Genomic DNA, 57,671 nt, shown 5'->3' with positions numbered 1-57,671 from the left:
ACATTTGTCCAAGACCGATGGCCGGCAGCCCATGCATCATCCCCTGCATGAGTGAGTACGACGTTGAGCACTCGCACGGGATGCACGTGGTCCGCGACGGTCCGCTGCAGGCGCCGCCGTTGTTGCTCATCCACGGATCGGGAGCCTCGGGCGCTTCCTGGAGCCCGATGGTCCCGACACTCGCCGCCCACCATCACGTCATCCGGGTCGACCTCCCAGGCTGTGGCCAGTCCCCGCCCGCGTTGTCATACGACGTGCCCGCGCAGGCGGGCCGGGTGGCGGCGCTGCTCGACGACCTCGGCCTTCGGCACGTCGCCGTGGTTGGGCACTCCAGCGGCGGCTACGTCGCCACCGCGCTTGCCGAACAGTGCCCCGACCTGGTGCGGTCGCTCGCCCTGATCAGCACCGGCCCGAGTCCCGAGGCGCTCCTCCCACAGCCGGCCATCCTTCGGGTCCTGTTGGGCCCGATTGTCGGCCCGGTCGTCTGGTCGAGGCGTTCGGACGCAATGATCGGCAAGGGGATCAGGGCTACGACCGCACGGCCGGTGGACATCCCGGACGACGCGATCGCCGATCTCAAGGGCATCACCTACCGCGTGTTCAGGACGGTGCTGCGCCGCAACACCGAGTACATCGCCGAACGGAGCGTGCCCGAGCGTCTCGCCGCCCTCGAGGTCCCTGTGCTGGTGATCTTCGGCGCCGCCGATCCCCGCTGGGACCCGTCGTCGGCGCACCAGTACGACGCGGTGCCGACCGCGCGGGTCGAGCTGCTGCCCGGCGTCGGGCACGTCCCCATGTTCGAAGCACCCGAGGCGACCAGCGAACTGCTGCTGGGCTTCACGGCAACACCAACCCCGCCCGCGCTCCCCCAGGCATAGACTGGTCACGTGCTGTCGACCGGGACATCACCCGACTGGGCGTCGGTGGAGGTTGCCGTGCCGCGCCTGTCAGGTCGGCTGCCGGGGATCAGCATGGCCGGATTCCGCCACCGGGTCCCCGCACCCGTGGACATCGCCATGGTCGCACACCCATCCGTAACCCTGCTCGTCGATCTGAGCGAGGGAGAAGGCCTCGTCTACGACACCCATGGCCGGCACGAGCGCGGTAGCGTCGTCATCGGGCTCGTCCCCGGCGATCTTCGGGCAACTGGCCGGGGGGTCGGCGAGTGCCTCCAGATCCGGCTGGAGCCGACCGTGGCGGCAGCGGTGCTCGGCGCATCGGCCGGATTCAGCGGGACAGTCGTATCCCTCGACGATGTCTGGGGCCACGACGCCGTGCGAGCCGAGCGCAGGCTGCGCGCCGCCACGTCGTGGGACGAACGGTTCACGATCGCGGTGGAAATCCTCGGCCGACGGCTGGGCGCCTGCCCACCGATCGATCCGGAAGTTGCCTACACCTGGCGACGGACGCTCACCAGCCGGGGGCGAGTGCGGGTCGATGGCCTGGCGGACGAGGTCGGCTGGAGCCGCAAGCGCCTGTGGTCCCGCTTCCGGTCGCAACTCGGCATCACACCCAAACGCGCCGCCCAACTGGTACGGTTCGACCACGCCGCCCACCTTCTCGCGGCGGGCCACGCCCCCGCCAGCGTCGCCACGGAGAGCGGCTACGTCGACCAGTCCCACCTTCACCGCGAGGTCAGGGCGTTTGCCGGGCTTACGCCCACGGCCGTGGCCGCCGCGCCGTGGCTCGCGATTGACGACGTTGCGTGGCCGGTTTCATCGCCAACCCGGAGCCCCCGGTGACGGGTGGCGAACACCTCCTCGAACATCGTTGAACAGCCTGCCTGCCACGATCCGGCTCCCGGCCACTGGGCATCGCCTGCGGGGTGTGGGGCGGGCCAGGGACCGTCGGCACTGCTGGTCGGTGCCGCGCTGTTGTTCGATGCGCGCCAATGCCACTGCCATCGCGGGGATCGCGACGATGATCGTCGGCACCACGCTGATCAAACCTCGGAGCCATCACTGGCGGATGACCCTCGTTAACGGACGTAGGAGGAGGACGCGATGCAGGCGATCCAGAAGGTCCGCCACCGACAGGCTGACGTCAACGGTCTGAAGGTGTTTTTCCGCGAGGCCGGGCGCCCCGGCCGGTCGACCGTTCTGCTGCTGCACGGGTTCCCGAGTTCGTCACACACATTCCGGGAGGTCATGCCCACGCTGGCGGACGTCGCGTACGTGATTGCGCCTGATCTTCCCGGCTTCGGCATGTCCTCGTCGCCAACCGTCGACAAGTACGACTACACCTTCGAGAACCTCTCACGGGCGATCGAGCACCTACTCGACCAGCTCGGGGTCGAGCGCTTCTTCGTCTACCTGCACGACTTCGGCGCACCGGTGGGTTACCACCTGGCCACCCGCGCCCCGAATCGCATCCTCGGCCTTGTTGTCCAGAGTGGCAACGCGCACGAGGACGGCCTCGGCGAGCAGTGGGACAGCGCCAAGGCGTACTGGGCCGACCCGACCGACGACAAGCGCGCCGAGTTGCCGGACTGGTTGAACTTCGCTGGCACCCGTGACCAGTACCTCGCCGGGCTGCCCGAGTACCTGCGCACGCTGCATCCTCCCGAGTCGTGGCACCTCGACTGGGAGCGCATGAGCCGACCCGGCAACATCGACGCGCAGTTCGCGCTGTTCAGCGACTACGCCAGCCACGTCGCCCGCTTCGATGAGATCGCCGAGTATCACCGGGCTCACCAGCCGCCGGCGCTCGTGCTGTGGGGACGGCACGACCCGTACTTCGACGTTGACGAGGTCCTCGCCTACCACCGCGCCCTCAAGCGCATGGACGCGCACATCTACGACGGCGGGCATCTCTTGTTGGAGACGCACGCGGCCGAGTGCGCCGAGCTCATGCGGGAGTTCGTGCTCGACAACGCTTGAGCTGATTCGCCGCTTGACGTGGGCGGCCTCGAATCAGATCTTGCTTCGGGCAGCGGCGGTGTCCAGGACACGCTCTCCCTGCCGGTCGGCGCGCGTGACGAGAGCGGCGTTCCGCTGATAGGTTCGTCCGCCAGCCAGCTGTAGCTCCCATGCCAAGATCGAACGCACTGTCATCGGCACGAGCGGGTGGCGCAGCCCGCCTGGCGACCGTATAGCGCCGGCTCGACGGCTACCGATGAGGATGCCGACCGCTCCCGCCGGGCGCTGATCTTGCAGGCGACACCTCGCACGACGGCTCGGCGCATAGGGAAGACTGGCGGGCATGGCTGACTTGGGCGATGCGAAGGCTGCGCTGCACCACTATCTGCAGGCGGCTCGCGAAGACCTGATCTGGAAGCTCGACGGGCTGAGCGAACGCGAGGCCAGACTGCCCCGCACCGCGACCGGCAACAACCTGCTGGGAGTCCTCAAGCATTGCCTCAACGTCGAAGCCGGCTACTTCGGTCCTACCTTCGGGCGCGAATTCCCGACGCCTGAGGAACTGGTTCCCATGCAGGCGTTCGAGGAGGACCCGCAGGCAGACTGGTACGCGCGGGAGGACGAGACGAAGGATGGGCTGGTCGACCTGTATCGCCGTGTCGGGGTGTTCGCGGATCAGACGATCGAACAGCTACCGCTCGACGCGCCGGGGCGGGTGTCATGGTGGCGGCCAGGTCGACAGGCCGTGACGCTGCAAAGGATCATCATCCACGTGACCGGCGACCTCGCTCGTCACGCCGGTCACGCCGACATCATGCGTGAGCAGCACGACACGGCGATCGGCCTGCGGCGGGAGAACACCAACATCCCTCACGACTATGACTGGCCGGCGTACGTCACCAAGCTGACGAAGCTGGCTGACCGCTTCGGATAGCAGCCCGGCCCCGTCGGTGCAGTCGGTGAGTTCAGCATCCGCTCCTCGGCAGGTGAGGACGCCACGGCTGGCGAGCGCGGCAAGGAGCGGACCACCAACCCATCCGCCACGACCGGACGTACGGCATCCGGTTCAGCCATGCACTGAGCCACGGCCAGGGTGCGGTCGCCGACCAGGTCCGGGAGACCAGCCAGCAGACCCTGCACGAACTCCTGGAACGTCGGTCCGACCCGTTCGGCCCCTGACCCGGCGCGGCCTCCCTGGGCGTCCCGCGCCGCGGGACCATCCGGTCAGTATCGATCAGATACGATATGTCGACCGGTCGGTCATGAGGGGAATGACGTATGGGTCGTCGACGGAGGATCACCTGGCGGTATCTCGCCGCCGCGCTGCTGGCGCTGACCATGGGCGCGGTCGTCCTGCCGGCGCCCGCGCAGGCGGTGGACTACCCCGGCGGGCGGCGCATCTACAGCGTCGCACTCGGGGCCATCCCCGCCGCCGGCGCGCCCGCCACCGATCCGGTCTGGGTCCGGCTGGCGACCTACTACTTCTTCGGCAACGGCACGGTGACCGAGAGCTTCTGGTACTGGAACCGGGCCACCGTCGTCGGGGCCGCCGGCACGGGCGTCCGGACGACCGGCTGCACCGGCCACGACTGCGAGGTGCGGACGGCCGCCGGGTTCCAGCCCGGTGGCGTCGTGAAGTCCCTGAGCGGCACGTACACCAACTCCGGTGACAGCATCACCATCACCTGGAGCGGGGGCGTCCAGGAAACCTGGGCGGTCAGCCAGCCCACCAGCGACCTGGCCCGGCTCGACTTCGTCGGCTCCAACTACGGGGTCACCGTCGGCTGGGGCTTCGGCAGTTCCGCCTCGAACGACGCGTACACGCCGGTCAGCAACATCCCGCTGACCCAGTACACCGGCCGGTACGCCGGCTACAGCGGTAGCACCGGTGCCGCCGGCCCCAGCGGGATGGACCTCCGGTCGTTCGCTCGATGCAACGGGAACTGCCTGAGCTGGCTCAGCCCCCCGACCGCCACCTGTTCGTCCTGCCCGAACGGCGCGACCTCCGCCCCGATCCGCTACTACCTCGCGGGAGCAGGCCGGCGGAACTTCTACGAGCACTGGTGCACCTGCCTGACGTCGAGCACCTGCTACACCGGTGGTTCGCACCGCAAGCCGCAACTCCAGGTGATCGGCGACACTGGGACGTTCCACGGGTGGGTCGGCGTGGAGGCGTCCAACTCGACGGCGAACACCGGCTACTTCGCGGTGCACTTCCACGTGAACGTCTGACCGGCCGGGGGCACCGCCCGGCTCAGGTCAGGGTGCGCCGGTCCAGGGGCTGCCAGGCGGTCACCGTACGCCTGCCGGGGAGCACCGGAGCGCGTCGCCCCGGCTGAACACCAGCCCCACCCTGTCGGCCACCGCCACGGTGCGCCGCCCGGGTGGGGTCGTACAGCCGCAGTTGCATGGCGACGCCGACGATGTCCTCCGGATCGGTGTGCAGGTAGCCGTTCAGGCGTTGTCGTGCGCGAGCGACGAGAACAGGTCGCGGTGCGCGCCGGCCTGGTCGAGCAGGGTCTTTCTGCTCCAGGGCAGCGACCGCGTCAGCGCCGGCCACCCAGCGCACCGGCGGCTCAGCGGAGCCGACGAGCTGAACCGCCGTGGGCCGGCGACGGTCTTTCGGTCATCGGAACTTTCTGACACCATCCGACAGAGGGATCGACGATTATCACCGTGGAGGTTCGGATGCGCTCCCGCCTGACGAGTTCCCTCAGCGTCGCCCTGCTGGCGACCGCCGCATTCCTGGTCCCGGCGTCGCCCGCCGCCGCCGCGCCGTCGTTCCGGACGCCGTTCCCGTGCAACCAGACGTGGTCCGGTCAGACCCGCACCACGCACAGCCCGCAGTACGCGATCGACTTCAACCGGACCAACGACCACGGCGATCCGGTCAAGGCCAGCGCCCCGGGCACGGTGGACGTGGTCGCCAACCTCGGTGACACCAGCTACGGCCGGTACGTGCGGATCAACCACGGCAACGGGTACACCACCTACTACGCCCACCTCAGCGGGTTCAACGTCTCAGTCGGCCAGTCCGTCGGCTACAGCACCACCATCGGGTACGTGGGCAACAGCGGCGGCTCCTCCGGATCCCACCTGCACTACGAACAGCGCCTGAACGGCAACGACATCAAGGTGCGCTTCAGCGGCAACCTGGCTCTCTACTTCGGCACGCGGAACTACACGCGTACCGCCGGCTGCTGATCCACCGATCGACTGCCCCGGTTCCGGGCACCGGCGACGGCCCTCCGGTTGGATCCGGCCGTCGCCGCTGGCCTGCATGGTCTCGCTGGCCCGCGCCTTGAGCGCGCCGGCGTCGTCACCTCCCAGCGCACCGGCCAACGCCGCATCCAAGCGCTCCGGCCCCACGCCCCCGTGAGAGCTGACGGCTGCGCTCAGCCGGCTCGCTGACACCGCACCGGCTTCCTTGGCCCGCAGGATGGTGGCGATACGGAACAGGTCGGCGTCGTCGTAGCGGCGCCGGTCGCCGCCGGAACGGCTCGGCGCGAGTAATCCCATCGACTCCCAGTGCCGAAGAACGTGCGTCGCGATCCCGAACCGGGCCGCCGCGTCGCCGATGCTCACTCCGACGGTTGACTTCATGTCGACATTAGGTAGCAGGCTAGCGGGCGTGTCAAACAATCTGACCTACAGGCGATGGTGGCGAGGCTCGACTCGGCCGACGACCTTTCCGCCCTGGTGGCGCTTCGACGGCGTTCGTACGATCTGTTACGCCTGCGGCCCGGCACCACGGTCGTGGACGTCGGGACCGGCACCGGCAGGGCGGTGGCGGAACTGCTCGGGTACGGCGTCCGGGCGATTGGCGTCGACACGGCCGAGGACATGATCGGCGTGGCACGTCGCCGGTACCCCCACGCCGATTTCCGCATGGCTTCCGCCTACCGGCTGCCGTTCCGGGACATGGACGTTACGGGCTACCGGGCTGACAAGGTATTCCACCAGTTGTCCAACCCGGTCGCCGCGATCAGTGAGGCCGTCAGGGTGCTCGCACCCGGTGGCCGGATCGTGCTTGCCGGACAGGACTGGGACACCGTGGCCATCGAGGGCGACGACACGACCTTGACCAGACGGATCGTGCAGGCTCGGGCCGATACGATCGCACATCCGACGATCGCCCGGACATACCACGAGCTGCTACGCGATGGCGGCTTCGGCGAGATCGAATCGGATACGCACAGCCTGGTCTTCACCGACACCCTCGCGGTCGAGATGCTGCACGGATTCGCCCACGCCGCCCGGAAAACCGGTGCGGTCACCCAAGCCGAATCCCGCACGTGGCTCGACGAACAGCGACGCCGCGCTCTCGACGGCCACCTCATGCTGACGGTGCCGCTGTTCATCGCCGCGGGCACAGCCGGACTGCGTGTTCTTGGTCGTTCACCGGGACTCTCGCGATGACCCGCCTCCACCTCGGCGGCACGCCGTGGCAAGTCGGCTCCCACACCACTCCCCCGGGACGTGACCCCGCTGCGCCGGACCCCGCTGCTGGGCTGTGCCAACACGCTGAGCGATCCCAGCAGGACGGTACGCTCGCCGCTGTGACCGACGCGCCAACACTCGGCAGCGCTGACGGGGCCCCCACCACAGCTCTGGTGGAACGTGTGCTGGCCGAGGCTGCTGAAGTGCTGATCATCGAGGCGCCTGTTGACGAGCTCGACCGGTCCGACGCTGCTCGGATCGTGGTATCGGGCACGGAGATTGCCGAGCTGGTTTCCCTGCTGGCTGTCGTTGACGGCGGCACGGGAGATCACTGTTTGCGTATGGGCTGGCCGACGACCGGAACCGATCCGATGAAATTCCGGATGCGCCATGGATACGGCGCCGAGCGAATGGCCTGACGCCGGTCGGCGCGCCGCCGGGCCTACAACCTGACCGACGAGCGCGGCTCCGTGCACTCAAGTCGTACTCGGCCGGACCGGGCGCAGGCTTGATCTGTTGTGGTGACACTGTGTGACGCGCGGATGGCGGCATGAGCGTTCGTTCATAGCTGGCGCTCGTTTGAGGTGACCCCATCGGCGGGACACCAGCATCTTCCTTGGGATCCCGCCGCACGTGGGCACCCAGGCGTTCCGTCAGCGGCATGGGCGTGACGGATCATTGAGCGGTGATGACGCCTGCCGCGCTACCGGCCGACCCCGGTGCGTTCTCGTTGGCCGTTCCGCCGCTGTTTGCCGCGCTGGCTCCGGCGCGGAGCATCCTCATCGCCGGAGCGGGCGGGGGGTTCGACGTGTACGCCGGCCTGCCCTTGGCATTCGCCCTGTGGCGCGGCGGCGCACAGGTGCACCTGGCCAGCCTGTCCTTCTCCGAACTCGAATTGATCGACCGGAACGCGTGGGTAGCGGAGCACGTCGCGGCGGTGCAGCCGGACACGACCAGCCCGGACTGGTACTTCCCCGAACGGACGCTCGCCCGGTGGCTGGCAGCTCAGAAGCTGCCGTCGACCGTGTACGCCTTTCCGCCGCTCGGTGTCCAGCCGTTACGGGCGGCGTACCGGCACCTGGTCGAACAACTCGACATCGATGCGGTGGTGCTGGTCGACGGCGGCACCGATGTCCTGCTGCGCGGCGACGAAACCGATCTCGGCACCCCGGTGGAGGACATCACCAGCCTGGCCGCCGTGGCCGCGCTGGACATGCCGGTCAAGCTGGTGACCAGTCTCGGCTTCGGCATCGACGCGTACGACGGCGTCAACCACGTCCAGGTGCTGGAGAACCTCGCCGCACTCGACCGCGACGGCGGCTACCTCGGCGCCCTGTCCATCCCCGGTTCCAGCCGGGAGGCCGCGCTGTACCGCGATGCCGTCGCCGACGCCCAGGCCGCCACCCCGGATCGGCCGAGCATCGTCCAAGGACAGATCGCCGCCGCCACCAGCGGCGCGTTCGGAGACATCCGGTTCACCCGGCGCACCGGCGGCGGCGACCTGTTCGTCAACCCGCTGATGGCGATCTACTTCACCGTCGACCTCGACAAACTCGCCGCCCGATGCCTGTACCTCGACCGCATCGAAAACACCATCGGCAGACGACAGGTCATCACACGCATCCAAGCGTTCCGCGACGAACTCCTCAACGCACGCATCCCCCGCGCGTTCCCCCACTGAACGGCCGGACGGCGGCAGAAGAGCGAGTCGCACTACATGGCGTCGGCTGATCCTGCTCCTCGAATTGAGGGTGCGGCTGGCATCGAGGAAGTTCACCGCCGGATCAGGTGCGGGCGGCTGGTTCGGCGGGCTTCGTGGTAGGGCTGTCGCTCGGCCCACCGTCGGCTGGCTCGGTCCGTACTGCGTCGGCGGCGCGGGCGGGGGCTACCGCCTGCAGTCGGCGAACGTCCCGGCTGGCCAGCATGCCGAGGACCGAGAGCACCACCGATGTCGCCAGGATCAGCAGCGTGTCGCGGGTGCCGATCGCCGCTGCGACCGGTCCGACCGCGATCTGGCCGAGTGGGATGGCGACCCAGGACCCCAACATGTCATAGGAGTAAACGCGGGCCAGACGGTCGGCCGGGATGTGCTGCGCCAACGACGTGTCCCAGGCCACCGCGAACTGTTCGACGGCGATCCCGACCGCCACTCCGGCCGACACCAGCACGACGACGGTGGGCGCCAGGGCCAGCCCCAACAGCAGAAACGACTCGGCGAACATGCAGGCCACCCCGAGCAGCAATAGCCGACGCACCCGAATCCGCAGGGCGATCAACCCGCCCACGACCATTCCGGCGGTTTCCGCCGCCAGCACCACGCCCCAGGCGCTACGGCCGATCGTCTCGTCCGCGACGGCCGGGCCGAGCACGTTCACGCCGCCGGCGAGGGCCGCGTTGAGGATCATGAAGCCCAGCACCACCACCCAGACCCAGGTCCGCGCGGTGAAAGCCGTCCAGCCCTCCCGGAGGTCGGCGACGATGCTCGTACGGGTGCTCTTCGCCGGCGAGGCAGCGACCCGGACTCCGGTAAACGCGAGAGCCGCGATAGCGAAGGTGAGCGCATCGATGGCGAGGCCCCACCCCGGCCCGACGGCGGCCACCAGGAGGCCACCGAGCGCAGCGCCGCCGATCATGCCCGTGTTGATGCCGAGCCGGATGAGCGCGTTGGCCGGTCGAATCAGCTCCGGCGGCACGGTCTGCGGCGTCGCGGCGGCCGAAGCTGGCTGGGACAGCGCGCTGACGATGCCGTTCGCCGCACCGAGCGCCAGCAACAGCGGGATCGTCGCCGTGCCGGTGAGCACCAGGGCAGCCACCGCCGCCTGGGTCAGTGCACCGAGCACATTGGATCCGACCAGCACCAGCCGGCGCGGAATCCGGTCGGCCACCACCCCACCGAAGAGCACGAACAGCACGGTCATCAGCGATCTCGCGCCGACCACCAGGCCCAGATCGCGCACCGAGCCGGTCAGATCGAGTACGGCGAAGGCCAGCGCGATGGGGGCGACGCCGTTGCCCAGCATGTTGACCAGCCGGCCAGCAGCGAGGTATCGGAAGGCGCCATACCGCAGCGGAGCCAGCATCGGTCCTCCATCCGGAACAGGACAACATCAGCGTGGAGCAGTTCGGGGACGCCAAGTCGTTCGGCCCCCACGGCGCCCGCGGCTGAGGTGTCCGAGCCCGCAGCGTCGAGCGCGGCGGTAGCTTACGCGCGGGTGACGCAAAGGACACTCGTAATGATCGGCTTTCAGTGCGCGTCGATTCTCTGAACCGGCGACCACCACGCGCGGCGTGGCACCGTTCGACCAGGCAGCAGGGAGTTCGGCATGCGACCGTCGGACACGGCATGCTGCTGCCGCCGACACTGGCGCGTTGGGCAACTCGCGTTCTGTCGGGTTCCGCCTCTGAACCGGCCCTGACCGGCGTGGCCGTCGCCGGTCAGGGCTTTCGTTCACGGCACGCTGTGCGGTTCGGTTACACCCGGCCGCAGAGAGCGTTCTGGATCAGCGTGTCGGCACCGCGCTGCTGCTTGAGGAGGCTGTCCAGCGAATCGCCGAGCGAGGCGGACATGGACACCACGGCGCTGCGCCGGCCGTCGTCGGTGACGCCGGTGACCGTGATGTAACCGCCGTCGCCGCCGTCGTGGCCCCAGTAGAAGCCGCCGCAGGGCAGCGGGCGGCTGACCAGGCCGAGCCCGTAGAGACCGCCCGGCCAGATCGCGTTGATGTCCTTGCTGACCTCGACCGTTCGCTTCATGTCGGCCAGTTGTGCGGGGCGCAGCAGCCGGCCGCCCAGCAGCGCGCGGAAGAACCGGTCGAGGTCGCGGGTGCTGGAGACCATCGAGTCCGGGTCCACTGGAACCTGCTCGGTGACGTCCACCAGCTCACCGGTCTCGAACAGTTGGTATGCCTGAGCGTGCGGCTGGGGTAGGAACGGCGAGGTCCCGGGCCAGGTGGTGTGGTGCAGCCCGAGCGGACCGACGATCCGGTCGGTGACCTCCTGTTGCAGAGAGCGGCCGGTGACCCGCTCGATGATCATGCCGACCAGGATGAAGCCGGTGTTGGAGTATGCCCAGCCCTCTCCGGGTTCGAAGTCCGGCCGGTGCTTCATCGCCCGCGCCACGAGTTGCTCGCGGGTGTACACGTCGTATCGCTGTTGGAGGTACTCCTCGGGCGTTGTGTAGCCGGGCAGGTCGTCGTGAATGCCGCTGGTGTTCTGCAGGAGGTGACGTACGGTGATCCGGCGGCCGTCGTTGGCGGTGCCGCGGACCACGCCGGGTAGCCACCGTTCGACGGTGTCGTCGAGAGACAGTCGGTGTTCCTCGACCAGTTGCAGGACGACGGTGGCTTCGAACGCCTTGCGGGTACTCGCGATCCGGAAGCGTCCGTTGGCTGGCACCGGGCGCCCGGTGGCACGGTCGGCGACGCCGCTGGTGGCGACGAGGTGCCGGCCGTCGGAGGTGGTCACCCGGGCTTGGACGCCGGTCACCCCGAGGGCGTGGATCGCGTCGGTGTCCCGTTGCAACCGGTCGCTGGCGTGGCCGGAACCGGTCACCGATCCTTCGGCCGAGTGCAGCCCGGTGACCGTGAACGTGAGGGCGACAAGTCCCGCCGCCGCACCCAGCGCGATCCGCCGCCGCGACAGTTTGCTGCTGTTCAATCTCATGCTGCCGACGTTAGGAGCCGCGTCGACGCGGACCGATACCTCGTACCACCGGATATGTGGTACAGCTGGCTGTAGTGCCGCAGGCGGCGGCCACCGGGCAGACTCGACGCCGTGTCGGGAACGCAAAGGGACGCTGCCCCCGAGGAGGGTACGCAGAAGAGGCATCCTGTGACGTCGGGTCGACGGTGGGTGCAGGCGTGGCGTGGCGGGTCCTACCTCCTGGGGTCACTGGCCACCGGGATCGCCACGCTGCTCGCACTGCCGCTGCTGTGCCATCCGAGGCTCGCGCGGCGTTGGGCGAATTGGCACCGTGACCGCGCCGGCCGGCTGCTCCGGACGCCGTTGGCACCGCGTCCTGCGCTGCGCACGACGGGACACCGCGCATGGGCCGACCCGGCCACACCCCGCGACCTGCTCTGGCTGCCGGTGAACGCAGTCACCGGGGTCGCACTCGGCCTGCTCACGCTGCTGTGCGTGGGCAACCTCCTGCCCGCCGCGGTCGCCACACCACTGTGGTGGGCGTTCGCGCCGGAGGATCGGCCCCGGCTGTTCATCGATATTGCGGTGACCGGCTGGGCGACAGCCCTCACCCTCGGTCCACTACAGATCATCCTGCTCACCGCGCTGGCGTACCTGGCCTTCCCGCCGATCGCTCGCGCACACGCCCGGATCTGCCTGGTAGTACTGTCGCACTCTACGGCCGAACAGCTCGCCGAGCGGGTCGCCGTGTTGACCCGCACGCGGGCAGACGTGCTCGACGCACACGGCGCAGAGCTGCGCCGGATCGAACGCGACCTGCACGACGGCACCCAGGCCCGGCTGGTGGCCATCGCGATGCGGCTGGCCGTGGCCCGGCAGACGTTATCCGACAACCCGCGAAACGAGCAGTTCCTGGAAGAACTTCTTCGGGACGCACACGAAGGAACCGAAGAGGCGATGACCGAACTCCGCGAGGTGATCCGAACCGTCTACCCGCCGATCCTCGCCGACCGCGGCCTCACCGGCGCACTGACCGCGGTGACAGCCCGCTGCGGCGTGCCGACCCAACTGGACACCGGCAACCTCGAGAAGGTACCGGCGGCCGTGGAGGCCGTCGTCTACTTCGCCGTCGCCGAGGCACTCACCAACGTCGCCAAGCACAGCCGGGCGACCACGGCCGGCGTACGGGTGAGCCGAACGGCAGACCGGCTGTCGGTGGTGATCACCGATAACGGCACCGGCGGCGCCGACGACCGGCTGGGCACCGGCCTTGCCGGGATCCGTCGCCGGGTGCTCGCGCTCGACGGCACCATCGACATCGACAGCCCGGCCGGCGGGCCGACGAGGATCACCATGGAGCTGCCGTGCGGGTGGTAATCGCCGAAGACAACGTCCTGCTGGCCACCGGACTGGAACTACTACTCAACAGCGTGGGGTTTGACATCGCCGCCATCGCGGGCGACGCGGCGGGCTTCCTCACCGCCGTGCGGGACCATCGGCCCGACGTCACCATCGTCGACGTCCGGCTGCCGCCGTCATTTCGCGACGAGGGTATCCGAGCCGCCCTGCAGGCCCGTCGAGAGCACCCTGGCCTACCGGTCCTGGTGCTGTCGCAGTACGTCGAGCAGCAGTATGCCGCCGAGCTACTCGCCACCACCGGCGGCGGGGTCGGCTACCTCCTCAAGGATCGCGTCAGCCGGGTGGATGAGTTCGTCGACGCGCTGCGCCGAGTGGCCGCCGGTGGCACCGCCATGGACACCGAAGTCATCACCCAACTCCTCGCCCACCGCAGGGACCCGATCGCCGTCCTCACCCCCCGCGAACGCGAGGTACTCGCGCTGATGGCCCAGGGGCACGACAACAACACCATCGCTGGCCGGCTTGTCATCACCGACAACGCCGTACACAAGCACATCGGCAACATCTTCAACAAGCTGGGCCTCGCCGTCACCGACAGCGGCCACCGCCGCGTCCTCGCCGTTCTCACCTACCTCAACGGCGCGGGCCAGATCAGCGGCGACTGAGCACACCGGTGGCTCCGGGACCGGCGTGACGGGTGGCGGCATCCGCTTCGACGTGCAGGTACAGCAGCCGCCCGTAGGCGCTCGGTGCGGACAACTTCCAGGCCAGCCGGTCCGGCGTGCCCGCGGCCGGGGCGATGTGGCCCCTGGTCGATCCGGCGACCAGACAGCACGGGCCGAGGTGCGTTGATCGGCGTGGCTACGTGGTGATTGCGTGGTACCGCTGCGCCAATGCCTGGCAGGCTGCCCGCAGCTCTGGGGGTTCGACCTCGCTGATATCGGCGTCGAAGGTGGCGAGCAGCCCAGCGATCCCGGCCCACGACCAGGCTCCGAGTGTTATCCGGCTGTGGGTGTGTGTCAGGTATTCGATGACCGAGCCACCCGGGGCCCAGCGAGCGACGACGTCGGCGGGCAGGGCCATTACCACGCTGCCGAGGCACTGCCACTTGGCGGGGGTGTCGCCTCTGTCGTGGCTGGTCATCACGTACCGGGCGATATCAGGCTCGGGGGGTTGGCGGCGGACGAAGGGGATGCCGGTTGGTGAGTGGACGTGAATTCGATCGGCGCGGTAGATGCTCCACGTGACCTCGGTGGGGTTGTGAGCCACGAGGTACCAGCGCCCTGCCCACACGACGAGGTGGTGAGGCTCGACTGTGAGCGGAGGAACGAAGTCGGGGTCGTGTGGGTGGAGGCGCCGGTGGTCGGGGGTGAGGTACTCGAACCGCAGCAGGTGGCTCTTGCGAACGGCGGAGCCAATGGCTTTGAGGGTGTCCGATGCGATGGGCGGTGCGGGGAACTCCCAGGAGTTCCGAATGGCCGTCAGGTGCATTGCCTCGGCTTTCGCGCGAACGTGCGCGGGCATCACCTGCTTGATGCTGTTGAGCGCACGCGCAAGGGCATCATCGATTCCGGCGACTGTGCTCGGGGCGGTTTGCAGAGCGACGGTTACGGCGACAGCCTGCTCGTCATCGAGGAGTATCGGAGGGAGTCTGCTTCCGGAGCCGAGTTCATATCCGCCCTCGGGACCTTTGATGGCGTGTACGGGGTAGCCGAGTTCACGCAGGGTCTCGACGTCTCGACGCAGGGTGCGGGTGCTGATGTGCAGCGTGTCGGCAAGGTCAGGCCCTGACCAGGACCGACGGGCGCCAAGCAGCGACAGCAGTTTGAGGAGTCGTGCGGACGTCGCAGCCATGTCTCCATTTTGCCTTCGATAGCGGACATCATGTGTCCGCCACCGGTGCCAGGGTTTGGCCATGACCACACGGCACGTCTCACAGACGGCGGCGGCGAGAGAACCAGCCGCCGACTCCACCACAGGTTCCGCGACCATGCTCGTGGCTGGTCGATCCGCGGCCATCGCCCTCTCCGTCGTGTTGATCGCCTCCTTCATGGATCTCTTGGACGCCACGATCGTTACGGTCGCGGCCCCAGCCATCGAGGCCGAACTCAACGCCACCCCGGCCCAGTTGCAATGGATGCTTGCTGGTTACGTCCTCGCGCTCGGTTCAGGTCTCATCACCGGAGGACGAATCGGTGATGACTACGGGCGCCGGCGGGTGTTCCTGTCCAGTCTCGCGGTCTTCGCCGTTGCCTCCGCACTCTGCGCATCGGCGACGAGTCCGGAGGTGCTGATCGCCACCAGGGTCATGCAGGGTCTTGCCGGCGGCCTGATGGTTCCTCAGGTGTTCGGGATCATCAGGTCCTCGTTCGACCCGGTTGCGATGGCGAAGGCGTTTGGCGCGTACGGTGCCGTCCAGGGCCTGGCCGCAGTAGCCGGACCGCTGCTGGGCGGGTTCTTGGTCGACGCGGACCTGTTCGGTCTGGGCTGGCGGGCCATCTTCTGGGTCAACGTACCCGTCGCCGCCGTCGCACTCGTCATGGGTTGGCGGGTGCTGCCGGAGTCCCGGAGCCGGCACCGGGCCTCGCTGGACGTCGTCGGCGTAGTGCTGTCGATACTGGCGGTGCTCCTGGTCCTGTTGCCGCTGGTCCAGGGCCGTGACTGGGGTTGGCCCTGGTGGGGTTTCGTCCTGATGGGCGCGGGGTTCCTGGCGCTTGCTGGTTTCGGTCTCTACGAGCGTACGGTCGCCCGTCGCGGCGATCAGCCCGTGCTGGACCCGGCGCTGCTCGGTGTCCGCACGTTCACTGCCGGGCTGTTGGCGTCGGTGTTCTTCTTCGGCGCGATCGGGGCGTTCTTCCTGACGTTCTCCATCTACCTGCAAGCCGGTACCGGACGAAGCGCCTGGTCGACCGGGCTGGTTATTCTGCCCTACGCCATCGGGTCCATTCTCACCTCCGGTGTCGGTGTCACCCTCGCCGCGAAGGCCGGTCGAGTCCTCCTCGTGAGCGGGTCACTGGCATTGGCCGCATCGCAGGCCCTGCTGTGGTTCGTTGTCCGCGACGGTCAGCACCCCGGTTACTGGAGCCTTGCTGCCGCCCTGTTCGTCGGAGGTCTCGGCCTGGGGTTGGCCGCGCCCATCCTGGTCAACGTCGTCCTCGCCGGCGTGCCCCGCAGGGACGCCGGCGCGGCCGGGGGTGTGCTGTCCACGGTCAACCAGGTCGGTGGTGCCGCTGGGATCGCCGTCCTGGGGACCGTCTTCTTCGCCGCCCTGGACAGGTCCCTCGGCGACTCGCCGCCGCTGCACGCGTTCAGCAGCGCCTTCGAGATGGTCCTCCTGGTCGAGGTCGCGCTCTACGTGGTCGCCGCTGGGCTCATGCTCCTGCTGCCCAAGACGTCCGCTCCCGCCAGCAACGCAGAGCGAGCGCCCGCTCGGGCATCCGCATAGGTGACCCGACGTCCTCTTTGGCTTTCCTTAGGCGCCCAGCCCTCCTGGTTGTAGTGACCATGAGCGTTGTTCGCGGCGTGGCGGCTTGATACGAGATGAGACCTCCGGCGAGGTGTGGGTGCTGACGCCCACCACCGGACCGGAGGTCTCATGGCCCACGGAAACGCCCGGGTGTCCTGCCGTACTCCACGCCACCGCGGCAGCATCCACGACCGTCGTCGATTCATCGAACATCAGGTGCTGCTCCCTGATCAGGGGTCACTTCGTCTTACAGTCCCTGCTGAAACACTGTCTCGGGCCAGCCGAGGAGTCGGGCGCCGAGCACGGCGGCGTGGAGTGTGAAGCGTTGGGTGGGTTCGTTGGGGTGGTAGCCGGTCAGGTGGTGGATGCGGTCGAGGCGATAGGTGACCGCGCGTACGGAGAGATGCATCTGGCGGGCGGTGGCGGTGTGGTTGCCCTGGTTGTCGAAGAGCACGGTCAGGGTGTCCAGGTAGGGCTGCACGCCGCCGCGGGCGGTGGTGAGGGGGCCGAGGACGGTGGTGACCAGGTCGGTGATCGCGTCGCGGTCGCGCAGCAGGACGGGGAAGACCAGCAGGTCGGCGGCGTTGAGGACGGGTGCGGTGAAACCGAGTTTGGCGGCGTGGTCGAGGGCGTTGCGGGCCTCGTCCAGCGAGGCGGCCAGGCCGCGCACGCCGGGGTGGGGGCGACCGACGGCCACCTGCCAGCCTTCGGCGCCTAGTTCGGCGAGAAGCAGGTGTGCCAGTTCAGCGTCGATGCCCCGTAGGCCCCCGGCGCTGATGCACACCAGGTCGCCTTCGCGCAGGGTGGTAAGGGTGTTACCTTCGCCGAACCGGGCGGCGAGCGCCGCGTCGACGCGGTGGATGAGGTCGGCGGTGAGGCGGGGCGTACGGGCGACCAGAACGGTGTGGGTGGCCGACAGGCGGATGCCGTAGCGGTGAGCGCGTTCGGCCAGGCTGCCGGGTTCGGCTCGGCCGGTGAGCAGGTCGTTGACGAACGCGGCACGTTCGGTGTCGTGGCGAACCAGTTCAGCGCGGGCCTGGTCGAGGTAGCCGTCGAGGGCGGCCAACAGCACCGAACGTGCGGTGTCCAAGAGCGTCGCGACGCGGCTGTGCACGGCGGTCGGGCTGTCGGCGGGTTCGAGGGGTGAGGTGTTCCAGCAGACGCCGGCGGCAGCAAATACGCGGTCGACGAGGTCGTGGGGTTGCAGGTCCTCGTCTGCGGCACGGGCGCCCAGCCGGGCGGCCGCCTCGCCTCGCTGGTCGCCGGCCGGGGCGCGCAAGAGGTCCTCGAAGCCTTGGGCCAGCCAGGTGTGAGCGTCCCTGGGCTGTTCCTTGTGGGCGTTGTGGTGGCCGCCCCCATGCGTTCGGCGGCCACCACGGTCCGCTTCAGACACCGACGTCGCGGCGATCGAACATGAACACCCCGACGACCGTGGTCACGGCGCCGACAGCCACGAGAGCGAGCAGTTGCACCGGGTGCCAGCCGGTGTGCAGCGGATCGGTGCCGATGAAGTAGTGAAACGGAGACAGCCAGCGCACCCATTGCCAGCCATCGGACATGCCGCCGATGGCGTTGGCCATGTATGTGGTGACGGCGAGCACACCGGTGATCGCCAGAACCGTACCGCGCTTCCCGGTGGCCGCGCCAGCGAGGAAGGCGATACCGGTGAAGCACCACACCAGGGCGATCAGGCCGACGCCGGCAGCCGCGACGTTGGACAGGGGAATGTCCATGCCCGCCTGGGGAACGATGATCATCAGGAGGATCACCGGGATGGCCGCGACCAGCGTGATGGCGCTGCCCGTGGCCGCGAGACGCTGTCCGGCGAAGGCGGCACGGGACAGCGGGTTGGCCAGCAACAGTTCCATTCCCCCGTCCTCCTCGGGCCGGGCGATCGTGCGGGCGGTCAACGTGATCGCGCACATGAGGACCAGTAGCGGCCCGATCAGACTGAAGATCGTCGCCTGTAGGTAGCCGGCCGGCGAGAGCATATCGGCGATGCCGAGGAAGTCCAGCATTCCCTGGGGCAGGGCGTCCTGCTTCAGTTCCGCGGCTCCCTGGAACTGGCTGTAGAAGGAGGTGTAGATGACGGTGAACAGGGCGACGCCGGTGGCCCAACCGATCAGCGCCCGGCGGTCGTCACGCCAGGTCTTACGCACCAGCGCGGGAAGCATCGCCGGCTCCTTCCGAGTGGTAGTAGAACGACAGGAACGTCTCCTCCAGGTCGGGCTCGGCCGACAGCATGTCCACGACCTCGTGTCGTGCCGCCGCCTTGATCACGGGGTCGAGGCGGCCATCCACCGTGCACCGGAGCACCGGCCCGGACACCACCACGTCACTGACCCCGGGGAGGCCGCTGAACTCCGCCGGATCCACGGGATCGTCGAAGTGGATCTCCACCGATCGGATGGCCCGCTTGCCGAGCGACTCAACGCGTTCGACCGCGGCCAGCCTGCCGTCGCGGATGATGGCCACCCGGTCGGCGGTCTGCTGCACCTCGGCGAGGACGTGGGAGGACATGAAGACGGTCTGCCCGGCGTCGCGGGCGTCGCGGACCATGGCCAGGAACTCCTGCTGCATGAGCGGGTCCAGGCCGCTGGTGGGCTCGTCCAGGATCAGCAGGGCCGGTTGGTGCATGAACGCCTGCACCAGGCCGACCTTCTGCTTGTTGCCCTTGCTCATGGCGCGTACCGGGCGGGACAGGTCCAGGTCGAGCCGCTCGGCCAGATCGGTCACCCGCGACCAGGCCACACCGCCCCGGGCGTCACCGAAGAACCGCAGCAGGTCTTCTGCCTTCTCCCTGCCGGGAAACGCCAGTTCGCCAGGTAGGTAGCCGATCTGCCGGTGCAGGGCGGCCTTGTCCCGGCGCGGGTCGAGCCCGAGCACGGTCGCGCGGCCGGAGGTCGGCCGCAGGAAGTCCAGCAGCAGCCGGATGGTGGTGGTCTTCCCGGCGCCGTTGGGCCCGAGGAAGCCCATCACCTCGCCGGTGCGGACCTCAAGGGTGAGACTCTCGATGCCGCGGCGTTGGCCGTAGAACTTCGTCAATTCCTCGGCGAGCAGGGCAAGGTCGTTGGTCATGCTCCACATCGTGGCGCTCGCGCCCCTCCGGCATCCAGGGTGGCATTCGGCCGACATCGGGCAGGACTATTGCCGACACTCGGCAACCAGGAGGGGAACGGCGACTCGGCGAGGATCCACGACCCACCGGAACCCGGTGAACGTTGCCGGACGCAGCACCGACTGTCTGTTCATCTACCTGACGAGGAACGGCGACCGTCCACGGGAGGCGTGATCGAGTGGGCCGACGCCGATTCCTGCCCGGCTAATCGCTGGTGGCGAAGCGTTCAACGTTGCCGACGGTGCCGACGACGAGGATGGGTCGCCGTAGGCGCGATTGCCCGCGACGTGGGACGGTCGCGGGGGCGGCGTCCCGGCGTCCGATCGAGGCTGAGTCTATGGGGCCCGCTGATGGTCGTCTTCTTGCTGCGGCGGGGAGTCGGGTGGGCGGCGCAGTGGGGTCCGGTTCAGCAGACCCGCACCGGCTGCGACGGCGAGGAAGATCGCCCCCACGGTGAAAATGATCAGGACTACGTGCTTGAGAAGGGCCATGGCGCGTCCTGCCGTCTCACGGTTGGTAGCGGTAGCCCATGCCGGGTTCGGTGATGAGGTGGCGGGGCCGGGTGGGGTCCGGTTCGAGCTTGCGGCGTAGCTGCGCCATGTACTGGCGCAGGTAGCTGGTCTCGGTCTCGTATCCCGGGCCCCAGACGTCGTGGAGGAGTTGGCGCTGACTGATCAGCTTCCCGGGGTTGCGGAGCAGTGTTTCGAGCACCCCCCACTGGGTGGGGGTCAGTCTGATCTCGGTGCCGTCGTCGCGGGTTACGGTGTGGGCGCCGAGGTCGACGGTGTGCTGGCCGACTTTCGCGGTGGGACTGGCCGCGTCCGCGCCGGTCCCGTGCCGGCGGGTGACGGCACGGATGCGGGCGAGGAGTTCGTCGACGCCGAAGGGCTTGGTGACGTAGTCGTCGGCACCGGCGTCGAGGGCGGTGACCTTGTCGTCGCTGCCGGCGCGGCCGGAGAGCACGATGATCGGGACGGTGGTCCAGCCCCGGATCCCGCGGATGACGTCGACGCCGTCGAGGTCGGGAAGACCGAGGTCGAGTACGACGAGGTCGGGTGGGTGGCTGGCGGCGGCCCTGAGCGCGGCGGCGCCGGTGGCCGCGACGTCGACGTCGTAGCCGCGGGCGCGCAGGTTGATGCGCAGGGCGCGCAAAATCTGCGGTTCGTCGTCGACGACGAGGATCCGGTTCATTCCTGCGGGCCCTCCGTGGGTTCGGCCGGTGTGGCGGCAGGCAGCCGCAGCACCATGGTGAGTCCTCCGCCGGGTGTGGTCTCCGGGGTGATGCTGCCACCCATGGCCTCGGCGAGACCTCGGGACAGGGCGAGACCGAGGCCGACGCCGGTGGTGTTGTCGCGGTCGCCGAGGCGCTGGAACGGCAGGAAAACCTGTTCCCACTGGTCCTCGGCGATGCCGGGGCCGGTGTCGATGACGCGTAGTTCGACCTGGCCGGAGTGGGCGCTGGCGGTGATGGTGGGCGGCCGCCCGGGCGGGCTGTGGCGCAGGGCGTTCGCGACGAGATTGACCAGGACCCGCTCCAGCAGGCCCGGGTCGGCGGTGGCGGCCGGCAGGTCGGCGGGGATGTCGGTGGTGACATCGGCCGCCTGCGGGCCGAGTTCGTCCAGGGCCCGGGGCACGACGTCTTCCAGGCCGATCGCCGAGGCGGTGATGCCGAGTGCCCCGGCCTGCAGGCGGCTCATGTCGAGCAGATTGGCCACCAGCCGGCCGAGCCGGTCGAGTGACTCGTCGGCGGTGGCGAGCAGTTCGTCCCGGTCCTCGGCGTCGAAGTCGACGTCGCGGCTGCGCAGGCTGGACACGGCGGCCTTTGCCGACGCGAGGGGGGTGCGTAGGTCGTGGCTGACCGCGGCGAGCAGGGCGGTGCGCATTCGGTCGGCCTCGGCCAGGGGCCGGGCGGCGGCGGCCTCCTCGGCGAGGCGTTCCTGCCGGAGCGCGACGGCGGCCTGCGCGGCGAACGCCTCGATGATGCGCCGGTCGGCGGCCTCCAGCCGCCGGCCGGAGAGCACGACGGTGAGCCGGTCGTCGACGGGCACCGTCGTTTCGCCTGCGCTCGGGCTGCCGGCCGGCGCCTCGCCGACACTGGCCACGACTCGCCAGGCGTCTTCCTCCCGGTCCCGGCCGGGGCGCCCGGCGGCCTCGGCGGCCAGTTCCAGGACGCTGACCGCGCGCAGCGCGAAGGTTTCCCGGAGCCGTTCCAGCAGCGCCGGCAGCGGGCGTTGCCCGCGCAGGACGTTGCCGGCGACGGTGGCGAGGGTCTGCGCGTCGGCGGATGCGCGGGCTGCCTCGCGGGTGCGCCGGGCGGCGAGGTCGACCACCCAGCTGACCGCTACGGCGACGCCGACGAAGACGCCGAGGGCGAGCAGGTTGTCCGCCTCGGCGATGGTCAGCGTGTAGAAGGGCGGGGCGAAGAACCAGTTCAGCAGCAGGGACCCACCCAGCGCGGCGAGCAGCGCCGGCCAGAGCCCGCCGACGAGCGCGACGCCGACGACGGCGGCGAGGAAGATCAGGATGTCGTTGGTGAGGGTGAGGTCGGGCAGAGCCCTGAGCAGTGCGGTCAGGGCGGGCATGCCCGCGACGGTGAGCGCGAAGCCGTACAGCCGGCGTCGCCGGGACAGCGCGGCCGGCACCGCCGGTCCGGGCCGGCCGCGACGGACCTCGGCGTGGGTGACCAGGTGTACGTCGATGGGCCCTGACAGTGCGGTCGTGGTCACGCCGACGCCGCGGGAGAACAGTTGCGCGAAACGGCCGCGGCGGCTGGCGCCGAGCACGAGCTGGGTGGCGTTGACGCCCCGGGCGAAGTCGAGCAGCGCGGCGGGGATGTCGGTGCCGAGGACCTGGTGGTAGGTGCCGCCGAGGCTCTCCACCAGCACCCGTTGCCGGGCGAGCTGCGCCGGGTCGGCTCCGGCGAGCCCGTCGCTGCGGGCGACGTGCACCGCGAGGAGGTCGGCGCCCTTGCTGCGGGCGGCGATCCGGGCCGCACGCCGGATCAGGGTCCCTCCCTCGGGTCCGCCGGTGAGCGCGACGACGACCCGCTCGCGGGCTTCCCAGGTGGCGGAGATGCCCTGCTGGGCCCGGTATGCGTCGAGTTGCTCGTCGACCTTGTCGGCGAGCCAGAGCAGGGCCAGCTCGCGTAGGGCGGTGAGGTTGCCGACGCGGAAGTAGTTGCCGAGCGCGGCGTCGATCTTGTCCGGGCGGTAGATGTTGCCGTGGGCCATCCGCCGGCGCAGCGCCTCGGGGGTCATGTCGACCAGTTCGACCTGTTCGGCGGCGCGCACAATCTGGTCGGGGACGGTTTCGCGTTGGGTGGTCCCGGTGATCTGGGCGACGACGTCGTTCAGCGAGTCCAGGTGCTGGATGTTGACCGTGGTGAGCACGGTGATCCCGGCGTCGAGGAGTTCCTGGATGTCATGCCAGCGCTTGGAGTTGCGGGAGCCGGGCACGTTGGTGTGAGCGAGTTCGTCGACCAGGGCGACCTCGGGGCGGCGGGCCAGAACCGCGTCGAGGTCCATCTCGGTGAACTCGGCGCCGCGGTAGGTGATCGTGCGGCGGGGGACGATTTCCAGTTCGCCGATCATCGCGGCGGTGTGCCTACGGCCGTGGGTCTCGACGAACCCGATCACCACGTCCGTGCCGCGCTCGGCGCGGCGTTGCGCCTCCTCGAGCATGGCGTAGGTCTTGCCGACGCCGGGTGCGGCACCGAGGTAGATGCGCAGTTCCCCTCGTGGCACAGCAGGATTCCTCTCCACAGCGTGACCGGCGGGTCGGGTGACGTGGTGCCGGGCCGGGACGGTGCCAGCGTCCCAGCCCGGCGCCGTCGTGTTCAGCGTGCCGGGAATTGTTCGTCCAACGCGAGGTTCAGCTCCAGCACGTTCACCCCGGGCGACCCCATGAAGCCGAGCGACCGGCCGGCGGTGTGCTCCTGGACCAGACGCCGGACCGCCGCCGGGTCCGCGCCGCGTTCCCGCGCCACGCGCGCCACCTGGAGCTGCGCGTACGCCGGAGAGATGTGCGGGTCGAGGCCGCTGCCGCTGGCGGTGACCGCGTCGGCGGGCACCGCGGGCTCGGCGGGGGCGTCCCCCCGGACGGGGACGATGGTCGCCCCGGCGGCCCGGTGGTCCTCGCCCGGCGTGGCCAGCTCGACCGGCACACCTTCGTAGCGGGCGAGGAACGGCGTGGCGGGTGCGGTCTGGTTGACGCTGACCACCCGGGTGACCGGGCCGGTCAGCCCGTCGCGGCGGAACACCGCCAGCACGGCCCCGACCCCGTCGATGGTGCAGTACGGGCGGCTCCCGTCGACGCCGTTCAGCTCCCCGACGGCTTTGCTGCGTGCGCAGACCTGGGTGAGCAGGCTCCGCGTGCTGTCGTCGGGGTTGGTGGCGATGGTGTCGACGATGTTCTCCGGGCCGAGGTTGCTGGCCGAGGTGGCGGTGGGGTCGTAGCCGTCGCCGGCTGCCGAGGGGCGGGACTGGAAGTAGCGCGGGACGGGGTTGCCGTCGGCGTCGGTGAACGACTGCCCGATGAGCGTGCTGCCGACAGGCCGGCCGTCCACCTCGACGAGCGATCCGTCGGCCTTGTGGGCGAGGACCGGGATCCGGCCGACCGCGACCAGGGCCAGCGGATAGGCCAGGCCGAGCAGGACGGTGAAGACGAGCACCGCGCGCAGCGCGGCCAGATGCTGGGAGAGCCAAGACGGCAGGCGCATCACAAGATCCCCGGGATGAAGTGGACGAGCAGGTCGATGAGCTTGATGCCGACGAACGGCACCACGATGCCGCCGAGGCCGTAGAGCAGCAGGTTGCGGCTGAGCAGCCGCGACGCGGCGGCGGGCCGGTAGCGGACGCCGCGCAGCGCCAGCGGGATCAACGCGATGATGACGACCGCGTTGAAGATGACCGCGGACAGGATCGCCGATTCGGGGCTGGACAGCCGCATGACGTTCAGCGCGTCCAGGCTCGGGTAGATGCCGGCGAACATGGCCGGGATGATCGCGAAGTACTTCGCGATGTCGTTGGCGATCGAGAAGGTCGTCAGCGCGCCGCGGGTGATCAGCAACTGCTTGCCGATCTCCACGATTTCGATGAGCTTGGTCGGGTCGGAGTCGAGATCGACCATGTTGCCGGCCTCCTTCGCGGCCGACGTGCCGGTGTTCATCGCCACCCCGACGTCTGCCTGGGCGAGCGCGGGTGCGTCGTTGGTGCCGTCACCGGTCATCGCGACCAGCCGGCCACCCTCCTGCTCCTTCTTGATCAAGGCGAGCTTGTCCTCCGGCGTCGCCTCGGCGAGGAAGTCGTCCACCCCGGCCTCGTCGGCGATGGCCTTCGCGGTACGCGGGTTGTCGCCGGTGATCATCACCGTGCGGATGCCCATCCGGCGCATCTCGTCGAAGCGCTCCCGCATCCCGGCCTTGACCACGTCCTTGAGGTGGATGACGCCGAGGGCGCGGGCCGGCTGGCCGTCGAGGTGCTCGGCGACCACGAGCGGGGTGCCGCCGATGCCGCTGATCTCGTCGACGATCTGGCCGACCTGCTCGGTGGGGTGGCCGCCGTTGTCGCGGACCCATTTCATGACGGCGGCGGCGGCGCCCTTGCGGATCCGGCGCGCCGGGCCGGCGGCACCGCCGTCGACGGTCGCGTCGGGAGTCAGGTCGACGCCGCTCATCCGGGTCTGTGCGGTGAACGGCACGAAGGTGGCGTGCGGAATGAGCCCGGGTTCGCGTTGCCGCAGGCCGAACCCGTTCTTGGCCAGCACCACGATCGATCGGCCCTCAGGTGTCTCGTCGGCGAGGCTGGACAGCTGCGCCGCGTCGGCCACCGTGGCGACGTCCACCCCTTCGACGGGGACGAACTCGTCCGCCTGCCGGTTGCCGAGGGTGATGGTGCCGGTCTTGTCCAGCAGCAGGGTGTTGACGTCACCGGCCGCCTCGACGGCCCGACCGCTCATCGCGAGGACGTTGCGCTGCACGAGGCGGTCCATGCCGGCGATGCCGATCGCCGAGAGCAGCGCCCCGATGGTGGTGGGGATCAGGCAGACCAGCAGCGACACCAGCACGATCCCGCTGACGCCGGCGTCGGTGATCGCCCGCGTGTCCGGTGCGGCGGCCTGGTGGCCCATCGAGAAGATCGCGAGAGGCTGGAGGGTGACGACGGCCAGCAGGAAGATGACCGTGAGCGCGGCGAGGAGGATGTTCAGCGCGATCTCGTTCGGCGTCTTCTGCCGGTTCGCCCCCTCGACCAGGTTGATCATTCGGTCGATGAAGCTCTCCCCCGGCTTCTGCGTGATCATCACGACGATCCGGTCGGAGAGGACCTTGGTGCCGCCGGTGACCGCGCTGCGGTCGCCCCCGGACTCCCGGATCACCGGGGCCGACTCGCCGGTGATGGCCGACTCGTCGACACTGGCGATCCCTTCGACGACGTCACCGTCGCCGGGGATGATCTCCCCGGCCTCGACCACGACAACGTCGCCCTGCTTCAGCCGGGGTGCCGGGACGCGCTCGGTGCGACAGGTGCCGGGGGCGGCGCCCGGGGTCCAGCCGAGGACGCGGGTGGCGACGGCGTCCGTCTTCGCCTTGCGCAGGGCGGCGGCCTGCGCCTTGCCACGCCCCTCGGCGACCGCTTCGGCGAGGTTGGCGAAGATCACGGTCAGCCACAGCCACCCGGTGATCGCGAGGGCGAACACCGACGGGTCCGCGACGGCGAGGACGGTGGTGAAGGCCGCGCCGATCTCGACGATCAGCATCACGGGGTTGCGCCACAGGGTGCGCGGGTCGAGCTTACGCAGCGCGTCGGGCAGTGATTGGACGAGCTGCCTCGGGTCGAGCAGTCCACCGCCCCGGTTGCCCTGGGTGGCGGGTGTGCCGGAGGTGGGGGCGTCCGCCGTACCGTGCGGTGCCGGCGTGGAGGTCGTCATGTCCTTCTCTCTCATGGGTGTCACAGCCCCTCAGCGAGGGGGCCGAGCGCGAGCGCAGGCAGGAAGGTCAACGCCACGAGGATCACGGTGACGCCGACGACCATCCCGACGAACAGCGGCCGGTGGGTCGGCAGAGTGCCCTCGGAGGCGGGCGTCGGCTGCTGGCGGGCCAACGAGCCGGCGAGGGCGAGCACGAGGATGATCGGCAGGAACCGGCCGAGCAGCATGCACAGCCCCAGTGCGGTGTTCCACCACGGCGTGCTCACGGTCAGGCCGGCGAACGCGGAGCCGTTGTTGTTGCTCGCCGAGGTGAACGCGTAGAGCACCTCGGAGAGGGCATGCGGGCCGGTGTTGAGCGCGGTGGAGTTGTTGCCGGTGGCGAACGCCGCCGCCGTGCCGATCAGGACCAGCGCCGGGGTGACCAGGAAGTACAGCGACGCCAGCTTGATCTCGCGGGCGCCGATCTTCTTGCCGACGTACTCCGGTGTCCGGCCGACCATCAGGCCAGCGACGAACACCGTGATCACGGCGAGGATCAGCATCCCGTAGAGGCCGGCGCCGACGCCGCCGGGGGCGACCTCGCCGAGCATCATGTTGATCAGCGGCATCATGCCGCCGAGCGAGGTGTAGGAGTCGTGGAAGGAGTTGACCGCGCCGGTCGAGGTGAGCGTGGTCGCGGCGGCAAACGTGGCCGAGTTCGACACGTCGAACCGGACCTCCTTGCCCTCCAGCGCCGCCCCGGCCGCCTGCGGCACCGTGCCGTCGCCGGCCAACTCGAAGACGTTGGTCAAGGCGATGCTCGCGATCGCCAGGACCGCCATCACGGCGGCGATCGCGTACCCCTGCCGGTTCTGCCCGACCATCCGGCCGAAGACCCGGGGCAGGCTGAACGGAATCACCAGGATCAGGAAGATCTCCAACCAGTTCGTCCAGGTGGTCGGGTTCTCGAACGGATGGGCGCTGTTGACGTTGTAGAAGCCGCCACCGTTGGTGCCCAGCTCCTTGATGACCTCCTGGCTGGCCACCGGCCCGCCGGTGATGGTCTGGCTGCCACCGGTCAGGGTGGTGACCTCGGTGCCGGCGGAGAGGTTCTGCACCGCCCCGCCGATCATCAGGGCGAGGGCGCCGAGCACCGAGATCGGCAGCAGGATCCGCAGCGTGACCCGGGTCAGGTCGACCCAAAAGTTGCCCAGGTCGCCCGTGCGGCGACGGGCGAACCCGCGCACCAGCGCGACGGCGACCGCGATACCGACGGCAGCGGAGACGAAGTTCTGCACCGCCAGGCCGGCCATCTGGACCAGGTGCCCCATGGCCGACTCACCCGAGTACCACTGCCAGTTGGTGTTGGTCACGAACGACACGGCCGTGTTCCACGCGCCGTGGGTCATCACCGGGTCGAAGCCGAGCGAGAGCCACAGGTGGTTCTGCAGCCGCATGAACGCGTAGAGGAACAGGATCGAGACGGCGGAGAAGGCAAGCACGCTGCGGGCGTACACGCCCCAGGACTGCTCGGCGCTCGCGTCGACCCCGACCAGGCGGTAGATGCCCCGCTCGACGCGGAAGTGCCGCTGGCCGGACACCACGCGGAACATGTAGTCGCCGAACGGCTTGTGGACGGCGACCAGCGCCACCACGAGCGAGAGGATGAACAGCGCTCCGGCTGTCGTCACGGCCATCAGAAGCGCTCAGGGAACAACAGGGCGACCACCAGGAACACGGCCAGGCCGATCGCCAGCACCAGACCGATGACGTTGACGGCGCTCACAGCTTCTCCACTCCCCTCACCACCAGGGCGAGAGCCGCGAAGAGCCCCATCGTCAACACCACGAACACCACGTCAGACACGTCTGACTCCTCATTCCGGAACAGCTCGTCACGGCCGCCGTCCGGCCGCGCCGAGCAATCACAACGCCGCCCGCCCCTCACCGACAGGGGCTATAACGCGACCATCACGGCGATCCGGCGTTTCTTAACGCCCTTTTCACACCACCCCTTGTTCGGGTGGTCCCGACTACCGTCAGCAGGCGGATCACACCGGTTGGCCCAGGGACGCATGCCGGTGCGCAGGCGACGTCGAGGATCAGGCCCGGCCGGGTGAGCACCGCCGGATGCTCGCGCAGCGGAACTGGCGGACGGTCGACCTCGACACGGTGTGACGACGGACCCTCCCGGCAGCCCCGGGAGGCGCAGGTCAGGACGGCAGACCCAACTCCACGCAGCAGGCGCCGGGGCGGGGGGCCAGCCGGGCCTCGACATCGGCGGCGCCGAGCCCTTCGAGCAGGCCGGTGAGAAAGGCGTGGTTCAGCCCGCAGACCAGTGCGGTGTGCCGGGTGGCCAGGGCGTGGAACGGGCAGTTGTGCAACAGCACCCGCCGCTGCCGCTGCGCGTCGGGCCGCGGCTCGAATCCGAGGCCGTCCAGCGCCGACAGGACGTCGCACCCGTCCTCGGCCAGTCCAACGCCGACGCTGCGGCCGCGCTGCCCGGCGAGCCGCCGCGCGGCGTCGTCGGCGTGGGCCGGGTCGTCGACGACCGCGTCGGCGAGGATCTCGGCGATCAGTTCGTAGCGGCGTTCCGGGATCGTGACGGCGAGACCGTCGCCAGCCGGTTCGTACACCTTCGGGCTGCGGCCCCGGCCTCTGGGTTGGTCGGGCGGGGCTTGGTAGCGGGCGCGCAGCAGGCCGGCGTCGACGAGCTTGTCGAGGTGGAACGCGGCCAGCCCGCGGGAGATCCCGGTGGCGTCGGCGGCCTCCTCGCGGGTGACCGGGTGGTCCTGGTGGCGCACGTGGTCGTACAGCGCCCGCCGGGACGGATCGGCAAGCGCGGCCACGGCTGTCCACCGGTTCTGCATCCGACCGAGATTATCACCAGCATCGGCTATTGAAATTTTGGCGCACGGGGTACAGCATTGATTAACAACAACGCTGGTTGGCGAAAATGGGTGGGTGGTTGACGTGGAGCCGATGCAGCAGGCCAAACGACCCGTCAACGCCATCGCCGGCCCGTACGGGCACCCGCTTCACCCGGCACTGGTCACGATCCCGATCGGGGCATGGATCACCAGCCTCGTCTTCGACATCGCCTCCCACGTCGTCCACGGCGAAACGTTCCTCGCGGACGGGTCCCGATGGCTGATCGCCGTCGGCGTGCTCGGCGCCCTCGCCGCGGCGACCGTCGGAGTCCTGGACCTGTTCGCCATCCCCACCCGTACCCGAGCCTTCCGCACCGCCCTGGTCCACATGAGCATCAACCTGGCGGTGACCGCCGCGTACGCGATCGGGTTCGTCATCCGAGGCGGGCAACCGGCCACCCCGGTTCCCATCGGCGCCCTCGCCCTGTCCGCCGCGGCGCTGGCCGCGTTGACGGTCTCCGGCTACCTGGGCGGTGAACTCACCTACCGCTACGGGGTCCGCGTCGCCGACGAAATCACCCAGGCCGACGGCTATCGGACCACGCCGGTCGCCACCACCATCGAGAAGGAGGGGCACTGATGGCAGTCGCCGCACTGATCACCTGGCTGATCACCGCCGTCGGCGGATTCGTCATGCTCGGCACCTGGATCGCCGAAGGCGGACACCGTCCGCACAGCGGCAGCCGGCTGGCCCCCGGCCTGGTGTTCGGCCACTTCGCGCTGGCCGCGATCGGGCTGGTGGTGTGGATCGTCCACCTCGCCGTCGGCAAGGACGCGCTGGCCTGGACCGCGTTCGTGCTCCTGCTGCCCGTCGCACTGCTCGGCTTCACCATGCTGGCCCGCTGGATCCCCGCCCGCCGCACCGACGTCGCCGAGTCCCGCTTCCCCATCCCGGTCGTGGTCGGTCACGGCCTGTTCGCGGCCACCACCCTCGTCCTCGTCCTGATCACCGCCCTCGGTATCGGTGAAGGCTGACATGGCAGTCACCCCGCTACAGGTCGTCCGGCGCCGGCCCGGCCGGGACCTGGCCGCCGCCGAACAGGCCGCGGCCGCCTTCCTGGCAGCACTCGGCGTGGACCTCGACGCCGACGGGCTGGCCGACACGCCGGGCCGGATGGCACGCGCCTACGCCGAACTGCTCACCCCGCGCGAGTTCCGGCTCACCACCTTCGACAACGACGAGGGATACGACGAGCTCGTCGTTGCCCGGGCCATCCCGATCCGCTCGGTGTGCGAGCACCACCTGCTGCCGTTCATCGGCGTCGCCCACGTCGGCTATCTGCCCGCCGATCGGATCCCCGGGCTGTCCAAACTCGCCCGGGTGGCGGAACTCTTCGCCCACGGTCCGCAGGTCCAGGAACGACTGACCAAGCAGATCGCCGACTGGCTCACCGTCCACCTGCGCCCGAGAGGCGTCGGGGTGGTCGTCGAGGCCCAGCACCTGTGCATGACCCTGCGGGGGGTGCAGGCGGTCGGCGCCACCACCATCACCTCCACACTGCTCGGCGCGCTACGCGACGACTCGCGCTCCCGCGCCGAGTTCTTCACCCTCACCGGAGTCGGCGCCCACGCCTGACACGTCCCCCTAGGAGAAACCGTGACCGGGCAACATCCGTTCGTGATCGTCGGGGCCGGCCTGGCCGGGGCCAGAGCCGCGCAGACGCTCCGCGAGGAGGGATTCGACGGCAAGATCGTCCTGTTCGGCGAGGAGGCCGAGCGCCCGTACGAACGGCCCGCACTGTCCAAGGGCCTGCTGCTGCGCACCACCGAACGCGACAGCGTCTTCGTCCACGACGCCAGTTGGTACGAAGAACACGACGTCGACCTGCATACCGACACCCGCGTCACGACCCTCGACCGGCAGGCGCGGCAGGTCACGCTCGCCGATGGGCGGCGCTTCGGCTACGACCGGCTGCTGCTTGCCACCGGGTCACGGGCCCGGAGCCTGCCTGTCCCCGGCGCACACCTCGACGGCGTGCTGCGGCTGCGTACCCTCGCCGACTGCGACCGCATCTCCGATGCGATCGTCGACGGAGCGAGCGTCGTCATCGTCGGCGCCGGCTGGATCGGCCTGGAGGTGGCGGCCGTCGCGCGCACCCGCGGCGCCGCCGTCACCGTCGTAGAGACCGCCGACCTGCCCCTGCAGCGCGTCCTCGGCGACCAGCTCGCGACCGTCTTCGCCGACCTGCACCGCGACCACGGGGTCACCTTCCGCTTCGGCGCCCAGGTCCACGAGTTCCGTGGATCGAACCGGGTCAGCGTGGTGCTGCTCGCCGACGGCACGGTCCTGCCCGCCGACCTCGTCGTCGTCGGCGTCGGCGTCCTGCCCAACACCGAACTCGCCGAACAGGCCGGCCTCGCCGTCGACAACGGCGTCGTCGTCGACCACACCCTGCGTACCAGCGACCCGCGCATCTGGGCCGCCGGCGACCTGGCCAACGCCCACCACCCCCTGCTGAACGTCCGGGTACGGGTCGAGCACTGGGCCAACGCCCTGCACTCCGGACCGGCCGCCGCCCGCGGCATGCTCGGCCGAACTGTCAGCTACGACCGGCTGCCCTACTTCTACACCGACCAGTACGAGCTGGGCATGGAGTACACCGGCCACGCTCCGCCCGGCTCCTACGACCGGATCGTCGTCCGCGGCGAACTCTCCGGCGGCGAGTTCATGGCGTTCTGGACCGCACAGGGGCGGGTGCTGGCGGGCATGAACGTCAACGTCTGGGACGTGACCGGCCCGATCGGGCAGCTGATCCGCTCCCGGCAGCCCGTCGACCTCGACCGCCTGGCCGACCCCACCGCCGCCCTCGAAAGTCTGGTCGGGCGGGGGTGAGCCGACCCCGGCGAGGTGGTCGGCGACGGTGCTGGAAGGAGGAAGCCGCGCGCGTTCACCGCCGGTAGGTGTACCAGCGACCCGAAGGGGTACCCGCGCCCAACGTCCCGCCAGAAAGGGAGGCCGCGTTGGAAAGTCGAGCCAAGGCGATGGGCCACGGAATCCATCCCATGCTGATCGTTTTCCCGCTGGGGCTGCTCGCCACGGCGGTGATCTTCGACATCCTGTATCTGATCACGGATCGGGCCGGATTCCAGATCTCCGCCGGGTACATCATCGGCGCCGGCATCATCGGCGGCCTCGTCGCCGCGGTCTTCGGATACACCGACTGGCGGGCCATCCCGTCCGGCACCCGCGCCAAGCGGATCGGGGCGATCCACGGCATCGGCAACGTCGTCGTCGTGCTGTTGTTCGCGGTGAGCTGGCTGGCGCGGGCCACCGCGACGGACTGGGAGCCGAACGCCCTGGCCCTGATCTGCAGCTTCGCAGGGATCGTCCTGTCCGGGATGACGGCCTGGCTCGGCGGCGAACTGGTCGAACGTCTCGGCATCAGTGTCAGCGACGGCGCCGGCGTCAACGCGCCGAGTTCCCTGTCCCGCCGCCCCGCGCGCCGCTCCCGCGCCTGACCGGACCGGGGCGGCATCACCACGGCCCACCGGCCCGTCGACCCACGTGCCGACGGAGGAACCATGACCGGGTTGCGTACCGACCTGTACGAGCTGCGGATGGCGGCCAGCTACCTGCGCCGGGACATGGTGGAGCGCGCCACGTTCAGCCTGTTCGTCCGCCGGCTGCCGCCGCAGCGCGGCTTCCTGGTGGCCGCCGGGCTGGCCGAGGCGCTGGCCTTCCTGGAAAGCTTCGCGTTCGACGAGGACGACATCGGCTACCTACGCGACACCGTCGGGCTCGACCAACCGACCCTGGCGGCGCTGGCCGGGCTGCGGTTCACCGGTGACGTCTGGGCCGTACCGGAGGGTCGCATGGTGTTCGCCGACGAGCCGCTGCTGGAGGTCACCGCGCCGATCGCGGAGGCGCAGCTGGTGGAGACCGGCGTGCTGAACCTGATCACCTTCCACACCACGGTGGCCAGCAAGGCGGCCCGATGCCGCCTCGCGGCCGGCGACGCGCAGTTGGTCGACTTCGCGTTCCGCCGGACGCACGGTATCGAGGCCGGGGCGGCCGTGGCGCGGGCGTCGGCGATCGCCGGCTTCGCCGCGACCAGCGACGTCGAGGCCGCGCGGCGCTACGGGCTGCCGCCGTCCGGGACGATGGCCCACTCGTACGTCGAGGCGTTCCCCGACGAGCGTGCCGCGTTCCGCGCGTTCGCCACCGACTTTCCCACCAGCCCGGTGTTCCTCGTCGACACCTACGACACGCCCGCCGGAGTGCGGGCGGCCGTCGAGGTCGTCGCCGAGCTGGGCCTGACCGGCCCGGTGGCCGTGCGACTCGACTCCGGGGATCTCGCCGCGCTGGCCGTGCAGGCCCGCGCGATCCTCGACGACGCCGGGCTGACCCGGGCCCAGATCGTGGCCAGCGGCAGCCTCGACGAGGACGTCATCGCGGCGCTCGTCGCCAAGGGCGCACCGATCGACGCCTACGGCGTCGGCACCCGCATGGGCGTCTCCTTCGACGCGCCGTCCCTGGACAGCGCCTACAAGCTGGTGGCCGTCGGCGACCGGCCGGTGCTCAAGCTGTCGCCCGGCAAGGCCACCCTGCCCGGTCCCAAGCAGGTCTTCCGTGATCCCACCGGTGCCAGCGGCGACGTGGTGGGGCTGCGCGACGAACCGCCACCGGGCAACCGCGAGCCGCTGCTCGTGCCGGTCATGCGCGGCGGTCGTCGCCTCGACGCCGCCGACCCGGCCGGCGAGGTACGCGCCGCGCGTCGCCGATTCGACGCGGACCTCACCTGGCTACCGGAGACGGCACGTCGGCTGGCGGACCCGACGCCGCTCACCGCCACCGTCAGTCCGGCCCTCACCGCGCTGCACGACCGGGTGGCGGCGCAGGTGGCGCAGGGCGCGACCTACTGAGCTGTTGGCAACCCTGAGTACCCCACGGGCCCGGCCCTGGGAGCCTGCTCTGCACCGACGACTCGGCGTCTGGTGGTACGCGCGCCTGCTGCGCCGGCTGGGCTGGGAGCGGATCATCCGCAACCAGCGCGCCTTCGACGGCAGCCGGTCCGGACTTGCGGCGCTGGCACGCGACACCCGGCGCTCCGAGTTCGCCCACCTGGTGCTCGCCTTGATCGGGGTGGGCCTGGCCGGGGTTGCCCTGCTGCTGGGGGCCCGGGGCGCGGCGGGGTGGCTCGCGGTCCTCACCGTGTTGCTGCACGTGTACCCGGTCCTGCTCCAGCGGGCGTTGCGGGCCCGGGTCGAGCGGATCGCCACCGTCGCCGAGCGGGTCTGACAGCCTGCTCGACCGGGCCCGCGCCGAACGGCGGTCGGCCGGTGTCCCCACCCGGCCGACGCGCCGTTCACGCGGGACGTCAGTGCTTTTCCAACTCCACCTTCGGCAGCAGCCTCGCCAGCGGCTCGGGCATCCACCAGGCGCGCCGGCCCATCAGCTGCATCGCGGCGGGCACGATCAGGCAGCGGATGATGACCGCGTCCACGAAGATGGCCACAGCCATGCCGAAGCCGGTCTGCTGGAGCAGCCGCTCCGGACTGAGCATGAAGCTGGCGACGCGCGCGAACACGCCCGGCCGGCCGCGTGAGTGCGGTGATTCCTGGGCGGTCTCTTCGGTGAGGGTCATCGTCTCTTCGGTGAGGGTCACGGTCTCTTCCAGGGTCGGATCAGCAAGGGGAGTCGGTCGTGCGTGTCACCACGGGGGTGGTTCCGTGCGGCAGGTGCGCGGGCGGACCCGTCCTCGCGGGTCTGGCACCCCGCCCGGGGTTGTTGCGGGCGCGTGCCCGGAATCGAGACCCCGCAGACTCACATACGTCTGCCCGTCACGGATACGGTCACGGACCTGATGGGCCCGGTGCGCCGCCAGTGCGGTCCTGGCTCAGCCAGCCGTGTACGGGGCGGCAACGGGCGTGGTCAAGTGGTGGTGAAGTCGGCCATCATGGCCATGTCTTCGTGTTCGAGGTTGTGGCAGTGCAGCATGAAGGTCCCGGCGTAGTCGGTGAACCGGATGGCGATCTCGACCGCTTCGGACGGGCGTACGTCGACGGTGTCCTTCCAGCCGGCGTCGTACGGGCCGGGTGCCCGGTTGTCGCGGCTGATCACCTGGAACGGGTCGAGGTGCACGTGCACCGGGTGGTGGAAGTCGCTGATCAGTCGCCAGACCTCGGTGGTGCCGAGGCGCGGCCGGGCCAGCGGGCGGCCGGGTCGGTAGGGCTGGCCGTTGATGGTCCATCCATGGTCGGGGCGCAGCTGGAAGTGGAACGTCCGCGTCACTGCGGCGCGGGCCGGGTCGAGGGGCTCGATGTGGCTGAGTCGCTCGGGCAGGCCCGGCTCGTCGTGGGTCGCGCCGGTGATGTCGAAGGCCATCACGTGGGCCGTGTGGCCGGTGCCGAGGCGGTTCACCAGCCGTACGCGGGTGCCGGGACGGTAGCGAGAGAAGTCGATGACCACGTCGAAGCGTTCGGCGGGTGCGATGTCGATGGTGTGGTGGGTCAACGGGCGGTGCAGCAGACCACCGTCGCCGCCGATCTGCACCAGGCCGCCGTCAGGGGCCGGCGGGTCGAGGGCCAGCCGGTACCGCCGGGCGTTGGAGGCGTTGAGCAGCCTCAGCCGGTACCGGGCCCGGTCGGTCCGCAGCACCGGCCACGGTGCGCCGTTGACCAGGATGACGTCGCCGAGCACGCCGTTCATGTACGGGTCGGTGACGCCGGGGCTGCGCAGGTCCGGGTCGATCAGCGGGTAGCGCAGCGAACCGTCCGCGGCGAACGACCGGTCGGCGATCATGATCGGGATGTCGCGGTCGCCGGCGGGTAGCCGCAGCGCGCCCTCCTCGTCGTCGTGCACGAGGTGGAAGCCGGCCAGCCCGCGCCAGACCGCCACGCCGGTGTGCCCGTGCCGGTGGTCGTGGTACCAGAGCGTCGCGGCCCGCTGCCGCATCGGGTACGTGTAGTCCCGCTCGCCGACGCTGATCCGCCCCGGTTCGTGGCCGCCATGGTGGCCGGCGTGGTGGCCGACGTGCGCTGGGTCGCTTCCTCCGGCCGGCATGATGAGGTCCGCGGGGTAGCCGTCGCTGTCGGCGGGGGTGTGTCCGCCGTGCAGGTGGACCACGGTCGGGTGGGGCAGGGTGTTGCGGTGCCGGACGACGGTGCGCCGGCCGGTGCGGGAGCGGATCGTGGGGCCGGGGAAGCTGCCGTGGTACGTCCACGCCTCGGTGGGCAACCCCGGCAGGATGCTCAGCGTGGCCGGCCGTTGGATGATCTCGTGGTAATCCGTCGTGGCGTCGGAGCGTACCGGCGCGAGCACCGGAGGAACGGGCAGCGGCACCTGGTACGGCCGGGGCAGCGGCACCTGGCTCGGCAGCAGCCGGCCCGGTTCGCCGGGGCCGAGCAGCCCGCTGCGGGCGAGCCAGCCACCGCCGGCGGCCGCCGCCACGGCGGCCGCGCTCGCGCCGAGCAGTCGACGGCGGGTGATTCGTGGACTCATACGACCTCCTCCGTGGTCAGCTCCGGCGTCCGGCGTGTCGGCGTGCCGGTCGCCGTCCGCCGGGGACGGGTCGGTGCCGCGCCCCATGACTTGACGAGCAGCAGCGCCACGCCCACGGTGAGCCCGACGGCGAGGGGAACGTGGACGGTCAGGACCCGCTGCTCGCCGAGGGGGATCAGCGCGCCGGCGATCAGGATTTGGATCAGGCTGGTCCGCACCGGCCAGGACGGGCCCCTGCTGGACCGCCACCAGACGACGGCGGTGATGCACTGCGCCAGCAGGGCGAGCGCCAGCAGCCCTCCGTTGAGGCTGTGGGCGGCGAGGGCGTCGTAGTGCCCGGAGAGGAACCCGCCGGCGAGGGCGGCCTGGCCGAGGATCAGCACGGCCACGCAGGTGGTGATCGCGCGGAAGAGCAGCCACGACCGGGAGCGTGCGGCCCCCGGGGTGGGCGCGGGTGCGTGGTGGTCGAGGATCGTCACGTCACCCGTCCTCAGATCTGGGCGTCGGCGACGGCCGACTGCCGGTTCTGGCGTACGCCGCGCCGCCAGACGTCGACGACGGCGCTGACGGCGGTGATGTCGGTGGTCGGATCCCCGTCGACGAGCAGCAGGTCGGCGCGGAGCCCGGGCGCGATGTGGCCCCGGTCGGTCAACCCGAAGTGCCGGGCCGGCACGCTCGTGGCCGCCGCCAGCGCTTCGGTCCGGGTCAGTCCGGCCTTGACGAGCAGCGCCAGCTCGCGGTGCATGGCGGTGCCGTGCTGCGGGGCGAACGGGGTGGCATCCGTGCCGGCCAGCAGCGAGACGCCGGCCCGGTGCAGCACGCCGGCGGCGTGCACCGCGTTGGCGGCGCTGCCCGCGGCGACGTGGTCCAGGGCGGCGCCCTGGCTGATCGCCTCGAAGTAGGCGAGCGTGGTAACCACGAAGACGCCGTCGCCAGCGATCCGCTCCGCGAGTCGCCAGCCGATCGGGTCGTCCGACCCGGCGTCGGCGTAGACATGCGCGAGCCCGTCGACACCGGCGTCGAGGGCGATGGTCACCTCCCGGGTCGTGATGGCGTGGGCGATGACCGTCAGGCCGACGGCGTGTGCCGCCTCGACCAGGGCGGACACGACGTCGGGGGTCAGCACGGGAAGGTCCGCGCCGTGCATCGCCCCGTCGTCGACAACGATCTTGATGTAGTCGGCGCCCTCGGCGACCCGGGCGGCGACGAACGGCGCGGCGTCCGCCACCGTTGCGACGGTGGGGAACGGGCCAGCGGCGTCGCCGAGCGCCGCCATCGCCTGCGCGTCGAGACCGGTCATCAGTTGGCTCGGGTGGCCGCCCGGGGCCGTGGCGAGCAGGCCGCAGCTGCGCAGGTCGGCCACGTCATCGCAGTCGGCCGCCAGCCGGCGCTGGCGGGCCAGGTTGTCCGGCAGGCAGAACATGTCCAGTTCGGTGGTGACGCCGGCGGCCAGGGCCTGGGCGAGACTGCCGTCGAAGGTGTGGGTGTGGGCGTCGATGAGGCCGGGCAGCAGGGTCCGGCCGGTGCCGTCGACCTGCACGTCGGCCGGTCGGCCGTCCGGCTCGGCAATCCGGTCGCCGTCGATGAACACGTCGGCTCGTTCCACGGTGCGCTGTCCGTCGAACACCCGCACGTCACGGATCACGGTACGCATTGCGGCCTCCAAAACGGTGGGAGTGGCTCGGCCGGGACGGGATCGTCCCGACTCGGCAACCAGGAGGGCGTCCGCGTCGCCAACTGTGACAGCGGTGGTGCTCGGCTGCGGCATGGATCACATTTCGCCACCGGGGATGTCACACTCCGGGACGCCGGTGTCCTCTCAGAGGTGAACCCGACCGGAGGTGACACCCGTGTCCGACGACGTGCAGCCGGCACCGACCGCCGACCCGACGACTACCTTCCTCGCCCACCGGGAGCTGCTGTTCTCGGTGGTCTACGCGATGCTGGGCAGCGTCGCCGACACCGAGGACGTGCTGCAGGAGACCTGGCTGGCCTGGGCGGCAAGAAACCACACCGACGGTGCGTCGATCGAGAACCCGCGCGCCTATCTGACGCGGGTCGCCGTCAACCAGGCCCTCGCCCAACGCGCGGCCCTCGACCGGCGCCGGGAGTCCTACGTCGGTCAGTGGCTGCCCGAGCCCCTCGCCACCCTGCCCGCCGAGGACGGCGACGCGGGCGACGCCGTCCTGCGCGCCGAGTCCTCGTCGATGGCGCTGCTGGTGGTGCTGGAGACCCTCACCCCCGCGGAGCGGGTCGTCTTCGTCCTGCACGAGGTGTTCGGCTACCCGCACACCGAGATCGCGACCATCATCGGCCGCTCACCGGCGGCGGTGCGCCAACTCGCCCACCGGGCGCGTGAGCATGTGCAGGCCCGCCGCCCCCGGTTCCAACCCGATCCCCGACTCCAGCAGCAGGTGACCGAGCGGTTCCTGACCGCCGCGCTCGGCGGTGACCTGCGCGGCCTGCTGGCCGTCCTCGCCCCGGACGTCACCCTGTGGACCGACGGCGGCGGCAAGGGCCCCGCCACCAGCCTGCACCCCGTGCACGGGCGCGACGAGGTGGCCCGGCTGCTCGTCGCGGTCGCCGCCAACGTTCCGGCCGGGCTCGACATCCGTTACCGGCCGGTCAACGGCGATCCCGCCGCGATCCTGTTCGAGCGCAATGTTCCGTTCGCGGTCCTCGTGCTCGACCTCGACCCCGAGCGGGAGGCGGTGCGCCGGGTCTTCTCCGTCACCAACCCCGACAAGCTCTCCCGGGTCGGCGGGTGAGGCAGCGGAACGCTCGCCGGCCCGGTCGTGCCGACGAGCGGCCGTCGAGGAAGCACTTGCTGAACGTCCGCCGGGTCGTCACCGGCAACGGCCCCTGCTGCAAGTCCTTCCTCTGGCCAACGTCCGTTCCCAGGTCAGGGGCCAGGCCGGCGCTTTCCGCGCCGTCGTGAGCGATCCAGGTCCACGGAGCATCGGAGCGCCACGCACGACCGGCGGCGTCGGCAACGTCGTCGCCGGTCCTCAGGAGGGACCTGGCCATGGCGCGGCCACCGTGGCAAGGTGGTGAAGCGCGCTCGACGCTGGAGCTTGATCATGCAGGAACGGGTAGTCGTCGTCGTCGGCTACGACGGCGCGGAGTTGCTGGACGTCGCCTGCGTGACGTCCAGTCTCCACCTCGCCAACCGCATCGGGGCCAACCCGCCCTACCGGCCCCTACTCGCCACACCCGGCAGCCGTCCCATCACGTGCGACTCCGGGCTGCGGGTGGACGCCCACGTCGCCGTGGAGCGATTCAACGCCCCTTTGGACACCCTGCTGGTCTCCGGTGGCCTCGGCCACGAGCGGGCTGCCGGAAGCACCTCCCTGGTCGGACACGTGCGACGCTTGGCCGCCCTCGCTCGCCGGGTCGCGGCGGTCTGCACCGGGTCCACCGTGCTGGCGGAGGCCGGTCTGCTCAACAACCGGCGCGCCACCACCCACTGGATGTACGCCGACCAGCTCGCGCACCGCTATCCCGACGTGCAGGTCGATCCGGATCCGATCTACATCCGGGATGGCAGTATCGCGACCTCCGGCGGCGTCACGAGTGCCCTGGATCTGACCCTGGCGTTCATCGAGGAAGACCACGGGGTGGCACTGGCGCGCGGCGTCGCGCTGGGCACGGTCGCCTATCTGCAGCGCCCGGGCGGCCAGACGCAGCGGAGCATGTTCCTGACCCCGCACACCACCGACGATCTCGTGGTTCGCCGGGCGACCAACCACATCCTGAGCCACCTCGGCGACGACCTCAGCACCGGCAGACTGGCACGGCTCGCCGGGGTCAGCGAACGCCACCTGTCCCGGTTGTTTCTCACCTACGTGCACGAGACCCCCGCGCAGTACGTGCGGCGGGCGCGGACCGAGGCGGCGGCGCACCTACTGACGTCGACCGCTCTGCCGCTGGCCACGGTGGCCCGGCGGTGCGGCTTTGGCTCGACCGAATCGCTGCGGCAGGCGTTCCGCGGTCGGTATGCCGTTCCGCCGTCGCAGTACCGGCGAAGCCGCCAGTCGTCCGGAACCGCTGAGCCCACGATATCGGCATCGCTTCACAGGAATCCGGACCCGACCCACCGCGGCTGCTGACCGGCCCTGGTGCGGCCCCGACGATCGGTGCCATGACTGAGAGGCTGGTGCCGCGTCGGGCGAGGCTCACCGATCGTTGGCCGACCGCGTTGGCGATCGTTTTCGGCTCAGGCGCGATCACCGTGATAGCGCTCGTGGGACGCGAGGCGGAGCTGTTCGGCCCCGCCATCGCCACGATGGCGGGAATCTATCTGGTGGCGTACGCGGTCGGTCGTCCCAGGACGGCGTGGCCGGCTTTCGTCGTGCTGAGTGCGGTTGTGTCGGTGCTGCACGTCCTGCGGCAGTCGCAACTGCTCCCGCTCGATCCGGCGACGGGGATGGCGTTCGTCCTGGTGCCGCTGTGGTTGTGGGCGGTGGCCCGCCGCCGGTTCACCGACGTCGGCACATTTTCGATCCAGACTGGCGGCGCGGTGGGCTTCGGTGTGCTCACGTTGCTGTGTGCAGCAGCTCAGCCGCGGCTGGGGGCCGTGCTGGCCGGTATCGGTTTCCTGGCGCACGGGGTCTGGGATGCGTACCACTTCACCGCCGGCAGGGTGGTGAGCCGGCCGTGGTCGGAGTTCTGCGCGGTGGTCGACCTCGTGGTGGGCGCGGCCCTGATCGTCGCCGCCACGGCAAGGTGAGCGATGTCCGACGTGGAGCCGGTGATCGGCGGCACCGCGCTGGCGGTTCGCGTGTTGGGGCCGCTCGAGGCATCGGTGGACGGACGGCCCGTCACCCTGACGTCACCCCGGCTGCGCAGCCTGCTGGTGGTGCTGGCCCTGTCGGCGGGGGCACCGGTGTCGATCGATCGGCTGGCGGCCGCCGTCTGGGATGAGGACCTGCCCGAGCACGCCCGTCGCGCGGCGCAGGTCTACGTCACGCGGCTGCGGGCCGCTCTGGGGGCCGACCTGATCCGCACCGTACCGGGTGGATACCTGCTCGTGACCGCCCCGGAGCAGGTTGACGCGATCCGGTTCGGGCGGCTGCTCGACGCCGCGGCGGCGGTCCCGGACACCGTCGTGGAGCGGGCGCGGCTGGACGAGGCGCTGGCGTTGTGGCGTGGCGCTCCCTTCGACGGGATGCGCTCGGCGTGGCTGGCGACGGTCGTGGCGCCGGGTTTGGTCGAGCGCTACCTCACCGCCGTGGAACGCCGCGTCGAACTGGATCTCGCTCAGGGACGTCACGAGGAACTCGTGCCGCAGTTGCGCCAGTTGGCCGGGCAGTACCCGACTCGGGAGAGGCTGTGTGGCCAGCTGATGACCGCGCTGTTCCGGGCCGGGCGGCGGTCCGACGCGCTCGACGCGTACCAGCGGCTGCGCCGCATGCTCGCCGACGAACTCGGCCTCGACCCTGAGCCTTCCATGCGTGAGCTGCACCGACACATCCTGACCACCGAGGCCGGGCCGGCCCAGCCCGTCGACCGGTGGCTCGCGGCCGCCCCGGTGCCCCGGCAGATCCCGCGAGGAGTCACCGACTTCACCGGCCGGGCCGAGACGCTGGCGCGGCTGGACACCCTGCTGACGGGGAGCGGCTCCGTGCCGCCGGCGGAGGTGGTGATCGCGGCAGTCATCGGCACCGCCGGGGTCGGCAAGACCGCGTTGGCCCTGCACTGGGCGCACCGGGTAGCCGACCACTTCCCCGACGGCCAACTGTACGTGAACCTGCGCGGGTTCGACCCTTCCGGCCGGGTCATGGACACCGGCGAGGCCCTTCGCGGGTTCCTCCACGCCCTCGGTGTTCCGCCGCAGCACATCCCGCCCACCCTCGAGGCGCAGACCGGCATGTACCGCAGCCTTCTGGCCGGCAAGCGGATCCTCGTCCTGCTGGACAACGCCCGCGACGCGGACCAGGTCCGGCCGTTGCTGCCCGGCACGCCGGGCAACCTCGCGCTGGTGACCAGCCGCAGTCAGCTTGCCGGGCTGGTCGCCGCCGAGGCCGCCCACCCGATAACGGTCGGCCTGCTCCCCCACGCGGAGGCACGGCAGATGCTGGCCGCGCGGCTGGGCGCCGATCGTGTGGCCGCCGAGCCGGAGGCGACCGAGGCGATCATCACCCGCTGCGCACGGCTACCGCTGGCACTGGCCATCGTCGCCGCCCGGGCGGCCACGTACCCGGCGTTCTCACTCGCCGCCCTGGCCGAGACGCTGCGCGATCCCGCCGGCAGGCTGGACGCCCTGACCGCGGACGGCACCGCCATGAACATGCGGGCGTCCTTCTCCTGGTCCTACCGCAGCCTCACACCCGACGGGGCGCGCCTGTTCCGGCTCCTCGGCCTGCACCCCGGCCCCGACACGTCCACGCCAGCCGCGGCCGGCCTCGCCGCGCTGCCCGTCCGCCGTGCGCGCGTCGTCCTCGCCGAACTGACCTGCGCGCACCTGCTCGTCGAGCACCGCCCCGGCCGGTACGCCCTCCACGACCTGCTCCGGGCCTACGCGGGCGAACTCGCCAGGGACACCGATCCCGAGGCCGAGCACGAGACGGCGACGCTCCGCGCCCTGGGCCACCACCGGCACAGCGCGCACGCGGCGGCTCGGCAGATGCTCCCGACGGCGGCGGACGACGCATGAGACCTCACCGGCGGACGCCGCCCGGCAGGCTCACCCGAATCATTCAACGGCTACATCGTTACGAACTCCCGCCAGCCCTTCGCAGGATGCCGAATATTCCTTCCACAGCATTTCTCAACGCGCGCTCAAGAGCAGCAAGATACTCCGTCCTTTTTTGAGGGTAAGAGGCAGAGGTAACCTTCAGCCACGCCTCCCGGTAGGCGTCCTCCAGACCAATGACCTCTTCGACAATCTCTGCTCGCTGGTCGAATGAGAGACCAAGCCGCCCCTGCAGGACCATGCTTAGTTGGGCTCTGGCCGAAATGACGTCCCCCACCAGGCGAATATGGACCAGACCAACCCTCTTACTCAGGAGAATCTCCGCAAGGACGGTATCGTGGTGTTCCTCTTGCTCCAGCAACCCAGCCCCTAGCCTAGAGTCCTTTTGAGTGCGATCATCCCGCGCGCCCCCGCCGGGATGTCCACCCCGCCAGCTCGCAATATCGCCACGCAGTAGGTTACGCAGCTATTGTGAATGCCGTCATAACCTCCGAGGTCCGCTCCAATTGATTTCCGCTGCGCCTGCATGGCCGCTCCCGGATCGGGAACATCGAAGGTTCGCTCAATAACGTTCGGACCAAGTGGCTGCGCTCGCGCACCTGTCGTTGGGAGACCGTTTGGGCTTCCCGCCCCATCCCATCCTGGGATTACCTGTTCAGTCTCCAGAGATTTGCCACCACCTTCTACCCGAATCGTGGCGTGCTCCATGTCGACATCCCAACGCACCGTTGCCGTGCCGTCGCAGTTGTGGACGAGGACCGGGGTGTCGCCGGCCATCACATGGTACGTGTGGACGGCGTCGACCGTGAGGTCGTACATGGTCTGGGCGCCCGTGTACGACCGGACACCGGTAACTGTCGCCACCCGGCCGTCGGTGGTGCGCAGCTCGTGCCCGACCGTCAGTTCGGCGGCGTTCACCCATGCCCTGGCCGTCTGGTCCCAGAACGGGTGGTGGTCGGTGGTGTGCAGGACGGTCGTGCCCGCGGCGAGCGCGCCCGCCGCGGCGAGCCCGGCCAGCGCCAGGCGCGGACCGGGGGTCCGCTTCGCCGGCGCGCGCTTGTCGCGCACTGTCACGGTGACGTCGGTCAGGTCGGTGTCGCGGTTGGTGTGCAGCGCGGTGACCCGCTGGGCGGTGGTCCGCCCCGTCGCCGGGTCGGTGGCGAGCACCCTGTCGCCGAGTCTCACCTGGCTGATCGGCCTGCGTTCACCGTCCGCCAGCCGGACTTTCGTGTTCGCGCGGAAGCTGTGGAGGCAGCCGGCCGGCCCCTTGGGCGCGCGGCGGATCCAGTCGAGCACCGCCTTGGACTGCTTCTGTACGGCGCTGATGACGCTGTTCGCCCAGGCTTTCATCTTGCCGAAGTTGGTGACCGCGTGCCACGCCTTCTTCACCGCGCCGATGAGTTCGCCGACGCGGTGCAGCTTGCCCCAGGGGACGATGCCGATGAGCATGGAGATGCAGGCGCCGAGGCTACCGCCGCCGAAGCAGGCTTTGATGTCGTTGATGCCGAGGACCTCCTGCAGGATCTCGCCGCCGGCTTCGATGACGACGTCGAAGAGGCTCTTGTTCTGGATCCGCTTGGCTTCCTCGTACTCCTCGCGGGTGTGGCCGCTGGCCTTGAACGCGGCGTCCTGGATCTGCTTGATCTTCTTGTTGTTGCGGGCGAACTTCGCGGCCTTGGTCGCCGCCCGCTTGATCTGCTGCTTGGTCGCGTATCGCAGCGACGGGATGTACACCGAGCCGTCGGCCTCGACGAAGTACTTGAGGCCGTCCGGGTCGCTCATGCTCGCCGGGTTGTTGTTCGCGTACGCGTATCCGTTGAGCTGTTGCGGGTCGCTCGGGTCGATGACCGGGTCGACCGAGATGAACCGGCCGAGCGCCGGGTCGTACTCACGGGCGCCGAGTTGGACCAGCCCGAGGGAGGCGTCGCGCGTCCCGCCCACGAACTCGTGCTCGTCGGGCCAGGTGGTGGGCGCGGTTCCGCGTACCTCGCCGAACGGCAGGAACTGGCGCCGGGTGACCGCCAGGGTGTCGGCCTTCAGCGTGGTCATGGTGGTGCCGTGGTGGTCGGCGACCTGCCAGTGGGCACCCGCTGCCGTGCGTACCCCGATCGGCGCGCCGGCGTGGGAGTAGAAGCGGGTCCCGGTCTTGACGCCGGTGGCGCGGTCGAGCCGGATCTCCTGGCCGCCCAGGTACAGGGTGATGGCGGTCGGGTCGCGGCGCAGCAGCCGGCTGCCGTCGGCGTCGTAGACGATGCTGGTGTCCTTGCCGTCCGCCGAGCGTGCCGAGGTCAGCCGCCCGCTGGGTTCCCAGTCCAGGGTCTGCGCCGAGCCGTTCAGGTTCCGGGTGACGGTGTTCCCGGCCTTGTCGTAGGCGAACGTGTCCGCCCTGGATCCGGTCGGGCCGGTGGTGGTGACGGATTCGAGGGCGTGGCTGGCCTCGTTGTACTCGTAGCTGCTGACGGTGTCCGCGGCGCCGGCGAGTCCGTGCTTGCGCAGCTCGGTGCGGTTGCCGCTGGCGTCGTAGCGGTACGACGTCCAGTACGGGTCGTCGCCGCCGACGGTGCCGAGTACGCAGTCGGCCGTGGTCGTCCACGCCTCGACCATCCGGCGGAGGTGGTCGTAGTCGAAGCACTGGCGGTCGGTCGCCTCGCTCGACGGCACGTCCTCGATCTTGGTCATGTTGCCGGCCGGGTCGTAGGTGTATCGCAGGTCGTTGACCTTGACGCCGCTGGCCGCTTCCCGCTCCACGAGGTGCCGCGTCGACCGGCGGGTGGCGTAGTCGTAGAAGTGGGTGCTCCAGGCCCGCGCCCCTGCCGCACCGATCGCCAGCTGGCCCAGCTCGCCGAAGCGGGTGTACCGGGTGTCGTTGACGTACGTGCCCAGCTCGCTGGTGGTCGACCTCGGCAGGCCCAGGTCGTCGTACCTGACCGTCAGCGTCTCCTTGACCAGGTCACCGGCCCTGGGTAGCTCGGTGGTGGCGATGCTGCCGTCAACGCGGTAGGTGAGGTTGGTCTGGTAGGTGCCGGCGAGATCCCCCTCCGCCTGGGGGATCGTCACGATGGTGCCCGTCGGCCGGTTCGCGGGGTCGTAGCCGGCCACCTTCACGGTGTAGTCGTGGCCGTTGTCGGTCCGGGTGCTGGAGGTCGGCAGGCCCTTGCGCAGGGTGTCGTACGTCCACGTCGCGCGCAGGGGGCCGGTCTGGGAGCCGGCGCGTTCCTCGGTCCTACGGCCGAGTTTGTCGTAACTGAAGGCGAGCGTCTCGCCCTCCGCGTTGGTGGCCGTCGTCAGCTGGCCCGCGGGGTCGAACGTGGCCCGGGACGTGCCGGTGTCGGGGTCGTGCGTCGCGGTGCGGCGGCCGAGCAGGTCGTACTCGTACCGCCACTGGCGCCCGTCCGGGTCGGTGACCGTGGCGAGCTGCCCGGTGTTGGTGTAGGTGTACCGGGTGACGTCGGCCGGGCCCTGCGGGTTCGGCCCGTGGTACTGGTACAGCGCGGTGGTCTTGCCGTCCGCGTCGACGTACGTCGTGGTCGCCGTGCCGCCCGCCGGTGGCGTCTGGTCGGTGCGGTCGCCGTGGTACGTGATCGTGCCGTGCCACTTCTCCTCGCCGAACGACTTCAGGATCGCCTGGGTGGGCCGCCCGACACCGTCGTAGATGATGACGTTCTGGGAGGGAACGTTGTTGTCGGCGGCCTCCACCAGCGTGGTGCCGGCCGCGCCTTCGGCGTAGTACCCGGAGTTGGTGGTGACGGCCAGGCCGCGGGAGTCGTAGCCGGTGTCGGTGACGACCCTGCCATCGACGACGCCGCCCTCGCCCCAGGCCGGAGACTGGGTCTGCCGGGGGCGCAGGAAGCCGTCGTAGAGCGCGTAGCTGGTGAGGTAGTTTCCGTTCGCCCGCAGGGAGTCGGTGGCCACCGCGCTGGCGCCGTCCCGGCGCAGGAGGTACCGGTACCGCAGGTTCGGCCCTTCGCCGATGTCCGCGCTGCGGCCGGGCAGCCAGACGCCGACGACGCGGCCGAGCGGGTCGTAGCGGACGTCGGTGCGGCGCCCGCCAGGGTCGACGGTCGTCAACGGCTCGCCCCAGGCCGGCGACAGCTCGGTCGTCGTGGTGTGGTCGTCGGCCGTCGTCGTCGGGTCGAGCTCGTTGGTGACGGTGATCTTCGTCGTCAGGCCGGCGGTCTCGGTGTACGTGGTGGTCGTCTTCCGGCCCAGCGCGTCCCAGGTCTCCCTCGGACGGCCGTACCCGTCGAAGGTGGCCCGGTTGGTGACGACGTAGACCGGCTTTCCGTCCACGTAGTCGGAGACCTGCTCGGCCTTCTCGGGGTTACCGGCGGCGTCGTAGCTGGTCTTCGTGTCCGAGACGATGTCCCGCGGGTACGCCGGCGTGGCCGCGCACGCGACGGCGACGGTCTCGGTACGCGCGGGACGGGAGCCGTCGTACCAGGTGCGCGTGCACTCCTCGTCGCCGGCGACCGCGAGGTCGCCCTGGTCGTCGACCCGTGCGACGAGGCCGTCGTCGGTGTACTCCCGGTCGACCCGCGTGCGGCGCCAGCCGCCGCCCGACAGCGCGGTGTACTCGCGGACCGCCTTGACGTCCACCTGGTGCGCCCGCAGGTTCCCGGACGCGGCGGTCTCGCGTTGCCAGACGTCGTTGATCGTCGTGCTGACGACCGCACCGCCGTCGCCGTCGTAGATGGTCCGTTCGCGCAGCTGCCCGCTGAGCTGGTTGTCGTCGGCCACGGCGCCGCCCTGGCTGTCCGGCACGGCCGGCCCCTCCATGCCGCGGAAGTACCGGTACCCCGAGACGGAACGCACCCCGCCGCCGTCGCCGTGGCGCACCACGACCCTGCCGTAGCCGCGCCACTCCGACCAGGTGCGCCTCTTGGCCACGACCAGCTCGTTGTCGTTGTAACGCCAGGCGCCGCCGCCGAGGTACTGGTACGCCATGACCTCGGCCGGGGCGCCGCCCACCCGGTCGGTCTGGGTCACGCTCTCCACGACGTACTTGTGCATCCAGTCGGTGAACTCCACCCCACCGTCCGGCTGCCACTGGACGGGGAAGCAGCGCAGCGTGTTGCCCTCCGGTCTGGGCAGGGCGGCCGCGGTGCACTCGGTCGGGGCGTAGTTGACGCTCACCACCCCGCCGTACTCGTTGTACACCCCGGCCAGCCGGAACTTCGACAGCGGCGGCAGGCCGTCGGACCCGGAGTTCACGCGGTTGTCGAACGCCTGCCCGCGGAACGTCACGTCGGGCGTCGGGGTGTCGGCACCCTGGTAGACCCCCGAGTGGCCGATGCGCTCCAGCCACAACGCCGGCCCGGCCCCGCCGCCGCTGTCCCCCGTGGCCGGAAAGCTGTGGGTGAACGTCCACCGGTCGACGTCCTCGCCGCCGACATAGGTGGTGACGCTCGCCAGCCGCTGGGTGGTCCAGAACGTCGGGGACTGGGTCGTGCACCCGGTCGCGCACTTCTGGTCGAAGGGGACGTCCGGGTAGCTGTCGCTGTTCTCCAGCCCGCAGTTCTTGCCGGGGGCGCACCGGGGCGCGGTACCGAAGACCACCTTCGCCGGCGGGGTGCCGGCGAGCTCGTTGCCGAGCCGGGTGCCGTACTCCGCCCGGCGCAGGAGGATGCCACGGTCGTACTCGACCGTCCGCCGGCCCTGGTTCGCGCCGTAGGAGTTCTTCTCCTTCTCGTACCAGTAGGTGATCGTGTTGCCGCGCGGGTCGACGACGTGGTCCAGGTTCCACCGGTACGCCTGGGCGCACGACGACTCGGCGAACGTGGCGGCGTGGCACGGCTCGTTCGTGTGGTTGCCGAACACCGGCACGGTCTGCACGGAGTTGGTCTCGGGCTTGCCCGCGGTCCAGCCCGGCAACCGGTTCACACCGAAGAAGTACTGGGTGCCCTCGCGGGTGGTGACCTTCCAGTGCTCGCCGTCGGCGTCGCCGTTCGCCCTCGTCGGGTCGGCCAGCAGCTCGATGCGCGAGCCGTCGTCCTGCTTGAGCCGCCAGACGTTGGTGCCGGCGGGCACCAGTTGCCCGGAGTGGCCGGCGAGCGAGAGCGTGGCGTTCTGGTTGAACCAGCACTGGTCGCCGGTGGCCTGCTGGCCGTTGTTGCCGCCGAGGTCGTCGGCGCACCCGCGGTAGGACCGCTCGATGTAACCGGACCACATGTCGAACCCGTCGCCGGCCCAGGACGGCTGGTTGTTGGTGGCCGCCGTGCGGCCGTCGATCGCCCCGGACGAGTACGCCAGTGACAGCTGCGGAGCCAGCCCGCCGGGCGTCTCCGGCATCCGCAGCGGGTAGCTCCAGCTGAAGTCGCCGGTGTGCGTCGACACCTGCCACGTGCCCGACAGGGCCAGCGACGTGGCGGCGTAGCTGCCCGCCGAGCCGGACGCGCCCGCGGTGACCGCGTACGCCGTGCTGTCCCCGCCGACGTCGACCTGTGCGCTCAGTGTCCCGGCCCGGTGGTCGTTGCGGCTCGGCACGGCCGACCGATCGGCCAGGCGCACCAGCCGCAGGCGGCTCGCCCAGTCACCGCCGTACGCGTACCGGAAGGCGCTGTAGTCGACGGTGAGCGTGACCGGCCCGGCGGAGCCGGACCCGTCGGCGCGACGCAGGTCGAACACCACGCCCGCCACGCCGGCGCGCCGCGCCGCCGCCTGGTCGCGCATCTCCACCCGGACCGCGGCCGGTGTCGCGGGCCCGGTCGACGCCGTGCCCCGCGCCAGCCGCACCGGCAGCCTGCCGGCGGGCGTGGCCCTCGCCGCGAGCCGTACCTCGGCGGCCCCCGCAGCCGGCCACACCGGCGCCGGGGCGGTTGCCGCCACGGTCATCGTGGGCAGCGGGTCGTCCTTGACCGCCACCGGTTTCACCGGCACCACCGGCTCCTGCTGCGGCGCGGTGGGCAGCGTCACCGCCACCGCCGAGGCCGCTGGCGGCGGCACCGCCGCCAGCGTCGTCACCAGGACGGCGGCGAGGCCCGCCGCCAACCACCGGGTCGAGCGGTTACGCATAGCCGTCGTTCCTTCCCTAGTGGAGGCTCGTGATGACGTAGCCGAGCCGGCTGGCCTGGGTCGTCCTGCCCTCGCACTGCTCGTCCAGGGAGGTGAACCGGTCCCCGCCCTCGGCTTCGCTGAGGCGGCAGGAGTACAACGGCGCGGTCGCGGCGGCGAACGCCGGCGGCTGCGTCCAGATGCCACCCTCGCGGCGGCGCACCGTCTTGCCCTCGCAGGCGGGGTCAGTCGACAGGAACTCGTCGGTGCCGTCGACGCAGGAGTAGAGGGCGTTCGCGCCGGAATCGCCGGTCAGCGCGATGATCCCCTGTGTGCCCTCCGGCTGGTAGCCGGCGGGCAGGCGGGCGAGCGTACCGACGGTGAGGTGGCCGTGCCCCGGCGCGTCCGAGACGTAGCGGACCAACTGCCGGTAGGCCAGGGTGTACCCGAGGAGCCCCTCGTTGCGATGCAGCGGGTCCTCGCAGGCTTGGTAGGGCGTGCTGTAGTGGTCTCCGGTGGCCGGAACCACACAGCGGTAGATCGGCAACGACGGATGGTCCGGTGGCGGATTCTTGTAGGCCAGGCCGATCTCGCCCAGGAGCGTCTTGTCGGTTCCCTCGCACGTGTCGACCACCGCCATGTACCAGCCGCCGGAGTACCGGCAGGAGTAGAGCATCCGCGTGCCGGGCGTGTCCGGGGGTGCCAGCAGACCGAGGCCGGGCTCCCACAGCATCGCCGGCGGCACCGGACCGGTGCTCACGAAGTGTCGGCCGTCGTGGTTGACGAACCGGCTGAGCTGTCCGCCGTACGGGTTCGGCCGCGCGGTCACCTGGCTCTCGTTGTGGTCGACGATGAGTTCCTTGCTGAGCACGCCGGTGTAGACGTGCACGTCGTCGACGCGGCCGTCGAAGAACGCGGTCGCCTGCCCGGCCGACCTGGCCCGGCCGATCGTCAAGGGTCCGGGCACGTGCGCGCGCACGCCGCCCACCGCGACGGTCTCCACGCCCTCGACGTAGAGCCGGACCTCACCGGCCGCCGCGTCGTACACGCCGGCCAGGTCGACCCAGTAGCAGCCTCCGGAGGGGCCGGGGTCGCAGTCCTCGGCGTCGGCCTGCGCCTTGATCGGCGCGGCGCCGTCCGCCGGGGACACCGCGAAGACCCATTTGCCGTTGGCGTACCCGAGGGTGAATCCCGATGCGGTCGGCCCGTCCTGGCTCACCACCGTCTGGGTGGTGCTGGTGCTCTCCGGGTCCCGCCGCGCCCGGGCCGTCACGCTGAAGCTGCCGTCGGTGCGCACCGCCTGCTCCGTGCCGGTGACCGCGTCGTCAACGCCGTCGAGTTCGATGGCGTGGTCGCCGACCGGGCCCGGCGGCCACGAGATCCCACCCGTCGCGGTGGCGTTCCGGTAGTTGCCGGAGACGTCACCGACGCGGGTGCCGGCCCCCTCGTCCAGGGGAAGGAACGCCTCCTCGATCACCGGCGTGTTGGCCAATGCCCGGATCTCGGCGGGCACGAGCGCCCGCTGCCAGACCTTGACGTCGTCGACGCGGCCGCGCCACGGTTCCGTGTACTGGCTGCGGTACCTCGAGCGCCCGATCTGCAGCGGCCCGGCCGCGTCCCAGGTCGCGTCCACCCTGGCCACGGTGTTCAGCACGCCGTTGACGTACAGCCGCAGCTCCCGGGTGCTGAGGTCGAAGACTCCGACGAGGTGATACCAGACGCCGGCTATCGGCTCCCTGGTCGAGACCGCCCGGGCTATCGGCGCCTGCGTCGAGTCAGCCGACGCCATCCGGAACGCGAAGCGCTTCTGGTCACCGACGTAACCGAGATAGAAGCCGGAGGCCACGCTGCCGTCCTGCGAGACAGCGGCGTAGGTCCCGGTGTCGACGGCGCCGAGCGTCGCCCAGGTCGAGACGCTGAAGGTCTGGTTCGTGCGCAGCACGCGTTCGCGGGTGGCCGCGTAGCCGCTCCCGGCGCCGGTGAACTCCAACGCGTCGCCGATGCGCCCGCGCCTCCACATTGCGCCCGTCTCCGGGTGCATGCCGGACACGGTGGCGGGACGCCCGCCGGTGAGGTCCGGTGCGTTGTTGTTCGGGACGGCACTGATGCGGCCGTCGAGCGGCCAGTGCCCGATCTGTCCGGGAGCATCGGAGCCGACCAGGAAGTGGTATCCGCCTCCCGGTGGCACCCCGCCGCCGTCGTCGTCGGGTGTCCGGTAGGGCGCGGACACGTTGAGCGCCCGGTCGACCGCGCGCACGTACAGCTCGTGTGGACCGTCGCTCAGCGGGGTGACCCGGATCGTGGCGACGCCGTTGACGGCCGGCACGAAGCGCGGCGAGTTGAGGGAGACCAGCGGGAAGTCCTGGAAGTCCAGGCTCCACTGGAAGCCGAGCACGTCCCTGTCGCCGTCCGCTGCCGTCACCGTGACCGCACCGGTCTTACCCGGATAGCCGCCGAACCCGTTCTCCGGGAAGTCCGTCGAGGTCAGCCTCGGTGCGCCCGGCTTCGTGGCGTCCACGGTCACCTGACAGAAGCGGGACCATCCGCTCCAGTTGACGCCGTCGAACGCCCGTACCCGCCAGGAAATCCGCTTGCCGTCGCCGAAGACGCCAGCGGGGATCGCGGCCCGATGCCGTAGCCCGGGCTGCTGGGCCGCCGTCTGGGTGCTGCCGGCCGGGGCGCCGGCGCCGTACTGCCACCACTCGAACTTCGCCGACAGGTTCTGTGCGTCCCGATCGTCGAGGACGGCGGACAGCGCCAGCGCACCCGTGGGAGAGAACGCCTGGTCCACCGCGCCCGCGCAGCCGAGGCTCGGTGCCATCCGGCCGGCCGACGCGGAGAGCTGCCACGGCACGTCCGGCGGCCAGTTGTACTTGACGAGCAGCCTCGGCGCGAACCGACCGTTCGCGAAGCTGTTGAACTTCTTCCACTGGGCGCTCGCGCCCGTTCCCTCGTCATCCGCGCGAAGCATGAAGGTGGTCACCCCGCCGGGGCTGACCACGTTGCCGCCCAGGTCGACCCCAAGCCAGTTCGCCGGGCAGGACGGGCCGTAGCCGTGGGCGGCGGAAACGGTCGTGAGGTGCCAGGGCTCCGCGCTCGTCCCCCAGCCCGGTTGCCCACGTCTCCACGTCATGCCCTGGCCGATCGGGTTGGTCCGGTACAGCCGCAGCGGCGCCGGGGCACACGACGGCGCCCAGATCTCCCGGATGTTCAACTCCGCGCCCAGCAGCGTCGCCCCCGCCAGTGCCCTCGTGTCGAACTGGAAGTACGACCGGGCCGTCCCGATGCCGTTGCAGCCCGCGAACCCGCAGTAGCCGACCTTCGCCTCGGGGCCGTCCATGCCGCCGTTCCAGTACGCCATGTCGGGCTTGCCCGCGAACACCTTGGCCCACCCGTACTGTGGCGCCGTCCACCACGGGTCGATCCGGACCGGATACACCGTCGTCGGGTCGTCCAGCAGAGCCTGGTCCGGGACGATCGTGAGGTCGCTGCCCACCAGTTCCAGCTCGCCCACCGCCTGGTTGCCCACCCCCACGGTCTCGGTCGGCTCGTCCTCGCTCGTCGTGGCGGCCGGCGACGGCGTGTCCGACATCTCGACCCGGGACGAGGCGAAGACGACGTCGCCCGCCTCGTCCTGCGCCGCCAGCGTGCCGTCCGGTTGCTCGGTCACCGTCAGGCCCTGCGCCGACAGCTCGAAGTCGATCTCCGCGACGCGGGGGTTGTCGGCCGCCTCGCGGGTCTTGACCACGAGCACCGGCGCGAAGCCCTCCGCGTGCGCGGTGAGCTGAAGGTCCACTCCGGGCAGCACCTCGGGGTAGGTAGCGGTCTCCCCGGACAGCTGCGGCGGCGGTAGCGGGTCCGGCCAGCTCATCTCGATCCAGCGGTCCCCCTCGGACAGCCGCGCGAGCGGAGCCGCCGATCCCCCGCCGGAGAACACCACCGGCGTGGCGGGCGCAACCGGCACGATCGCGCCGTCGGCGCGCCGCACCAGTCGGGTGTCGGGGTCGACCCAGCCGTTGCCCCTGCGTACCCGCTCCGGCCCGAGAGACAGCTCCATGGTGAAGGAGCCGTCGGGGTTGGCGAACACCTGCTGCCGCTCGGTGCGGGACGCCACGACCTCGATCCGCTCGCCGGTGGCCGCCGCGGCGGCCGTCGCCTCCCGCTCCGGTGACAACTCTTCCGTACGCGCGGCATCGGGTGCCGCCTGCGCCGTCGATGCCACCGCCACACCGCCGCCCAGCAGAACCACCGCCACCGAGGCGGCGACCCACTCACGCAATCGGCCCACGCCGCCACGCTCCTCCCCGTCGCAACCGCGCGTGACCCCTCGGTCACGTACGTCGCGCACATCCTGGCGGTCGCGGACTTCAAGACGACTTCGAACGCACTTCAGCGCCGCGGAGCGCCTGTGATCAGGGAGGATTCGTCTGTCGACAGCCGACCGTCGACGCGCACGGCCCGATCCAGCCCCACGACGGTCAGCCCGCCGAAGGACGTGGAACCGCACCCGTCGCAGGCATGCCGAACGCGAGCGCCGGCCCGGCGAGATCGACCGGTCCGACCGGCGCTCAGTGGGCGGCGCTTCGGCCGCCGCGGCCGAAGATCGTCACCGGGCTGCAGACCCGCGCCGACGCGCGGGATTCCGACGCGCCGCCACGGAGAGTGACGGGTCAGGCCGGGGCGTGGTACGCCAGTACGCCCCGGTTGACCGCGGCGATCGCCTGCCTGGCGGTGGACCTCAGCTCCGCCGAGGCGCCGCCGGAGTCGGCGAGCTGACCGAGCAGGTCCACCACCTGCCGGGCCCATCGGACGAAGTCGCCGGCCGGCATCTCGCCGTCGATCTCGTGGCCGCTCGCGAGCACCTTCGCCAGGGCCTCGCCCCGGGCCCACCGGTAGACCGGCCAGGCGAAGCCCAGATCCGGCTCGCGGGTGACCGCCAGGCCACGGGCCGCCTCGTCCGCCTCGATCTCGCTCCACAGCTTGAGCGTCTCGTCGACCGCCTCGGCCACGGGGCCGCGGGGCAGCGACGCCCGCTCGTCGACGTCGCGGCGGGCCTCGAAGACCACCACCGACACGGCGGCGGCGAGTTCGGCCGGGGAGAGCCCGTCCCACACCCCCCGGCGCAGGCACTCGGCGACCAGCAGATCCGCCTCCGTCCAGATCCGGCCGAGCATCCGGCCGGCGTCGGTCACCGTGCCGTCGGGCGCGAGGTACCCGCGGGCGGTGAGCAGCGCGACGATCCGGTCGAACGTACGGGCCAACGAACCGGTCCGGCCGGCCACCCGCTGCCGCAGCTCCTCCGTGTCCTTCTCCAGGCGGCGGCGCCGCTCCGCCCAGCGGGCGTGCTCCTCCCGGTCCGGGCAGGCGTGACAGGGGTGGCGACGCAGCTCGCCGCGGAGCTGGCTGAGCCGGTGGTCCTCGCCGACGGCCTGGCGGGAACGGCCGCCCCGGCGCCCGCCGTGCCGGTCCAGCCCGGTGCCGCTGACCTCGGCGGCCAGGTCGCGCCGGGCGGCCGGCGACCGGTGGTTGAAGTGCTTCGGCACCCGGATCCGCGCCAACACCTCGGCGGGGGTGGTGAAGTCGCCGGGACTGACGCGGCCAGCCCAGCGGTCCTGGGTGAGCACCAGCGGCCGGGGCTCACCGAAGCCGCCGGTGGCCGGGTCGAGCACGACCGCCAGGCCGGCCCGCCGGCCTGACGGCACCCGGATCACGTCGCCGACGCGCAGCCGCTCCAGCGAGGCCACCGCGGCGGCCTTGCGCTGGCTCTGCCCCTGCCGGGCGATGGCCCGTTCCCGGTCGGCGATGGCGACCCGCAGCGCGAAGTACTCGTCGAAGTCGCCGTGGTGGCAGGCCGCCTCCACGCCGTACGCCTCGATGGTCTCGGTGTTGCGCTGCACCTGGCGGGCCAGGCCGACCACCGAGCGGTCCGCCTGGAACTGCGCGAAGGAGGACTCCAGCAGCGCCCGGGCCGGCTCCGCGCCCACCGTGCCGACCAGGTTGACCGCCATGTTGTACGACGGCCGGAAGCTGGACCGCAGCGGGTAGGTGCGGGTGGAGGCGAGGCCGGCGACGTGCCGGGGGTCGGTCTCCGGGGACCAGACGACGACGGCGTGCCCCTCGACGTCGATGCCGCGCCGGCCGGCGCGGCCGGTGAGCTGCGTGTACTCCCCCGGCGTCAGGTCGACGTGCGCCTCGCCGTTGTACTTGACCAGGCGCTCCAGCACCACGCAGCGGGCCGGCATGTTGATGCCCAGGGCGAGCGTCTCGGTGGCGAAGACCGCCTTCACCAGGCCCCGGACGAACAGCTCCTCGACGACCTCCTTGAACACCGGCAGCATGCCGGCGTGGTGGGCGGCCAGGCCGCGTTCGAGGCCGTCGAGCCACTCCCAGTAGCCGAGCACGGTCAGGTCCTCGCCCGGGATCGCGGTGACCCGGGACTCGACGACCCGACGGATCTCCGCCCGCTCCTCGGGCGAGGTGAGCCGCAGCCCGGCGGCGAGGCACTGCTGCACGGCGGCGGCGCAGCCGGCGCGGCTGAAGATGAACAGGATCGCCGGCAGCAGGCCCTCCCGGTCCAGCCGGTCGACGATGTCGGGGCGCATCGGGCCGCGCCAGCGGGGCCCGCGCCGCCCGCCGCCCGGGCCGGCGCTGCGCCCCTCGCCCAACTCCAGCCGGCGCATGGTGTCGCGGGTGTAGCGCAGCAGCTCGGGGTGCACGTCGTGCTTGCGGGCGGCGTCGGCGTCGTGGAACAGATCGAACATCCGCTTGCCGACCAGCATGTGCTGCCACAGCGGCACCGGGCGGTGCTCGCTGACCACCACGGCGGTCTCGC

General features: G+C 70.7%; 44 protein-coding genes and 1 pseudogene (1 of these 45 only partly in view). 23 read left to right on the top strand and 22 right to left on the bottom strand.

Annotated elements, in window-relative coordinates; translation table 11 throughout:
* Positions 1–17: 17 nt before the first annotated feature.
* The 6 genes from ACZ6O2_RS18115 to ACZ6O2_RS18090 all read left to right on the top strand — a co-directional run bounded on the left by ACZ6O2_RS18115 (position 18) and on the right by ACZ6O2_RS18090 (position 6,062).
* Positions 18–878: an alpha/beta fold hydrolase gene (locus ACZ6O2_RS18115; RefSeq protein ID WP_466023609.1), complete on the top strand. Its 861-nt coding sequence runs from the start codon at positions 18–20 to the stop codon at positions 876–878.
* A gap of 9 nt (positions 879–887) precedes the next feature.
* A complete protein-coding gene (locus ACZ6O2_RS18110) occupies positions 888–1,742 on the top strand; it encodes a helix-turn-helix domain-containing protein (protein ID WP_466023608.1) in 855 nt (284 codons plus the stop codon).
* Between the two features lie 261 nt (positions 1,743–2,003).
* Complete coding sequence (locus ACZ6O2_RS18105; RefSeq protein ID WP_466023607.1) at positions 2,004–2,879, top strand: alpha/beta fold hydrolase; 876 nt, start codon at positions 2,004–2,006, stop codon at positions 2,877–2,879.
* A 322-nt stretch (positions 2,880–3,201) separates the two neighbouring features.
* Positions 3,202–3,792 carry a DinB family protein gene (locus tag ACZ6O2_RS18100; RefSeq protein ID WP_466023606.1) on the top strand — a complete coding sequence of 197 codons (591 nt, stop codon included), beginning with the start codon at positions 3,202–3,204 and terminating at the stop codon, positions 3,790–3,792.
* A gap of 344 nt (positions 3,793–4,136) precedes the next feature.
* Positions 4,137–5,090, top strand: coding sequence for a hypothetical protein (locus tag ACZ6O2_RS18095; RefSeq protein WP_350705159.1), 954 nt, complete (start codon positions 4,137–4,139; stop codon positions 5,088–5,090).
* 444 nt (positions 5,091–5,534) lie between these two features.
* Positions 5,535–6,062, top strand: coding sequence for a M23 family metallopeptidase (locus ACZ6O2_RS18090; protein ID WP_466023605.1), 528 nt, complete (start codon positions 5,535–5,537; stop codon positions 6,060–6,062).
* Positions 6,063–6,287: 225 nt separating this feature from the next.
* On the opposite strand, the pseudogene ACZ6O2_RS18085 reads toward ACZ6O2_RS18090, so the two are convergent.
* Positions 6,288–6,461: pseudogene (locus ACZ6O2_RS18085) on the bottom strand (MerR family transcriptional regulator); the annotation flags it as partial.
* Between the two features lie 54 nt (positions 6,462–6,515).
* On the opposite strand from ACZ6O2_RS18085, the gene ACZ6O2_RS18080 reads away from it, so the two are divergent.
* From ACZ6O2_RS18080 to ACZ6O2_RS18070, 3 genes are all read left to right on the top strand, one after another.
* Complete coding sequence (locus ACZ6O2_RS18080) at positions 6,516–7,277, top strand: methyltransferase domain-containing protein (protein WP_466023604.1); 762 nt, start codon at positions 6,516–6,518, stop codon at positions 7,275–7,277.
* A 140-nt stretch (positions 7,278–7,417) separates the two neighbouring features.
* Positions 7,418–7,717, top strand: a complete 300-nt coding sequence (locus tag ACZ6O2_RS18075; RefSeq protein ID WP_466023603.1) for a hypothetical protein — start codon at positions 7,418–7,420, stop codon at positions 7,715–7,717.
* A 269-nt stretch (positions 7,718–7,986) separates the two neighbouring features.
* A complete protein-coding gene (locus ACZ6O2_RS18070; RefSeq protein WP_350712759.1) occupies positions 7,987–8,979 on the top strand; it encodes a DUF1152 domain-containing protein in 993 nt (330 codons plus the stop codon).
* Positions 8,980–9,082: 103 nt separating this feature from the next.
* Here the strand turns inward: ACZ6O2_RS18070 and ACZ6O2_RS18065 are convergent, their stop codons facing one another.
* Complete coding sequence (locus ACZ6O2_RS18065; protein ID WP_466023602.1) at positions 9,083–10,378, bottom strand: MFS transporter; 1,296 nt, start codon at positions 10,376–10,378, stop codon at positions 9,083–9,085.
* A 391-nt stretch (positions 10,379–10,769) separates the two neighbouring features.
* A complete protein-coding gene (locus ACZ6O2_RS18060) occupies positions 10,770–11,960 on the bottom strand; it encodes a serine hydrolase domain-containing protein (RefSeq protein ID WP_466023601.1) in 1,191 nt (396 codons plus the stop codon).
* 168 nt (positions 11,961–12,128) lie between these two features.
* Here ACZ6O2_RS18060 and ACZ6O2_RS18055 point away from each other — a divergent pair, with 168 nt between their 5' ends.
* A complete protein-coding gene (locus tag ACZ6O2_RS18055; RefSeq protein ID WP_466023600.1) occupies positions 12,129–13,316 on the top strand; it encodes a sensor histidine kinase in 1,188 nt (395 codons plus the stop codon).
* Positions 13,304–13,963 carry a LuxR C-terminal-related transcriptional regulator gene (locus ACZ6O2_RS18050; protein ID WP_466023599.1) on the top strand — a complete coding sequence of 220 codons (660 nt, stop codon included), beginning with the start codon at positions 13,304–13,306 and terminating at the stop codon, positions 13,961–13,963. The genes ACZ6O2_RS18055 and ACZ6O2_RS18050 overlap by 13 nt, the downstream gene beginning before the upstream one ends.
* A 196-nt stretch (positions 13,964–14,159) precedes the next feature.
* Here the strand turns inward: ACZ6O2_RS18050 and ACZ6O2_RS18045 are convergent, their stop codons facing one another.
* Positions 14,160–15,152: a helix-turn-helix transcriptional regulator gene (locus ACZ6O2_RS18045; protein ID WP_466023598.1), complete on the bottom strand. Its 993-nt coding sequence runs from the start codon at positions 15,150–15,152 to the stop codon at positions 14,160–14,162.
* 61 nt (positions 15,153–15,213) lie between these two features.
* Between ACZ6O2_RS18045 and ACZ6O2_RS18040 the strand changes: the two genes are divergently transcribed.
* Positions 15,214–16,743 carry an MFS transporter gene (locus ACZ6O2_RS18040; RefSeq protein ID WP_466023597.1) on the top strand — a complete coding sequence of 510 codons (1,530 nt, stop codon included), beginning with the start codon at positions 15,214–15,216 and terminating at the stop codon, positions 16,741–16,743.
* Positions 16,744–17,011: 268 nt separating this feature from the next.
* Here the strand turns inward: ACZ6O2_RS18040 and ACZ6O2_RS18035 are convergent, their stop codons facing one another.
* The 10 genes from ACZ6O2_RS18035 to ACZ6O2_RS17990 form a co-directional block, all read right to left on the bottom strand.
* Positions 17,012–18,043, bottom strand: coding sequence for a PucR family transcriptional regulator (locus ACZ6O2_RS18035; RefSeq protein ID WP_466023596.1), 1,032 nt, complete (start codon positions 18,041–18,043; stop codon positions 17,012–17,014).
* Between the two features lie 106 nt (positions 18,044–18,149).
* Positions 18,150–18,938 carry an ABC transporter permease subunit gene (locus ACZ6O2_RS18030; protein ID WP_466023595.1) on the bottom strand — a complete coding sequence of 263 codons (789 nt, stop codon included), beginning with the start codon at positions 18,936–18,938 and terminating at the stop codon, positions 18,150–18,152.
* Complete coding sequence (locus tag ACZ6O2_RS18025) at positions 18,916–19,842, bottom strand: ABC transporter ATP-binding protein (protein WP_466023594.1); 927 nt, start codon at positions 19,840–19,842, stop codon at positions 18,916–18,918. The genes ACZ6O2_RS18030 and ACZ6O2_RS18025 overlap by 23 nt, the downstream gene beginning before the upstream one ends.
* A 547-nt stretch (positions 19,843–20,389) precedes the next feature.
* A complete protein-coding gene (locus tag ACZ6O2_RS18020; protein WP_350704194.1) occupies positions 20,390–21,073 on the bottom strand; it encodes a response regulator in 684 nt (227 codons plus the stop codon).
* Positions 21,070–23,625, bottom strand: a complete 2,556-nt coding sequence (locus ACZ6O2_RS18015) for a DUF4118 domain-containing protein (protein ID WP_350704196.1) — start codon at positions 23,623–23,625, stop codon at positions 21,070–21,072. The genes ACZ6O2_RS18020 and ACZ6O2_RS18015 overlap by 4 nt, the downstream gene beginning before the upstream one ends.
* A 92-nt stretch (positions 23,626–23,717) precedes the next feature.
* Positions 23,718–24,599: a potassium-transporting ATPase subunit C gene (locus ACZ6O2_RS18010; protein ID WP_466023593.1), complete on the bottom strand. Its 882-nt coding sequence runs from the start codon at positions 24,597–24,599 to the stop codon at positions 23,718–23,720.
* Positions 24,599–26,806: a potassium-transporting ATPase subunit KdpB gene (kdpB, locus tag ACZ6O2_RS18005; RefSeq protein ID WP_466023592.1), complete on the bottom strand. Its 2,208-nt coding sequence runs from the start codon at positions 26,804–26,806 to the stop codon at positions 24,599–24,601. The genes ACZ6O2_RS18010 and kdpB overlap by 1 nt, the downstream gene beginning before the upstream one ends.
* Positions 26,807–26,826: 20 nt before the next feature.
* The gene (gene kdpA / locus ACZ6O2_RS18000) at positions 26,827–28,482 is read right to left on the bottom strand and encodes a potassium-transporting ATPase subunit KdpA (RefSeq protein WP_466023591.1); all 1,656 of its coding nucleotides are present in this window, start codon (positions 28,480–28,482) and stop codon (positions 26,827–26,829) included.
* On the bottom strand, positions 28,482–28,571 hold the full coding sequence (gene kdpF, locus ACZ6O2_RS17995) for a K(+)-transporting ATPase subunit F (protein WP_350704204.1): 90 nt from the start codon (positions 28,569–28,571) through the stop codon (positions 28,482–28,484). Before kdpF ends, kdpA begins: the two co-directional genes overlap by 1 nt.
* A 426-nt stretch (positions 28,572–28,997) precedes the next feature.
* The gene (locus ACZ6O2_RS17990; protein WP_466023590.1) at positions 28,998–29,654 is read right to left on the bottom strand and encodes a helix-turn-helix transcriptional regulator; all 657 of its coding nucleotides are present in this window, start codon (positions 29,652–29,654) and stop codon (positions 28,998–29,000) included.
* A gap of 94 nt (positions 29,655–29,748) precedes the next feature.
* Here ACZ6O2_RS17990 and ACZ6O2_RS17985 point away from each other — a divergent pair, with 94 nt between their 5' ends.
* From ACZ6O2_RS17985 to ACZ6O2_RS17955, 7 genes are all read left to right on the top strand, one after another.
* Positions 29,749–30,294 (top strand): DUF2231 domain-containing protein, encoded by a 546-nt coding sequence (locus tag ACZ6O2_RS17985; RefSeq protein WP_466023589.1) that lies wholly within the window; start codon positions 29,749–29,751, stop codon positions 30,292–30,294.
* Positions 30,294–30,689, top strand: coding sequence for a hypothetical protein (locus ACZ6O2_RS17980; protein ID WP_466023588.1), 396 nt, complete (start codon positions 30,294–30,296; stop codon positions 30,687–30,689). Before ACZ6O2_RS17985 ends, ACZ6O2_RS17980 begins: the two co-directional genes overlap by 1 nt.
* A gap of 1 nt (position 30,690) precedes the next feature.
* Positions 30,691–31,290, top strand: coding sequence for a GTP cyclohydrolase I FolE (gene folE / locus ACZ6O2_RS17975; protein WP_466023587.1), 600 nt, complete (start codon positions 30,691–30,693; stop codon positions 31,288–31,290).
* Positions 31,291–31,311: 21 nt separating this feature from the next.
* A complete protein-coding gene (locus ACZ6O2_RS17970; protein ID WP_466023586.1) occupies positions 31,312–32,547 on the top strand; it encodes an NAD(P)/FAD-dependent oxidoreductase in 1,236 nt (411 codons plus the stop codon).
* Between the two features lie 149 nt (positions 32,548–32,696).
* A complete protein-coding gene (locus tag ACZ6O2_RS17965; protein ID WP_350704623.1) occupies positions 32,697–33,173 on the top strand; it encodes a DUF2231 domain-containing protein in 477 nt (158 codons plus the stop codon).
* Positions 33,174–33,236: 63 nt separating this feature from the next.
* Positions 33,237–34,577 (top strand): nicotinate phosphoribosyltransferase, encoded by a 1,341-nt coding sequence (locus ACZ6O2_RS17960; protein WP_466023585.1) that lies wholly within the window; start codon positions 33,237–33,239, stop codon positions 34,575–34,577.
* A gap of 4 nt (positions 34,578–34,581) precedes the next feature.
* Positions 34,582–34,953 carry a glycosyl-4,4'-diaponeurosporenoate acyltransferase CrtO family protein gene (locus tag ACZ6O2_RS17955; protein WP_466023584.1) on the top strand — a complete coding sequence of 124 codons (372 nt, stop codon included), beginning with the start codon at positions 34,582–34,584 and terminating at the stop codon, positions 34,951–34,953.
* A gap of 79 nt (positions 34,954–35,032) precedes the next feature.
* Here the strand turns inward: ACZ6O2_RS17955 and ACZ6O2_RS17950 are convergent, their stop codons facing one another.
* The 4 genes from ACZ6O2_RS17950 to ACZ6O2_RS17935 form a co-directional block, all read right to left on the bottom strand.
* On the bottom strand, positions 35,033–35,320 hold the full coding sequence (locus ACZ6O2_RS17950; RefSeq protein ID WP_466023583.1) for an MMPL family transporter: 288 nt from the start codon (positions 35,318–35,320) through the stop codon (positions 35,033–35,035).
* A 266-nt stretch (positions 35,321–35,586) separates the two neighbouring features.
* A complete protein-coding gene (locus tag ACZ6O2_RS17945) occupies positions 35,587–37,155 on the bottom strand; it encodes a multicopper oxidase family protein (protein ID WP_466023582.1) in 1,569 nt (522 codons plus the stop codon).
* The gene (locus tag ACZ6O2_RS17940) at positions 37,152–37,634 is read right to left on the bottom strand and encodes a hypothetical protein (RefSeq protein ID WP_466023581.1); all 483 of its coding nucleotides are present in this window, start codon (positions 37,632–37,634) and stop codon (positions 37,152–37,154) included. The genes ACZ6O2_RS17945 and ACZ6O2_RS17940 overlap by 4 nt, the downstream gene beginning before the upstream one ends.
* Before the next feature lie 11 nt (positions 37,635–37,645).
* Positions 37,646–38,809: an amidohydrolase family protein gene (locus ACZ6O2_RS17935; RefSeq protein ID WP_466023580.1), complete on the bottom strand. Its 1,164-nt coding sequence runs from the start codon at positions 38,807–38,809 to the stop codon at positions 37,646–37,648.
* A 196-nt stretch (positions 38,810–39,005) separates the two neighbouring features.
* On the opposite strand from ACZ6O2_RS17935, the gene sigJ reads away from it, so the two are divergent.
* The 4 genes from sigJ (at position 39,006) to ACZ6O2_RS17915 (ending at position 43,810) form a co-directional block, all read left to right on the top strand.
* Positions 39,006–39,923 carry an RNA polymerase sigma factor SigJ gene (sigJ, locus tag ACZ6O2_RS17930; protein ID WP_466023579.1) on the top strand — a complete coding sequence of 306 codons (918 nt, stop codon included), beginning with the start codon at positions 39,006–39,008 and terminating at the stop codon, positions 39,921–39,923.
* 279 nt (positions 39,924–40,202) lie between these two features.
* On the top strand, positions 40,203–41,264 hold the full coding sequence (locus tag ACZ6O2_RS17925; RefSeq protein WP_466023578.1) for a GlxA family transcriptional regulator: 1,062 nt from the start codon (positions 40,203–40,205) through the stop codon (positions 41,262–41,264).
* Between the two features lie 47 nt (positions 41,265–41,311).
* Positions 41,312–41,884: a hypothetical protein gene (locus tag ACZ6O2_RS17920; protein WP_350704229.1), complete on the top strand. Its 573-nt coding sequence runs from the start codon at positions 41,312–41,314 to the stop codon at positions 41,882–41,884.
* 3 nt (positions 41,885–41,887) lie between these two features.
* The gene (locus ACZ6O2_RS17915) at positions 41,888–43,810 is read left to right on the top strand and encodes an AfsR/SARP family transcriptional regulator (protein WP_466023577.1); all 1,923 of its coding nucleotides are present in this window, start codon (positions 41,888–41,890) and stop codon (positions 43,808–43,810) included.
* A gap of 58 nt (positions 43,811–43,868) precedes the next feature.
* On the opposite strand, the gene ACZ6O2_RS17910 is transcribed toward ACZ6O2_RS17915, so the two are convergent.
* From ACZ6O2_RS17910 to ACZ6O2_RS17895, 4 genes are all read right to left on the bottom strand, one after another.
* Positions 43,869–44,210 (bottom strand): hypothetical protein, encoded by a 342-nt coding sequence (locus ACZ6O2_RS17910; RefSeq protein WP_466023576.1) that lies wholly within the window; start codon positions 44,208–44,210, stop codon positions 43,869–43,871.
* A gap of 8 nt (positions 44,211–44,218) precedes the next feature.
* Positions 44,219–50,860: an RHS repeat-associated core domain-containing protein gene (locus ACZ6O2_RS17905; protein ID WP_466023575.1), complete on the bottom strand. Its 6,642-nt coding sequence runs from the start codon at positions 50,858–50,860 to the stop codon at positions 44,219–44,221.
* A 16-nt stretch (positions 50,861–50,876) separates the two neighbouring features.
* Positions 50,877–55,127: a LamG-like jellyroll fold domain-containing protein gene (locus ACZ6O2_RS17900; RefSeq protein WP_466023574.1), complete on the bottom strand. Its 4,251-nt coding sequence runs from the start codon at positions 55,125–55,127 to the stop codon at positions 50,877–50,879.
* A 382-nt stretch (positions 55,128–55,509) separates the two neighbouring features.
* Positions 55,510–57,671 carry the 3' portion of a DEAD/DEAH box helicase gene (locus ACZ6O2_RS17895; protein ID WP_466023573.1) on the bottom strand. 688 nt of this gene lie beyond the right edge of the window, so 2,162 of the gene's 2,850 nt are visible here — the last part of the coding sequence; the start codon falls outside the window, past its right edge — the gene reads right to left on this strand; it ends in the stop codon at positions 55,510–55,512.

Source organism: Micromonospora sp. NPDC048040, assembly GCF_055587185.1.
This window is presented reverse-complemented; position numbering and strand designations above follow the sequence as displayed.

Bases quoted from the DNA above. Each gene is read 5' to 3' on its own strand.
- ACZ6O2_RS17915 (WP_466023577.1), top strand. From the start codon at position 41,888: ATGTCCGACGTGGAGCCGGTGATCGGCGGCACCGCGCTGGCGGTTCGC.
- ACZ6O2_RS17960 (WP_466023585.1), top strand. From the start codon at position 33,237: ATGACCGGGTTGCGTACCGACCTGTACGAGCTGCGGATGGCGGCCAGC.
- ACZ6O2_RS18045 (WP_466023598.1), bottom strand. From the start codon at position 15,152: ATGGCTGCGACGTCCGCACGACTCCTCAAACTGCTGTCGCTGCTTGGC.
- ACZ6O2_RS18070 (WP_350712759.1), top strand. From the start codon at position 7,987: ATGACGCCTGCCGCGCTACCGGCCGACCCCGGTGCGTTCTCGTTGGCC.
- ACZ6O2_RS18030 (WP_466023595.1), bottom strand. From the start codon at position 18,938: ATGCTTCCCGCGCTGGTGCGTAAGACCTGGCGTGACGACCGCCGGGCG.
- ACZ6O2_RS17945 (WP_466023582.1), bottom strand. From the start codon at position 37,155: ATGAGTCCACGAATCACCCGCCGTCGACTGCTCGGCGCGAGCGCGGCC.
- ACZ6O2_RS17935 (WP_466023580.1), bottom strand. From the start codon at position 38,809: ATGCGTACCGTGATCCGTGACGTGCGGGTGTTCGACGGACAGCGCACC.
- ACZ6O2_RS18065 (WP_466023602.1), bottom strand. From the start codon at position 10,378: ATGCTGGCTCCGCTGCGGTATGGCGCCTTCCGATACCTCGCTGCTGGC.
- ACZ6O2_RS18100 (WP_466023606.1), top strand. From the start codon at position 3,202: ATGGCTGACTTGGGCGATGCGAAGGCTGCGCTGCACCACTATCTGCAG.
- ACZ6O2_RS18080 (WP_466023604.1), top strand. From the start codon at position 6,516: ATGGTGGCGAGGCTCGACTCGGCCGACGACCTTTCCGCCCTGGTGGCG.
- ACZ6O2_RS18020 (WP_350704194.1), bottom strand. From the start codon at position 21,073: ATGAACCGGATCCTCGTCGTCGACGACGAACCGCAGATTTTGCGCGCC.
- ACZ6O2_RS17905 (WP_466023575.1), bottom strand. From the start codon at position 50,860: ATGCGTAACCGCTCGACCCGGTGGTTGGCGGCGGGCCTCGCCGCCGTC.
- ACZ6O2_RS17980 (WP_466023588.1), top strand. From the start codon at position 30,294: ATGGCAGTCGCCGCACTGATCACCTGGCTGATCACCGCCGTCGGCGGA.
- ACZ6O2_RS18010 (WP_466023593.1), bottom strand. From the start codon at position 24,599: ATGCGCCTGCCGTCTTGGCTCTCCCAGCATCTGGCCGCGCTGCGCGCG.
- ACZ6O2_RS18040 (WP_466023597.1), top strand. From the start codon at position 15,214: ATGACCACACGGCACGTCTCACAGACGGCGGCGGCGAGAGAACCAGCC.
- kdpA (WP_466023591.1), bottom strand. From the start codon at position 28,482: ATGGCCGTGACGACAGCCGGAGCGCTGTTCATCCTCTCGCTCGTGGTG.
- folE (WP_466023587.1), top strand. From the start codon at position 30,691: ATGGCAGTCACCCCGCTACAGGTCGTCCGGCGCCGGCCCGGCCGGGAC.
- ACZ6O2_RS18115 (WP_466023609.1), top strand. From the start codon at position 18: ATGGCCGGCAGCCCATGCATCATCCCCTGCATGAGTGAGTACGACGTT.
- ACZ6O2_RS18105 (WP_466023607.1), top strand. From the start codon at position 2,004: ATGCAGGCGATCCAGAAGGTCCGCCACCGACAGGCTGACGTCAACGGT.
- ACZ6O2_RS18060 (WP_466023601.1), bottom strand. From the start codon at position 11,960: ATGAGATTGAACAGCAGCAAACTGTCGCGGCGGCGGATCGCGCTGGGT.
- ACZ6O2_RS18025 (WP_466023594.1), bottom strand. From the start codon at position 19,842: ATGACCAACGACCTTGCCCTGCTCGCCGAGGAATTGACGAAGTTCTAC.
- ACZ6O2_RS18095 (WP_350705159.1), top strand. From the start codon at position 4,137: ATGGGTCGTCGACGGAGGATCACCTGGCGGTATCTCGCCGCCGCGCTG.
- kdpB (WP_466023592.1), bottom strand. From the start codon at position 26,806: ATGACGACCTCCACGCCGGCACCGCACGGTACGGCGGACGCCCCCACC.
- ACZ6O2_RS17965 (WP_350704623.1), top strand. From the start codon at position 32,697: ATGGGCCACGGAATCCATCCCATGCTGATCGTTTTCCCGCTGGGGCTG.
- ACZ6O2_RS17990 (WP_466023590.1), bottom strand. From the start codon at position 29,654: ATGCAGAACCGGTGGACAGCCGTGGCCGCGCTTGCCGATCCGTCCCGG.